Consider the following 57,671-nt stretch of genomic DNA (forward strand, 5'->3'; position numbering starts at 1 on the left):
CAGGCAGTACGGGGTGTTCACGCCCTGCGTCGGGGTCATGCCGTCAGGGCGGCACTTGGGCTGGTCGGCCGGGTCGGTCGACCAGGCCGCGGGGGCACTCGGGTCCGGGTCCGCGGCCGGGGTCGGTGCCTCGATCGATCGGCCGGTCGGCCCGGACCAGGTCAGCGGCTCCGCCGTGGCTGGCTGCGCCCCGCCGTCGAACGGGGTGCCGCACAGGCTGTTCCAGCCCTGGCAGATGGTCAGCGGTCCGTTGAGCACCTTGTCGTCCGTGGTTCCGGGCGTCACCGAGATCCGGATGTACTGGTTACCGCTGAACAGGAACGCCTCACCGGGCACGTACTGGAAGAACCACCACCAGCGGGTCCACTCCGTGGTGGAGAACGCGGCGTCGATGTGCTGGGCGAAGGGCGTGCCCCTGAGCGAGGGCCAGTTGTCGGCGACATTGCGGACGTCGCCGGCCTTCTTGTCGTCCACCCACAGCAGCACGTACTTGCCGTCCTTGAACAGGTACGCCTCCCCCTTGCGGACCGAGAAGGCGGCGTCCACCCCCGACTCGAAGATCGTCCCCTTCAACACGGGGAACGCGTCGACGATCCGCTTGGGGCCGTCCAGCATCGTGTCGTCGACGGCACCGGGGTGCACGGAGATCCGGGCGAACTGGTCACCGCTGAACAGGTAGGCCTCGTTCTTGTGGTTCGCGAGCGAGAACCCGGCGTCGATGCCGTTGACGAACCGGGTGCCGCGCAGCGACGGCCAGTTGTCGTAGATGCTCTTGATCCCGCCCTGCGGGCCGCCGGAGATCGCGTCGTTGGCCGTGCCGGCGTTCACCTCCACACTCGCGTACTCCCCGGCGTGGAAGAGGTACGCCTGGTTGTCCGCCACCGAGAACGCCGCGGTGATCGGCGCGTCGCAGGCGGCAGAGTCCGCCGCCGTCTCCGTCCGGCTCGCCAGAGCGGGTGCCGCGCAGCCCGCGCCCCCGCCGTCGGGCGGCCCTGGGGGCTGGCGTTTCAGCGTCCGCAGGTCGGCGTTGTCGACCATGGTCTGGTTCCAGTTGATGCTGTTGTCGGCGGTCGCCTTAGCGACCGATTTGGTCATCGCGCTCCACTTGTTGGTGTCGTCGACGTTGGTGGCCCGGGAGTCCTGTGTCTTCCCGCCGTCCTTGATGGTGTTCTCCACCTCGGTCTGGATCGATCCGAACCGCAGGCCCTCGGAGTAGGCGTAGGCGAACCGGAGGATCGCCTGGGCAGCGGCCCGGCGGCTGGCGTCATCGTTCTGGTCGATGGTCGCCAGGGCCTGGACGGAGCGCTCGATCTCCCCCTGACTCAATCCCATGTCGGCGCGGGTGAGCCCGGCGTACTGCTCCAGGGGGACATAGTGGCTGGGGATCCGGATGGGCGTGGTGTTCACGGTGGCTCCGGCCAGCAGCATTCCGGGCAGCTCCGCCGCGTTGTCCAGCAGGTACATCCGCCCGTTGCGGCTGAGCCGGTTGTTCCACCAGTCGGCCACGCTCGCCCCGTCGTGGACGTACCAGCCGACGATGAAGAGGTCCGAGCGCCGGATGATCAGGCTGACGTCGGCCGTACCCGCCGGTGCCAGGCTGCGGAGCGGGACGTACACGTAACCCGTCCCGCCGCGGACCTGGCGGTACGGGTCCCGGTACCAGGTGGTCAGGTACTGGATGCCGTAGGCCATCAGCGCCGCGTAGTTGCGGGCGTACCCGGTCTTGCTCACCGCGGCGTGGGCCACGCCCGGCTGGACGGTGCTCAGGCCACCGGCCATGAGCACCGTCACCACGGTCATCGCGACCGCTCTGACGATCCTTCGGAGCCAGGCACTCCCGGGCCTGGAACGCCCTCGACAACGCCGCATCCGGTGAACTCCTCATCGTTGGCCGGAACGAAACGCTCGGACGCTAACGGGAGGCGGCAGACGATCGGTGAACGACGCGATCAGTGGCCTTCCTCCACCGGGAACGGCCCGGTGGCCCAGTGCAGCCGCGCCGGGCCGCTGCTCGGCCGGTCGTGGTGCAGGTGGCGGCGGCCCTCGCCGAGGGTGCCGAGGTCGAGCGGGGCCAGCGTGCCGACGGCCAGGGCGGTGGACTCCTGGCCGGTGAGCGGCACGACCGTCAGGTAGGAGGCGTCGTCACCGCCCGACCAGTTCGTGAACTCGGTGCGGATCCAGCCGAACCGCTGCGCGCAGGCCAGGCAGCGGCGGATGGACACCGAGAAGTGCGGGTCGGCCACCACCGCCGCCTCGTACGCGAAGCCCTCCCGCTGGCGCGCCCACACCGCCTCCGGGTCCTCGCCGTAGCACTCCGCGCAGCCGAACCTTCCGCTCACCCCGCCCCCTTCCGCGCACCCCGGCGCCCTTGTCCCGTCGCGCTGCTCCGTACGGGCCCGGCCGGTGCCGACCGGCCGGGCCCGCCGTTCAGCCTACGAACGCTCAGCCCCAGTTGCCGACCAGCGGCTGGTCGCCCCAGTTGCCGAAGCGGGTGCCGTAGACGGTCAGGGTGCCCTCCTTGGCCGATCCGTAGAAGCTCCGGTCGCTGGGCCGGTAGACGCCGACGGTGTCGGTCCCGGTTCCGTCCCAGTCGCCCTTGATCGGGATGTCGCCGATGTTGCCGTACTGGAAGGTGTGGTCCGCCTGCCCGCCCGGCGTGTTGGTGTCACGCAGGTAGAACGTCCGGGTGCCGGGGTCGTAGGCACCGATGGTGGTGCGGCCGCTGCCGCTCCAGTTGCCGACCAGCGGGGTCCACCCGGGGTTGCCGAACTTGAGCGAGTAGGTGGGGTTCGCGTTGTCGTCGCTGAGGTAGAAGGTCTGGTCGCCGGGCCGGTAGACGCCGATGGTGGTGCGGCCGGTGCCGCTCCAGTCGCCGACCACCGGGAGGTCGCCGGTGTTGCCGTAGCGGTACGTGCTGGTGGTGCCGTCGGCCTTGGGCAGCACGAAGGTGGACGTCGCCCGGTGGTAGACGCCGATGGTGTCGGTGCCGGGGCCGTTCCAGTGGCCGGTCAGCGGGACGTCGTCCGGGTCGGTGAACAGCGGGGAGGTGCCGGAGCCGCCGAGGAAGACGTCGTTGTGGCTGTTCTCGCTGACGCTGCGGTCACCGGGCCGGTAGATGCCGACGCCGGAGGCGGCCGGGGTCGGCGTGGCGTTGATGACCGCCGTGCCGATGGCGCGCTGGCGCTGGGTGGTGAGCGGCCAGTCGGCGCCCTGCTGGGAGTTGAGCCAGCGGAAGTTCTGGAGGTAGACGACCCGGGGGTGCTGGGCCGCGATGGCGCGGTAGTCGGCGTTGTTGGCGGCGATCTGCGCGTCCGGGGCCGTCCCGCAGGCCCCCATGTTCTTGCTGAACGACTCCGGGAACATCACCAGGTGCTGGTCGGGCGAGGCCAGGGCGCCCTGCAACGCGGCCAGTTCCTGTTCCAGGGTGCCGCGGCCGGGGCAGTAGTCGTCGAAGCCGACCAGGTCGACGCCGCTCGGCACCGGCGAGGTCAGGTGCGCCGTGTCCGTGGTGTAGGCCAGCATCTTGCCGGGGAAGGCGTCCCGGACCTGGTTGACCTGGGTCTGCACCTGGCCGGCGTCGAAGCCGTGGTAGTAGGGCTCGTCCAGGGTGTAGATCGCGGAGAGCTTGTCCAGGTTGGCGCCGATCCGGGCGGCCAGCCCGGCCAGCGCCGCCGGGGCGTCCGGGTTGGGCGTGCTCACCGGCCAGGTCGGCGTGGGCACCGCGACCTGCTTGCTGACGTCGATGACGCAGGAGGCGGGGCGGCAGTAGTCCAGGAAACCGGCGTAGCGCGGATCGGTGAGGTCCTGGCCGACGAAGCTGTTCATGTTCGTCCAGGGGAACAGCTCGGCGCTGTGGTCGAGGTTGTTGTTGAACTGGTCCGGGTCCATGACGTCGAAGTAGCCGTAGTAGTCCAGCCCGCCGAGCATGCTGACCCGCAGGTCGTCGGCGGTGGTGACGGTGCCGGGGGTGCTGCGCTGCGCGCCGAGGTGCAGGTAGCCGTCCCGGGGCAGGGCGGCCGGGGTCTGTCCGGCGAAGACCGTGGTGCCGTCCACGGTGACGACGGCCTGCCGGGCGGCACCGCCCGCGAGGGTGAGTGCGACGTCGTGGGTGCCGGAGCCGGCCGGGACGGCGCCGCTCAGCAACGGCAGCGGCGTACCGCCCTGGTAGAGCTTGAGCGTGCCGTCGGCCTGGAGCCTGAGCCCGAGGGCGACGTCGTCGGTGTCCACCGCGCCGGTGGCGCCGGAGGCGTTGCTGACCAGCAGGGTCGCGGCGTCCGTGCCGCTGGTGCGGCCGACGGCCGGGGTCAGCCGGGCCTGCACCGTGTAGGAGCCGGACAGGTCCGCGGTGACGGGCTTGCCCAGCCGGACGGCGGCGGTGCCCTGCGGGAAGGACAGCGCGTTGGGCGCGGCGGGGCTGTTGACCCGGACCGAACCCGGCGGGGGTGTCGCGGCCAGGCCCTTGGTGCCGGACACCGCCGTGTAGTTGGCCGAGACCAGGGTCGGCTGGCGGGCGCTCAGGTCGTCGTTCAGGCCGCCGTCGCCGCCCGCCGGAGCGCCGTCGAAGGTGTCCACGAAGGGCTTCGCCCCGGCTGTCGCGGCGGCGTCGATCCGGCTGACGTTCACACCCGTGCCGCTGCCGTCACCGAAGGTCGTCAGCTCGCCGGGGTTGGACAGGTACGCCCCCAGGTAGAGGAACGCGCTGCTCGGCCAGCGGTTGACCGACCCGGGGCCGGTGACGGTGAACGCGGTGCCGTTGACCGTCAGGGTCACGGCCCGGTCCGCGCCGGTCGACACCTTCACCGCGACCGCGTACCGGTCGGCCGGCGCCACCGAGCCCTGCCAGAACGGGGTTTCACCGCCCCCGCCGTGGAACAGCGCCAGCTTCCCGGCCGAGGTGACGGTCAGCCCCAGGTCCACGTCCGCGTTGGTGACGTACCCGTTGGCGCGGTGGCTGCGGCTGAGCACCAGCGAGGCCCAGTCACCGCTGGTCGTGTCCCCCACCGCCGGATCCACCACCGTGGAGACGGTGTACGAGCCGTCGGCGTCCGCGATCACCGGCGCTCCCAGCATGACCGCCGAGATCCCGGTGGTGAACACCAGCCGGTTCGGCTGGTCCGGGGTGCTGACCTGGACGTACGAGGAGTCCGGTGCCACCGAGGTGTCCCAGCGGCCGGAGGTCCTCGTCCAGGAGACCGTCCGGGCGCTGCCCTGCTGGCGCTGGTCCAGGCCGACGTTCAACCCGCGCAGCGGCGCGGTGTTGAGCGCCGGACTCTGCCGGAAGGAGTCGGCGAACGGGCCCGCTGCCGTGAGGTTCACCGGCACCGGAGGTGCGGAGGCGGGTGCGGAGGCGGGTGCAGAGGCGGGTGCGGAGCCGAGGGCGGCGGCGGGCGCGGCGGCCAAGCCCGCCGGCGCCACGGCCAGTCCGAGCAGCACCGCCGCGGCCGTCAGGCCCCGGCCGGTGCGTCGTATCAGTGTCACCGAGTCAACTCCCGGTCGTCGGAGCGGTCGGCACCGGGTCCGGGCCGCCGCAGGGGCGAGCGGCCCGGTCGTGCGCGCGCGCACCGGTCCTCCCCCGCCGGGATGGTAGGCGATGTGTGCGAACAGCCGTGGCCGGTTCCCGGATCCGGCACCTGCCCCTTCTCTTCGGACGCCGTTCGATATACGGTACACAACGCTTGTTACGTACCCGTGTACCAGGCAGGTCGGCGCGACGAGGCGCCGCATCTCCCCGCCCCCTCAGGAGAGTTCGCTGTGACCGAGCCCACCGAAGCCACCGAGACCATCAAGTACCGCAAGAACGGCCTCACCCGCGGGGTCACCGAGGAACTCGCCGAGAGCATGAAGCGCGGCTGGGCCGACACCGAGCGCCACGCCCTGGAGCCGATCCCGCAGGCCGCCCACACCGAGCGCCGCCGGGCCGCGCTGTCCGCCGCCTTCCCCGGCGAGCTGCTGGTGGTCCCGTCCGGCAACCCCAAGGTGCGGGCCAACGACACCGACTACCCGTTCCGCCCCTCCTCCGACTACGTGTACCTGACCGGCGACCAGTCCCAGGACGCCGTACTGGTCCTGGAGCCCACCGGCGCGAGCGGCCACCGCGCGGTGCTCTACCTGCGCAACCGCTCCGACATCGAGAGCGGCGAGTTCTGGCTCGACAACCACGGCGAACTGTGGGACGGCCGCCGCAACAGCCTCACCGAGAGCGAGAAGCTCTTCGGCCTGCCCTGCCGGGACGTCCGCACCGCGCACGCCGACCTGGCCGCGGCCACCGCCCCGGTCCGGGTGCTGCGCCGGCACGACGCCGGGGTGGAGGCCGCCGTCGGCGGGCGCGCGAACCCCGAGCGGGACGCCGAGTTCGAGGTCTTCCTCTCCGGCATGCGGCTGGTGAAGGACGAGTTCGAGATCGCCCAGCTGCGCCACGCCTGCCGGGCCACCGCCCGCGGCTTCGAGGACGTGGTGCGCGTCCTGGGCACGGACGCCGCGACGCCGGAGCGCCTGATCGAGGGCACCTTCTTCGTCCGCGCCCGGCTGGAGGGCAACGACGTCGGCTACAGCACCATCGCCGCCGCCGGGCCGCACGCCACCACCCTGCACTGGGTGCGCAACAACGGCCAGGCCCGCCCCGGCGACCTGCTGCTGCTCGACGCGGGCGTGGAGACGAACGAGCTCTACACCGCCGACGTGACCCGCACCCTGCCGGTCTCCGGCCGCTTCACCGACGTCCAGCGCAAGGTCTACGACGCGGTGCACGCCGCCCAGGAGGCCGGCATCGCCGCCGTGCGGCCGGGCGCGGACTTCCGCGACTTCCACCACGCCGCCCAGCGCGAACTGGCCGAACACCTCACCGCCTGGGGCCTGTTCGGCGACCTCACCGCCGACAAGGTGTACGAGCTGGGCCTGCACCGCCGCTTCACCCTGGCCGGGACGGGCCACATGCTCGGCCTCGACGTCCACGACTGCGCCCACTCCCGCACCGAGGAGCACGTCGACGGCACGCTGCTGCCGGGCATGGTGCTCACCGTCGAACCGGGCCTGTACTTCCAGCAGAACGACCTCACCGTGCCGGAGGAGTTCCGGGGCATCGGGGTCCGGATCGAGGACGACATCCTGGTCACCGAGGACGGCAACGAGAACCTCTCCGCCGACCTCCCCCGCGGCTCCGCCGAGGTCGAGGCCTGGCTGGCCGAGCTGCGCGGCTGACGGCTCCGCGGCTGACGGCTCCGCGGCCGACTGCCCAAGTGGTGGCCCAGGCCTGCCTTGGGCCACCACTCCGGCGGGCGCCGCGCCTAATCCGCCGCGCCTAACCCGCGGCGCCGGCAAGGGGCTTGACCCAGCGGCTCCACTGCGGTTCGGGGTGGTAACCGGCGGCCTGCCAGGTGCGGTGGCCGAGGGCGTTGTCGTCCAGCACCATGGCGTCGGCCCGGCGGCCGCCGAGCGCGGCGAAGCGCTCCTCGGCGGCGGCCAGCAGGGCGGCGCCGATGCCCCGGCGGCGGTGGTCGGGGTCGACGGCGAGGCGGTACAGGTGGCACCGCCAGCCGTCCCAGCCCGCGATGACGGTGCCCAGCGGGGTGCCGGGGTCGTCGGCCGCCGCGGCGACGATCAGGCACTCCGGGTCCCGGGCGAGCAGCGCGGCCACGCCCGCCTCGTCGTCGGTGATGCTGGTGCCCTTGGCGGCCCGGGCCCAGAGCGCGAGCAGGGCGGGGATCTCCTCGGGCCGGGCGGGGCGCAGCACGATCTGTTCGGTCATGCCGGCCTGTCTAGCAGGGGGTCCGGCCGGGCCGCCCGGAATTCCGGGTCGTGGACGGGACGCCGGGAGGGGACGGGCCGCCGGAAGGATCGGGTGGGAACGGCCGACGGTCAGCCGAGGCGCCACACCGTGGTGGTCTTGACCGAGGCGTCCTCCAGGTCCGCCACCACCGGCACCTGGTACGCGGCCACCGCGGTGAACCGGTCCCGGGGCAGGTAGGCCCGGCCCGGATCGCCGACGATGACGGTGGCGCCGCGGGCGGCGGCCCGTTCCAGGAAGGGCAGGAAGCGGGCGGCCATCTCCCGTTCGTAGAACACGTCACCGGCCAGCACCACCTCGGCCGGGGCGCCGTCCCCGTCCACCAGGTCGACCAGCGCGCCGTCCACCCGTACGCCGTTGGCCTCGCCGTTCAGGCCGATGGCGGCGACCGCGTAGGCGTCGATCTCGGCGGCCCGCACCTGCGTCGCGCCGCACAGCGCGGCCGCCACGCCGACCAGCCCGGAGCCGGCCGCGATGTCCAGTACGGCCCGTCCGTCGACCAGTTCGGGGTGGTCCAGCACGTAGCGCGCGACCGCGACCCCGCCGGCCCAGGCGAAGGCCCAGAACGGCGGGGGCAGTCCGGCGCGGCCGCGCTCGCGCTCGGTGGTCTCCCACAGCGCGATGGCGTCCTGCGCCATGTGGAGGCGGATCTCGGGCACGAAGGGGACGGGCGTCAGCTCGGTCTCGCGCAGGATGAACGCCTGATCGGTGTCCGGTCGATGAACTCGCAGCTCACTCGGCATGCCCGCAGCATAGGGCCGATCGGACCGGGCTCACGCCCGCCCGGCGGCCCGCTGGGTGCGCCGGGCCAGCGAGTCGACCACGACGGCGGCCAGCAGCACCGCGCCGGTGATCATGAACTGGATGGCGTTGCTCAGGCCCTGGATGTTCATCCCGGACTGGATCGAGCCGATCACCAGCGCGCCCAGCAGCGCCGACCAGGTCTTGCCGCGCCCGCCGAACAGGCTGGTGCCGCCGATGACGGCCGCCGCGATGGCGTTCATCAGCAGGTTGCCGCCGCCGGAGGTCTGGCTGGCGGACTGGATCTGCGCGGCCAGGAACAGGCCGCCGATGGCGGCCATGGTGGAGCAGATGGCGAAGACGCTGATCCGGATCCACGAGACGTTGATGCCGGCCCGGCGGGCGCCCTCGATGTTGCCGCCGAGCGCGAACACCTGGCGGCCGTACGTGGTGCGGCGCAGCACGAAGTCCAGCACCACGATGAGGATCAGGAAGATCAGCAGGGCCAGCGGCAGCCCCTTGTACTGGTTGAGGGTGTAGGCGGCGAGGAAGGCGATCACCGCCAGCAGCACGGTCCGCAGCACGATGTCGGCGACCGGCCGGGACGGCACGCCCGAGGCCTGCCGTCGGCGGGCGTCGACCAGCGAGGCGAACAGGAACAGCAGCACGCCGACGGCCGCCGTGCCGTACGCGGCGATCTGCTGGCCGTAGATGGTGCTGTAGAGCCGGGAGACGATGTCCTTGCCGGAGAGGTTGACGGTGCCGCTGGCGCCGAGCACCTGGAGCATCAGGCCGTTCCAGCCGAGGTTGCCGGCCAGGGTGACGACGAAGGCCGGGACGCCGATCTTGGCGAAGAAGAAGCCGTGGACCGTGCCGACGATCGTCCCGCCGACGATCGCGGTGATCAGGGCGACCCACTGGTTGACGCCGTTGCTGACGTTCAGGACGGCGAAGATCGCCGCGCACAGGCCGCTGACCGAGCCGACCGAGAGGTCGATCTCGCCGAGCAGCAGCACGAAGACCACGCCGATCGCGATCATGCCGGTGCCGACGATCTGCTGGGACAGGTTGGAGAGGTTCTGCGCGGACAGGAAGCTGCTGTTGAGGCTGCCGAACACCGCCCAGATCACGATCAGGGCCAGTACGACGGGCAGCGAGCCCAGTTCGCCGCTGCTCATCCGGCGGCGGAACTCGCCCAGGTAGCCCTTGACGCCCTCCTGGCGGACGATCAGCCGGGGGTCGACTGCGGGGATGGCCTCGGGGGCGACCGGGACGGGCGCGTTGACGCCGCCGGTGGGCATGGAGTCCTCGGGCAGCCGGGGGCGGTGGCGTCCGGGTTCGTCGCCGGGGGTGTTCCCGGGGATGTGGTCGCTCACTGGGAATCCTCCTGGCCACGGGCCCTGCGCCGGGTCACGGCGTTGTCCGTGGCGCCGGTGATGGCCGAGATGATCTCTTCCTGGTTGGTGCTGCGCTTGTCGAAGACGCCGTTGTTGCGGCCGAGGCGCAGCACCGCGACGGTGTCCGCGACGGCCATCACGTCCGCCATGTTGTGGCTGATCAGGATGACGCCGTGGTCCTGCTCGCGCAGCCGCTCGACCAGGTCGAGGACCTGGGCGGTCTGCTCGACGCCGAGGGCGGCGGTCGGCTCGTCCAGCATCACGACCTTGGGCGAGCCGATCAGGGCGCGGGCGATGGCGACGACCTGGCGCTGGCCGCCGGAGAGCGAGGCGACCGGGATCCGCACGCTGGGGATGCGGATGGAGAGGGTGTCCAGCAGGGTCCGGGAGCGCTTCTCCATGGCGACCTCGTCGAGGATGCCGAAGCGCCGGATCTCGCGGCCGAGGAAGAGGTTCCCGACCACGTCGAGGTTGTCGCAGAGCGCGAGGTCCTGGTAGACCGTGGCGATGCCCAACTGCTGGGCGTCCTGCGGCCGGTGGATGCTCACCGGTCGGCCCTGCCACTCGATGGCGCCGTCGTCGGGCTGGTGCACCCCGGCGATCGACTTGACCAGGGTGGACTTCCCGGCGCCGTTGTCGCCGACCAGGGCCAGCACCTCGCCGGCGTGCACCTCGAGTTCGATGTCGGTGAGCGCCTGGACGGCGCCGAACCGTTTGGAGACCCCGCGCAGGGCCAGTACGGTCTCACCTGGCACAGTGACCAACTCCCTTGCCCCGCCTCCGTGGTGGAGGCGGGGCGGTTCGGATTCCGGGCCGCCTACTACTGGAGGCCGGCGCTACTACTGGAGGCCGGCGCTCTTGCAGGCGTCGGCGTAGTCCGGGGTGCAGATCTGGGCGACGGTGTAGAGGCCGTCCTGGACCACGGTGGTCTTGATGTTGTCCTTGTTGACGACGATCGGGGTGATCAGGTTGGCGGGCACCTTGTTGCCGCTGCCGTTGGTCACCGTGGTCGGGACCAGGCCGGCGTCCAGCGCCTTGCCGGCGGCCAGCGCGACGGCCATCTGGCCGGCGATGTCGGTCTCCGGCTTGAACGGCTTGTAGATCGTCATGGTCTGGGACCCGGCCACGATCCGCTGGATGCCGTCGAGCTGGGCGTCCTGGCCGGTGAGCGGGACGCTCAGGCCGGCCGCCTTGAGCGCGGTCGCGACACCCGCGGCCATGCCGTCGTTGGCCGAGTAGGCGCCGACCACGTTCGGCCCGCCGATCGCGGTGATCGCGGCGGCGGCCTCCTGGTTGGCGGTGTTCGGGTCCCACTGGGGGGTGTCGTACTCCTTGCCGATCTTGAGCTTGCCGTCGATCGCGCTGTGCGCGCCGGCCTTGAAGTCGGCCGCGTTGGGGTCGGTCGGCGAGCCGTTGATCATGAAGATCTCGCCCGCGTTCGCCTTGCCGCCGACCGCCGCGACCAGGGCCTGGCCCTGGAGCTCACCGACCTTGTGGTTGTCGAAGGACACGTACGCGTCGGCCGGGCCCTGGGCCAGCCGGTCGTAGGCGAGCACCTTGACGCCCGCGTCGTGGGCCTTCTGGACGGAGGACTGGATCGACTTGGCGTCCACCGCGTCCAGGATCAGCACCTTGTCGCCCTTGGTCAGGGCGGTGTCCACCTGGGTCTGCTGGAGGGTCGCGTCCTGGTTGGCGTTGTAGTAGTCGATCTGGGCGTCCGGCGCCAGTTCCTTGATCTTCTTCTCGATCAGCGGGCGGTCGAACTGCTCGTAGCGGGTGGTCTTGCTCTCCGGCAGCAGCAGACCGATCCGCACCGCGCCGACCGCCCCGCCTCCGCTCGCGGCGGCGGAGCCCGACGAACCGCCGCCCGACGAGGACTGCTTGGCGCTGCCGCAGGACGCCGCGCCGAGGCCGAGGGAAACCACTGCGGTCACCGCGAGGACGCGGCGGAGCCTGTTGCTCATCGGGAAGCCTCTCCGATCGAATCCGCCCCCCTGCCCTCCGAGTCTGGGAAGCCATCAGCTCCTCCACGACCCAGGTGCGCCAAACGGGGGCGTGCCGGGGCCGTCGGGCCGCGGCTCGTGGGCGCCCGGTGCGGTCGCTACGCCCCCGCCAGCGGCAGCGCCGCGGTGAGCCGGGCACCGGCCTCCGTCGGGGTGACGGTGAGGGTGCCACCGTGGTGGCGGGCGATGTCGCGGGCGATCGGCAGGCCCAGGCCGCTGCCGCCGTGGTCGCGGGAGCGGGCGTCGTCGAGGCGGGTGAAGCGTTCGAAGACCCGTTCCCGGTCGGCGGGCGGGATGCCGGGGCCGTCGTCCTCGACGTCCAGCAGGGCGAGGCCGCGCTCGGGGTCGACGGCCAGCCGGACGTGCACGGTGGTGGCGGCGTGCCGCTCGGCGTTGTCCAGCAGGTTGGTGAGCAGCCGGCCGAGCCAGAGCGGAATGCCGTCGACGGCGACGGCGGGGGCGAGGTCGGTGGTGCGGCGGTGCGGGCCGGGCGGGCGGGCCAGCACGGTGGTGGCGACCAGTTCGGTGAGGTCGGTCCGCCGGCGCGGGCGGTCGTCGGTGCCGCCGGCGTCGAGGCGGGCGAGCAGCAGCAGGTCGGTGGCGAGGGTCTGCAGCCGGTCGGTGTCCGCCAGGGCGCCGTGCACCAGCTCGGCACGGACCGCCGGGTCCGGGTGGGTGTCGGCGACCTCCAGCTGGGTGCGCAGCACGGCGAGCGGGCTGCGCAGCTCGTGCGAGGCGTCGGCGATGAACTCGCGCTGGCGGCGGCCGGAGGCCTCCAGCCGGTCGAGCATCGCGTTCATGGTGGCGGCGAGCCGGGCGATCTCGTCGGCGGTGCCCGGCTCGGGGACGCGGCGGTGCAGGTCCTGGCCGGTGATGGCGTCGACCTCGGCGCGGATCGCCTCCACCGGCCGCAGCGCCTGCCCGGTGACCTTCCAGGTGACCACCACCCCGGTGAGCAGCAGCAGCGGGCAGGCGACGGCGAGGCCGGCCTGGGTGATGTCCATGGCCTCGTCGGCGGCGCGCAGCGAGGCGCCCGCGTACACGGTGACCGGGCCGGTCGGGGTGTCGGCGGTGACGGCGGCGAGCCGCTGGCGGTGGTGCTCGTACAGCGGGTCGACGTCGTCGGTGGTGTGCGAGCCGGTGCGCCCGGCGGCGGGAAGGGCGGGGCGGCCGGCCAGGTTGGGGCTGGCCGCGAGGACGCTGCCGCGGGCGTCGACGACCTGGAGGAAGTCGGTGCCGTGCGCGGCGTGCAGGACGGGTGTCAGCCGTCCCTGGGCGGCGAGTTGGGCGACCGAGTCGGCCTGCTGCCGGGTGGCGGAGGCGGCGGAGGCGACCAGGTCGGCGCGGACGGCGGCGAGCAGTCCGGCACCGGCCAGGGCGAGGGCCGCGGCCAGCACCGTACCGGCGGCCGCGGTGGCCCGGGCGCGTACCGTCCGGGGGACGAACCGGCGGAGCTGGGCGGGTAGTCGGCGAAGGCGGCGCACCTCAGCCGCCGGCCGGGTCGAGCCGGTAGCCGGCGCCGCGCATGGTCTGCAGGGCGGCCCGGCCGAAGGGCGCGTCGATCTTGCGCCGCAGGGCGTGGACGTGCACCTCGACGATGCTCGGGTCGGCGTCGTGGTGGGCGTCCCAGACGTGGTCGAGGATCTCGCGCTTGGAGACCACCGTGCCGGCCCGGGCGGCGAGGTGCTCCAGGATGGCGAACTCCCGGGCGGTCAGGTGGGTGGGGGTGCCGGCCCGGGTGCAGGTCCGGGCGTTGGCGTCCAGCACGAGGTCGCCGAGGGTGTGCAGCCGGGGGCGCTGCTGGTCGATCCGGCGGTGCAGGGCGCGCAGCCGGGCGAGCAGGACGACGAAGGAGAAGGGCTTGGCGAGGTAGTCGTCCGCACCGGTGTCCAGGGCCTCGGCCTCGTCCCACTCGCCGTCCTTGGCGGTGAGCATCAGGATCCCGGCCCGGCAGCCGGCCGCGCGCAGCCGGGCGCAGACCCGGTAGCCGTTGAGGCCGGGCAGCATGATGTCGAGGACGATCACGTCGTAGGGGTGGCGCTCGGCGAGGGCGAGGCCCTCGGGGCCGTTGTGGGCGGTGTCCACGGTGTGGCCGTCGGCCTCCAGGCCGCGCCGCAGCGCGGTGGCCATCCGCTGTTCGTCCTCCACGACGAGTATGTGCATCCGTTCAGGGTGCCAGGCGGTCGTGGGCGATCTTGCGGCGGCTTAAGCGTGGGTTCAGGAACGGTCCGCCATGATCGCCGGGCGCGGAGCGCAGCACCGCACTTCCCAGGCAAGGAGCACACGCGATGACCGAACCCCAGTCGTCCTTCACCCCGTCGTCCGGCGAGGAGCCGGAGGTCCCCGAACTGCCGCCGCTGGCGCCCCGGCGCGGTCGCGCGCAGCGGCTGCGCGCCTGGGCGGGCGGCAAGGAGCGCCGGCTCGCCGCCGGGGTGGTGACGGTGGCGCTGCTCGGCGCGGGCGGGCTGGCGGTCGCGGCGGCGGCCCACGAGGGGCACGGGGAGAGTGGCCGCGGGCACCACGAGGCGGCGGCCTCGGCCGAGGACGGCGCCGGGCGCGGCTCGGGGCACGGGGACGGGCGCGGCTCCGAGCGCGGGGACGGGCGCGGGCAGGAGCAGGGGCGCGGCCGTGGGCACGGGCACGGGCAGCAGCGCGGCGGCGAAGGCCAGGAGCAGGGCCAGGGCCGTGCGCAGGGCCAGGGCCAGGGCCGGGCGCAGGGCCAGGCGCCCGCCCCGCTGCCCTCGGTCGGCGCCTCCGCCGCCCTGGAGAAGGCCCAGGCCGCCGTGCCGGGCGGCCGCGCCGAGTCGCTGCGCCGGATCACCGAGCAGGGCGGCGGCGCCGCCTGGGCCGTGTCGGTCGTCGGCCAGGACGGCGTGCGCCACCTGGTGACGGTGGACGGCACCAGCGGTGAGCTGACCTCCAACACCACCGCCGGGAACGCCGGTGCCGTCGACGGCGCCGAGGGCTGACATGGCCCACCCCACGACGACCCGCCCCGCCGCCGGCCGGCCTGCGCCCGACCGCCCCGCCACCGGCCGCCCCGCCCCTGGCCACCCCGGCCGCCCCGGGCGCTCCGGCGCCAGCAAGGTGCCCGCCGTCGACGGCTGGTTCTGGCTGGTGAAGGTGCTGACCACCGGCATGGGCGAGACGCTCTCCGACTTCCTCGCCAAGACCTTCGACCCGGTCCTGGCGGTGGCCGCCGCCGGGCTGCTGCTCGCCGTCGCCCTGCTGGTGCAGCTGCGGACCCGGCGCTGCGTGCCCGGGCTGTACTGGGCGGTGGTCGTCCTGGTCAGCGTGTTCGGCACGATGGTCGCCGACGTGGCGCACGTCGCGCTCGGCGTCCCGTACGCGCTGTCGGCCGGCTCGCTGGCGGTGGCGCTGGCGGTGCTGTTCCTGCTCTGGCACCGGGTGGAGGGCTCGCTGGCGATCGACCGCGTGACCGGGCTGCGCCGGGAGCTGTTCTACTGGGCGGCCGTGCTGGTGACCTTCGCCCTGGGCACCGCGCTGGGCGACCTGACGGCGGCCACCCTGCACCTCGGCTACCTGGTGGCCGGGCTGGGCTTCGCGCTGCTGATCGCGGTCCCGGCGGTGGCGGCCCGGTCCGGCTGGGTGGGCCCGGTGGCCGGGTTCTGGTGGGCGTACGTGCTGACCCGTCCGCTGGGCGCCTCCTTCGCGGACTGGCTCGGCGTGGGCGCCGACCGCGGCGGCATCGGCCTGGGCACCGGCCCGGTCAGCCTGGCCCTGGCGGTGCTGATGGCGGTGTCGCTGGCGCTCGCCGCGCGGGCGCACCGTCGGGCGGCGGCTGGACTCTCCGCCCACTGAGCGTCTACATTGCTGTAGACGTCGGAGGCGCACGGCATCACCCCCCGGACAGCCGTGCGCCTCCGGCCTCCTCCACCGGCCCCCCGCCGGACCCCGCCGGACCCCGCCGGACCCCCGCAGGCCGCTACCCCCGCTGCCCGCGCTACCCCCGCTCGTCGACCACCCGCTTGATCTTCCCGACCGAGCGCTCCAGCGTGTACGGGTCCACCACCTCGACCGCGACCGTCACGCCCACGCCGTCCTTGACCGCCCGGACGATCTCCGCCCGCGCCGCCTCCCGCAGCCCGGCACCCGCCTCCGGGCGGGCCTCCACCCGGACGGTCAGCCGGTCCAGCCGCCCCTCCCTGGTCAGCCGCAGCTGGAAGTGCGGCGCGACCCCCGGGGTGCGCAGCAGGATCTCCTCGATCTGGGTCGGGAAGAGGTTCACCCCGCGCAGGATGATCATGTCGTCGCTGCGCCCGGTGACCCGCTCCATCCGCCGGAAGGCCGGCCGCGCGGTGCCCGGCAGCAGCCGGCTGAGGTCGCGGGTGCGGTAGCGGACGATCGGCAGCGCCTCCTTGGTCAGCGAGGTGAACACCAGCTCGCCGCCCTCCCCCTGCGGGAGCACCTCGTCACCGAGCGGGTCCACCACCTCCGGGTAGAAGTGGTCCTCCCAGATGTGCAGGCCGTCCTTGGTCTCCACGCACTCCTGGGCGATCCCGGGGCCGATCACCTCGGAGATGCCGTAGATGTCGACGGCGTGCAGGTCGAGCCGCTCCTCGATCTCCCGCCTCATCTCCTCCGTCCAGGGCTCGGCCCCGAAGATGCCCACTCGCAGCGAGCTGGCGCGCGGGTCCAGGCCCTGCCGGTCGAACTCGTCCAGCAGGGTGAGCAGGTAGGACGGGGTGACCATGATGATCTCGGGGCGGAAGTCCTGGATCAGCTGGACCTGCCGGGCGGTCATCCCGCCGGAGGCCGGGATGACGGTGCAGCCGGCCCGCTCGGCGCCGTAGTGCGCGCCCAGGCCGCCGGTGAACAGCCCGTAGCCGTACGCGATGTGCACCTTGTGCCCGGCCCGGCCGCCGGCCGCGCGGATCGAGCGGGCCACCACGTCGGCCCACACGGAGAGGTCGTGCTCGGTGTAGCCGACGACGGTCGGGCGCCCGGTGGTGCCGCTGGAGGCGTGGAGCCGGCGGACCCGCTCCATCGGGACGGCGAACATCCCGAAGGGGTAGCCCTCGCGCAGGTCGGCCTTGGTGGTGAAGGGGAAGCGGGCGAGGTCGTCCAGGGTGCGGCAGTCCTCGGGGCGCACCCCGGCGGCGTCGAACTTGCGGCGGTAGAGCTCGACGTGGTCGTAGGCGTGCCGCAGGGTGGCCCGGAGCCGGTCGAGCTGGTGGGCGCGCAGTTCGTCGACGCCCATCCGCTCTCCGGCGTCCAGGAGCCCGGGCGGAATCGGCTCCCCCAGGCGTCGGTCGGGGTCGGACGCACGGCCGGTCATCGTCGCTCCTTCGCAGGTCGGACGGGACTGGGAGCCCTACCGATCGTTCGGTCAGGACAAGCCCAGGCCAAGTAATCCAGCACCCGAACCACCTGTCAAGGGATCGCACGGCGTTCCCGGAATGTGCGGTTCCGGTGCGTTCGTACCGGTCCACCCCCGCCGCTTGATTGCCTGATATGAAAATCATTACGGAACTATTACCCGTCGGCCCCTCCCATCGGCCCGCACCCATGGTTCAGTGGTGCGGCTTCTCCCCCGCACCCCGGAGTGATCACCTTGGCCTCGACCCCTGCGCTGGTCAGCGCGCTGCGCGAGCTCGGCGACCGGCCCGCCGTCGTCGCCGACGGACGCGCGATCAGCGGCATCGGCCTGCTGCTCGGCGTCTCCCCGCCGGGCGGCCTGCCCCGGGCCCTCGCCGAACGCGTCGCCGCGCACGCCGCCCTGCCGCCCTCCACCGCCCGCGCCGCCGAGGAACGCCTCCGGCACTGGGCCGGCGTCCTCGGCCCGGCGCCCATCCGGCACACCGTGCTGCACCCGGTCACCGACCTCGCCGTCGAACTCGCCCTCGCCACCCTGCTGGCCGGCGGCACCGTGCACTGCCCCGACCCCGGCCTGCACCCCGAGGAGCAGCTCACCGCCCTCGCCGCCAGCGGGACCACCCACCTCAGCCTGCCCTCCGCCCTGCTCTGGCAGCTCAGCCGGCACCCCGGCCTCGCCGACCACGACCTCGGCGCGCTCCGGCTCGTCCTCCACGTCGGCCCCGAACCCCGGCAGGACGACGTCTACGCCGCCGTAGACGCCCTCGGGGCCGTCCTCGCCCACGTCCGCGCCCCGCACAGCCAGGCCGAAGCCGCCGACCGCCGCCTGCACGCCGACGCCCGGTCCGCCACCGCCGCCGCCTGGAAGCACAGCATCGGCATCACCGCCGAACAGGTCAGCGCCTTCGGCGCCCACCTCGACCGGGCCGTGCTCACCACCCTGCTGCACACCCTCCAGCAGGCCGGGATCCTCGTCGAAGCCGGTCCGGGCCCGGCGCCTGTCTCGGGCCCGGACCCCGACCCGGCGCCCGCCTCGGACCCGGGCCCGGACCGGGGCTCCGTCCCGGCCCGCTCCGAGGCCGAGCTCCTCGCCAGCGCCCTCGTCACCCCCGCCCAGCGCCCCCGGGTCAGCCGCTGGCTCGACGCCCTCGCCCGGCACGGCCTGATCGCCTGCCAGGACGGCGGCGCCCAGGGCCCGCTCTACCGCGGCGCCCCGGAACTCGCCCCCGCCGCGGTCCGGGAGGCCTGGCGGCCAGCCGTCGACACCTGGGCCGACGGCCTCGGCAGCGCCACCGTCCTCGACCGGGTCAGACGCGCCGCCCTGCGCCTGCCCAAGCTCCTCACCGGCGACGAGGCCCCCCGCCCCGCCGCCGCACCCGTCCGCTGGGCCGCCGCCCGCAGCTACCTCGGCACCGCCCTCGGCACCCTCGTCCGCGCCACCGCCGAAGCCCACCACGGGCCGCAGCCGCTGCGCGTCCTCGAACTCGACCGCGACGGCACCGAGACCGCCGTCGCCCGCGCCCTCGCCGCCCGCCCCCGGCAGAACGCCCACCACCACCTCGCCCCCGACGGCGGGTGCTACGACGTCGTCGTCGCCACCGCCGCCGGACGGCCCGAGGAGGAGGTCCCGACCCTCGTCGAGCTGCTCGCCCCCGGCGGCCGGCTGCTGCTGCTCGCCCCCGTCGCCGAACAGCTCGACCTGCTGATCACCGGAGACCCGCGCGGCCTCACCGCCCACCCCGCCGAGCACTGGCAGTCCGCCCTCACCGCCGCCGGCTGCCCCACCGTCCTCACCCTCCCGGAGGCCGGGCACCCGATGGGGCTGCTCGGGCAGGGGCTGTTCGTCGCCCGGGTCGACTGACGCAACGGCCGTTACGATCGGGCGCATGGCCGCTTCCGCTTCGGTTTCCGCTCCGGTTTCCCCTTCGGTTTCCGCTTCCGTGCGCTCGATCCGCTCCCGGGCCTCCCTCGGCTCGATCGGCTCCATCGGTTCCATCGGCTCGCTGCTGTCGATCGGCTCCGTCGGGTCCGTGCTCTCCATCGGCTCCGTCGGCAGTGTGCTGTCCATCGGCTCGGCCGGGTCGGTGGTCAGCGCGTTCTCCGCCTGCTCCTGGCTGAGCGTCGGCTCGCTGCTGTCGGTGCGCTCCCGGTGGTCCGTACGGGGCCGGCGCCCGGGGCGGGGACGGGGACCGTCGCGGTGACCCGGGTGGGGACCGGGGCCGGGATCGGGTGGTGCCCCGGGCCGGGACCGTCCGTGGCCGAGCGGTGAAGCACGGGTCACGTACCGCCACCCGATCCGTACCATTTCGATACCGAAGCCCAGGTGAGCTGCGGGAATCCTCGCCGCCCGGGGGGCTCCCCCGGTAGGCTCCGGCCAGGGCGGGCCCGGCGGGGACTTGTCGGACGCGCCCCAGTCCTCCGGGCCTCCGTACGGGCGGCGCCGCGCCGCCCGTTCCGCGTTCCGGGGGCAGACCCCCGCGGGCCGTTCGGTGGGCTCCGCGGACTCGACACCGCGCGCCAGGGCAGTCGCGCGAACGGCGAAGGGCATCGCATTGGCGGATCGGCTCACCGGAGGAGACTCCTCGCTGCTGCGGCGGATCAACGCCGCGGTCACGCTACGGGCGCTGCGGACCGGCCACTCCGTGACCCTCACCCAACTCGTCGGCGAGACCGGGCTCTCCCGGCCCACCGTCGAGGGCGTCATCGAGGGCCTGGTCGACACCGGCCTGGTCGCCGAGGTCGAACAACCCCGGGAGGACGGCCAGTCCGGCACCGGCCGCCGCGGCCGCCCCGCCCGCTGGTTCCGCTTCCGGGCCGAGGCCGGACACATCCTCGGCATCGAGATCGGCGTCCACGACATCCGGGTCATCCTCGCCGACCTCACCGGCGAGGTGGTGGGCAGTCACTTCAAGCCCGTCGACGAGACCCTCGACGCCGAGGAACGGCTCACCGCCGTCCGCACCGCCGTCGCCGAGGTCCTCCGCAAGGCGGGCATCTCCCGCGACAACCTGTGGTCCGTCGGCATCGGCACCCCCGGCATCGTCGACCGCGAGGGCACCGTCCGGCTCGGCACCGCCATGCCCGGCTGGACCGGCCTCGACCTCGGCGCCCGACTCCGGCGCTCCTTCCGCTGCCCCGTCCTGATCGAGAACGACGCCAACCTCGCCGCCATCGCCGAACACTGGCAGGGCGCCGCCGTCGGCGCCGACGACGTCGTCTTCGTCATGGCCGGCCTCAGCCCCGGCGCCGGCTCCCTCATCAACGGCAGGCTCCACCGTGGCTACGGCGGCGCCGCCGGCGAGATCGGCGCCCTCCACCTGCTCGGCCAGGAGGTCACCCCCGAGAAGCTGCTCTCCACCACCGGCAAGCCGCTCAACCCCCTGGACGAGGCCGCCGTCGCCCGGGTCCTGCGGCTCGCCCGCGAGGGCGACGAGGTCGCCAAGGTCGCCATGGACCGCTTCCTCACCAGGCTGGTCCAGGGCGTCGCCGCCCTGGTCCTCGCCATCGACCCGCAACTGGTCGTCATCGGCGGCTGGGCCGCGGGCCTGGACGGCGTCCTGGAGCCGCTGCGCGAACGCCTCGCCCAATTCACCCTCCGCGCACCGGAGGTGGCCCTGGCCGCCCTCGGGTCGGAGGTCGTCTCCATGGGTGCCCTCCGGGTCGCCCTCGACCACGTCGAGGACCAGCTCTTCGCGGTCGACCCGCCGAGGGTCTGACGACGGCCGGTCGGCCGGGACCGTGGCCGGGGCCGAGCGGGCGACGTAGGCCCCAACGGCCGCGACCCGGGCGCCAGTTCGGCGGCCGGGTCGCGGTCCGAGGGTGTCGGAGAGTGTCGGAGAGTGGTTCAGGAGGCGGTGCGGACCTCGGGGGTCGCGCCGACCGGGGTGACCTCGACCAGGCCGGCCTCACCGAAGGTCAGCTTGCAGGTGTCCGCGCGGTAGGTGGCGACGGCGAGGGCCACCAGGCGGCCGGCGGCGGCGTACTGAGTGGTCATGACCAGCACCGGGGTGCCCGGGGGGCGCTCCAGCAGCAGGGCCTCGTCGGCCTCGGCGACACCGAGCTCCACGGCCCGGGACTCGCCGTCGACCTCCAGCCGCTCCAACTGGCGCAGCACCGAACGGGCGCGGTCGCTCTCGGCGCGGAAGCCGGGCAGGTGCGGCAGGGCGGACGCGGGGACGTGCAGCGACTCGGTGGCCATCGCGCGGCCCTCGACCAGGCGCACCCGGCGGACGGTGTGCACGGTGGCGCCCTCGACGACGCCGAGGTTCTTGGCCAGCTGCGCGGAGGCCGGGGCGGTGGTGCAGTCCACCGTGCGCCAGGACTGGCTGCGGCCGGCACCGGGCCAGCCCTCCTCCTGCCGGTTCACCGGGACGCCGACCCGCGGGGCGGCGATCAACGTGCCGATCCCCCGGCGGCGGACCAGGCGGCCCTCCAGCTCCAGCTGGTCCAGGGCCTGGCGCAGCGTGGCACGGGCCACACCGAAGCGGGCGGCGAGCTCACGCTCGTTCGGGAGGACCTGGCCGGTGGAGAACTCCGAGTCGATGGCCCGCAGCAGCACCGTGCGCAGGTGCCAGTACTTCGGTTCCGGCACCGCCGAAAGCTGTCCTGTCGTCCCCACCGTGTCCTCCACCTGGTCTTGTCCGCCCTACAACGAGGAGGGCGGATCCCGGGCCCGCTGCCCGCTGTTGCGGCAGGTGGGAGAGCGGGCCTTTATCCGTCCTTCTTTATTAAAGGTCCTTGCAGTAAGTGACCCTAGGTGCTCCCTCCGGAGATGGTCAAGACCAATGGCACGGCTTGATGGGACCGTCGCGAACATTCATGCCACGTTCACGACAGCCCGCCCCGACAGCCCGCTCCGACCGGCCGCCGGCGGGCCCCGACCGCCCGCGCGCGGGCCGCGGCAGCGCGTCACGCTTCGGTGCGTGCGCGCCCAGTGGGTAGGCTGCCCGGGTGATCGTGGTGACGAGTGTGAACGTGAACGGAATCCGGGCGGCGGCCAAGAAGGGCTTCGTCGAGTGGCTGGCCGGGACGGAGGCGGACGTGATCTGCCTCCAGGAGGTGCGCTCCGAGCCCGGGCAACTGCCCGTCGAACTGCGCGACCTGGACGGCTGGCACGCGGTCTGGGCCCCGTCGGTGGCCAAGGGCCGGGCCGGCGTGGCGATCCTCTCCCGCCGGGAGCCGCAGCGCAGCGTGATCGGATTCGACTCGGAGGAATTCGACAATTCGGGCAGGTACGTCGAAATCGACCTCCCGGGCCTCACCGTCGCCAGCCTCTACCTGCCCTCCGGCGAGGTCGGCACCGAGCGCCAGGACGAGAAGGAACGCTTCATGGCGGAGTTCCTCGTCCACCTCACCGCCCTGCGCACCCGCGCCGCCGCCGACGGCCGCGAGGTCGTGGTCTGCGGCGACTGGAACATCGCCCACCGCCCCGAGGACCTCAAGAACTGGAAGGCCAACCAGAAGTCCGCCGGCTTCCTCCCCGAGGAACGCGCCTGGCTCTCCCGCGTCTACGACGAGGCCGGCTACGTCGACGTCGTCCGCGCCCTCCACCCCGACCGCACCGGCCCCTACTCCTGGTGGTCCTACCGCGGCCGCGCCTTCGACAACGACTCCGGCTGGCGCATCGACCTCCAGGTCGCCACCCCGGGCCTCGCCGCCCGCGCCACCGACGGCCGCGTGGAACGCGCCGACACCCACGCCGAGCGCTGGTCCGACCACGCCCCGGTCACGGTGGCCTACGACCTGGACAACTGACCGACACGCGGCCGCAATCCCGCCCAGCCCGTTCGTCGCAGCGCCCCTCCCCAGGGGCGCCGCGACCGTCCACCAGCGGCGACTCCCCGCAGTTCCAGGTCGTCCTGGGCCGTATCCGTGTGCCGCGTCCCGGCCCGGGACGGCCGCGCACCCGGCCGGACAAGGTCCGCGCCGACAGGGCGTACGGCTCGCGCGCGAACCGCGTCTACCTGCGCAGACGACGCGTCGGCTGCACGATCCCGGAGAAGCGCGACCAGGTCGCCAACCGCAAGAAGCGCGGCTCCCACGGCGGCCGGCCACCGAAGTTCGACAAGGACGACTACAAGGAGCGCCACGCCGTGGAGTGCGGGATCAACCGCCTCAAGCGCCACCGCCGAGGTGCCGTCGAAGTCGGCCCGTTGGGCGTGCTTCTCGTCCAGCATGACGTACCCGGGAAAGCGTGGCCGGGCCACGCGCAGGAAGGGGACGGCGGTCATGGTGACGTGTCGGCGGGTCGGCCTGAAGGTGCGCGATCCGGTGACCCGGCCAGGGTGGCCGAGCATGGTGATGTCGAGCCCGCGGCGCACCCGACCGCGCGCCGGGTAGCCGGGGTTGGCCATGCCGTCGACGAACAGCAGGACGCTCCCGTCCTCCAGCGTGAACTCCCATGTCTCCAGCCTCCCTCCGGAGGGCGTCAGGACTCCGCTTCGTCGGCGAAGGACCTGGACGGTACCGATCGGGGTGTCGATCTGCGCGGAGGCCCCTTGGGGGCCCGCGGGGTCAAGCCAGTGCTTCAGCCGACCGGGGTGATGCAATTCCACCGCCGCTCTCCTCGGAATCTGCGGCCTGACACCAGGCGCTGGTGACACGGCAGGATTCTCAGAAGCTGAACCACTGCCAAAGGCCGAAGGTATTTCTATAGGCGCCCCTCAGTGCTTTTGATAGTCCGTCCCCTCGAAGTTTCAGCCAGATAAAGACCAATCCAAAGATGGCCCCAAATAGACCTGCTACGAAAATAGCAGCAGATCTCCCCGCCAAAAACCACAGAGCCCCCGTGGATATGAAGGTGAAAGCCAAGCCCAGATGGGCCTCCCCCATCCCCGGGGTCATTATCCTTCCAACCTTCGATTGTTGATCATCGCCAGGATTGTTCATTGAAGCCTCCGCCCTGCCGGATCGGGCGGTGTGCCATGAGTAGAGCTGACCGCACACCGCCCGACCCTGCGGGAATTATATTTCAGACCGTCCAAGCCTCGAGAAAGTTATCACCACCCCCATCGATGCGTCCACATCCTCTCGATCCTCGTGCCGACTTGCCTGATTCCAGTCCCTGCCCATGGCGTTCCCGGCTTGGGGCCGGTAAAGCGTCCGGGATTCATGATGCCTGTCGCACATCCGCGACCGGCGAGGTATCCGCAGATAATTCCCTTTCCCATGGCAGTGGCCGTGGAAGAAACCCATTGCCCCATTCCTCTGCGTCGCTCCGCGCTTGAGGAAACGGCATAATGCCCACCAAGCCCAGCCGCGAATAGTGCCCCTGCGCCAACTGCGAACATTGCAGCACCACAGGCCACGGAGGCCACGCAGAAGGCCGTTCCAGTTGCAGCAACAAATCCAACGCCGATATTAACCAGCTTGTGCTTCCAGTTCTGACCCCAGTCGTCGATCTTCTCCTGGGCCTTCTTCTTGACGTAGCCGACGCTCTTGTTCCATGCCTTTCGGCACCAGCCGCAGCTGATCCGGCCGTCGAGGTCGTACTGGTTCAGCGGGTCGGCGAAGGTGTAGTCGTACGCGTTGGCGTTGCCGCCGTAGACGGGGTCGACGGAGAGGAAGCGGCCGGTGGCGGGGTTGTAGAGGCGCACGCCCATGAGGACGATGTTGTCCTGGGCCTCGGCGGAGCGTTGCTTGGCGCCGAGCCAGCCGTAGCGGACGGTGTTCTGGTTCTGGGCGGGGTTGCCGAACTCGTCAGCGTCGAGGACGACGGGTTTGGTGAGGGCCGGGTCGCTGGTCAGGACCACCGAGCCGAAGAGGTTGGTGAGTTGAAGCTGGGTGTCTCCCTTGTCGGTGACGGTGGCGGCGAGGTCGCCGTCGGTGCCGGGGATGTTGCGGGTCCAGGTGCCGGCGGTGGTGTCCTCGACGGTCCAGCGCGGGCTGTCGCCGTCGCCGCCGTAGTGGTTGAGGCGGGTGGCGGTGGTGTTCCAGGTGCCGTCGGGCTGCTTCTTGGCGGTGGTGCTGGTGTTGAGGCGGCCGGCCGGGTCGAGGGTCCAGGTCTGGCGGGTGTCGGCGGTTTCCTGGGAGGCGACGAGGTCGTTGACGCGGTAGCCGTACGTGGTGCCGGACGGCGTCTTGACGGTGCGGCCGAAGGAGTCGTACCGGTAACCGGGGTCGGTGATGCGGTCGGCGCTGTCGTAGGTCGAGGCGGTCGTGGTCGCGCCGGTGGCGGCGGTGGTGCAGGTGCCGTCGGCGGCGGGGCCGGAGACCGTCTTGCCGGTGCGGTTGTAGTGGGTGTCGTAGGTGTAGGCGCGCGTGGTGCAGCCAGTGGCGGTGGCGCTGTGCTCGGCCTTGGTGAGGCGGCCGAGGCGGTCGTAGCCGTACGTCTTGGTGGCGTTGCCGGTGGTGTCCTTCACCACCTGGGCGTGGGTGGACAGTTCGTTGGTCTGCGCCCACACGACCGAGCCGTCGGAGGTGCGGGTGTAGGTGCGGGCGACGGCCTTGCCGGAGGCGTTGTACGTGTCCTTGCGGACGACGCCGCCGGGGTAGGTCTGCTCGACGAGCTGCCCGTCGGGGCCGTAGGCGGCGGTGAACTCCCCTGCCTTGCTGTCACTGACGGAGGTGAGCAGGCCGCGGGGTTCCTTGGCCCGGTCGTAGGTGAGGGTGCTGGTGCCGGTGGGGTCGGTGACCTTGACCGGCTTGCCGAACCGGTCGTACTCGGTGGTGGTCGCCGCGCCGTCCGCGTCGGTGTAGGAGACGACGCGGCCGAGGCTGTCACGCGCGGTGGTGATCGTCTGGCCGGCCGCCGTGGTCGTGACGGCGTCACCCGTGGCCGGGTCGTACGCGGTCTCCGACTTCGGGACCGCCTGGCCCTCGTCGCCGGTGGTCTCGGTGGAGACGGGCCGGTCGACGGCGTCGTAGACGGTCACCGTCTTGCGGGTCTTGCCGGCGTTGGTCTCGGTGACCTCCTCGGGCCTGCCGGTGCGCGAGTAGCGGGTGACCTGCTTGGCCGGCAGGGTGGTCGGCATCCGGGCGGGGTCCGCGCCGGTGACGGCCGCGCCCGGTGCGGTGGTGCAGGCCAGGCCCGCCCACTCCGGGCGCATCGCGCAGGCCGCGTCGGCGGCGTTGGCGCCGGCCGTGTAGTACGCGGCCTTCACGGTGGAGGCGTCCGCGTCGGCGCTGCCGGGTACCCGCAGTTCCTGCGGGCGGCCCTGGTCGTCGAAGCGGGTGGCGGTGGTGAGCTTGGCGCCGTTCGCGTCGCTGACGGCCGACGTGGGCTTCTTCAGCTTCCAGCCCGACGTGCCGCCGATCGGCGTGTCGTAGCCGTGCCGGGTGACGCGCACCTCCGCGTCGTCGGCGTAGCCGTCGATGCGGGCGCCGTCGGTGGTGGTGGTGACCAGGTGGTATGCCTGGCCGTCGGGCTTGCCTTCGTCGTAGGTGCTGGTCCTGTGGTCCCGGGCGACGACCGGAGCACCGGCCGGCAGCGTCGGGTTGACGGTGGTCTTGGTGAGCGTGACCGTGTCGATCCCGGCGTGGTAGCGCTCTCCCTGGGAGGCCGCGTTGGTGTCGACCACGGTGAGCTTCAACTCGTGGTCACCGCGGGCCAGGTGCACGGCTTGGCCGGCCGTGTAGGGGGCGACCACCGGCGTGGCGGTGTAGGTGTCGATCGGCTGGCCGACGTTCTGCCCGTCGATCGCGAACTGGATGATGCCGTGGTCGGTGACCTTGGTCAGCTGGCCGGACAGGACGTAGTCGCCCTCCTCGGGGACGCTGACCCGCATGGCGTCGAACGCGCCCGCCGCGGTGCCGCGGATGCTCAGGTGGGCTCCGCCGGACCAGGTCAGGCCGCAGCAGTTGCTGTCGACCTGGACCTTGGTGTTGGTGCCCAGCTGCGGCAGCTTCTCGGCCTCGAAGGTCACCGCGACCGGGGTGCTCTGGCCTGCCATCTGTTCGGCGAGCGAGGCGCGGTGGACCGGGCCGAGGGTTTCGGCGACGTCGAGGCCGTCGCCCGTGTAGAGGGTGCGGGTGTCCAGCAGGCGGGCGCGCGAGGCGGAGTCCGCCGGCAGGTTCAGCTCGGCCGCGTACTTGTCCGCGTCCGGGTGGGTGCCCAGCGCAATGGCGCGGTCGGCTGCCTCCAGGGCGCGCACGACGTGGCCGTAGCGGTCGTACTCCTTGGTGTGGATGTCACCGCCGGGTGTGACGGACGGGGTGGCGGTGTTGACCTCGTTGCCGGAGGCGTTGAGGTAGTGGACGCCGGCGGGCTTGTAGCCGTCCGGGCCGGGCCTGGCCGTCGTGGCGGTGCTGGTGCCCGGGTCGTCCTCGGGGCCGAACACGGCGGTGGCGTCGGTGGGTGCGTCGGTCTGCGCCCACCTGGCCACGTCCGGGCCCGCCATGTCGTACGGGCCGCCCGCGCCGCGGGTCAGCGGCACGTCGTAGACCACGTTCACCGCGCTCTCACCGCTGACCTGGTCCTTGGAGCCCTGTGCGAGAGCTGCGCGCCGCACCTTCAGCAGGCGCCCGGGGTCCTGGTCGGCGGCGGCCTTGCCGTAGTCGAAGCTCCACGGCAGCCGGCCGGCCGGGGTGGCCTGGGTCAGGCGCCCGGCGTCGTCGTAGCCGTAGGCGGTCTTGAGCGGGGTGGCCGGGCGCGGGTCCCACACCTGGGCCAGGCGGCCCTGCTCGTCGTACGCGTAGCGCGCGACCTCGACGGGCTCCTCCTTGGACGTGGCCGCGTTCCACGACCACACCTTCACCGCCTTGACGCGGTCCAGGTAGTCACCCGGTGCTGACGGGGCGGCGGTGGTGGACTTGGCGTACTCGTACTCCATGACCCGGCAGCCGCGCGGCAGCGGGTCGACGGTGCAGCGGTTGAGGTCGTCCACTCCCGGCTCCACCGGCGGGATGACCCGCTTGACCAGGGAGCGGCCGTCGGTGGTGTCGTACTGGTAGCGGGTGCTGGACGCGGCCTGGGGGCCGCTCTCGCTGACCACCTGGTAGATGCTCGAGCCGGCCTGGCGGGCGAAGACGGTCCGCTCGCCGTTCAGCGCGGAGAGTTCGTAGGTGGTGCCGGCGGTCTGCACGTCCCAGATCTGGAAGGCACCCGCCCAGCAGACCCAGATCGAGGCGCCCTTGTCGGCATCCAGGCACTTGCCCGACTGGCGGTTCATCACCATGCCGTCGGCGCGCACCTCCCACTGCTGGTTCGTACCGCCGCCGCAGCCCCACAGCGTCAGGCGGGTGCCGTTGTCGACCACGCCCCCGGGTTGTCGAGGCAGTAGCCGAGCAGGCGCAGGGTGAGGTCGTCGCCGCGGGTCCACTGCTGGTTCGCCGCGCCGGTGCACGGGGCCGGCTGAAGCGCCGCACCGTTGCCGACGGCCCCGCCAGGGGCTTCCAGGCACTGGCCCGAGGTCGACAGGACGATCGCACCCGAGGCGGCCGGGACCGCCTTGAGGGTGAACGATTCCGAGCCGGGCTCGGGGAAGAACGTTCCGTCGTTGCCCTTGGCGAAGGTCAGTGAGCTGTCGTTGTTCGCCTTGATCTCGACCAGGTCGGACTGCGGGAAGGACAGCGCGCGGAAGTCGGCGCCGCGGCCGGCGTCCGGGCCGCCGGCCCACTGCGGGCCGAACGGCGCGACGATCTCCTTCAGCGACAGGTCGTCGAAATAGACCTCCTTGCCGCTGCCGCCCGCGTTGCCGTTGTAGAGGCGGAACCATGCCTCGGTGGCGTCCTTCGGGACGACCATGTCGAGGGTCAGCTGCTGCCAGCCGTCGGTGAACGACGCCTTCGGCGAGGCGGTCTCGCCGTATCCGGCCGGGGTGCGGTAGACGCCGACCAGCCGCAGACCGCGGTTGGGCAGCGGGTTGTCCAGACCGGTCGCGCCGGGGACGTAGATCCAGCCGGTCAGGCGGTACGTCCTGCCGGGCTTCATGCCCTGGCCGAGGGTGTACTCGGGGCCGAGCGCGGCGAAGGAGTCCCCGGTGCCGGAGCCGCCGGGGACGACGAGCAGCGAGTCGGTCGAGCTGTCGTGACCGCGGGCGGTGGAACGGGACAGTGTCGCCTGGCCGGGGGTGAAGCCGGTGGTGTCGGTGCCGATCTGGCGCTGGTTGAGCGTCAGGCGTTCGCCCTGGGGCTGCCAGCCGCGGCCGAGGTCGCGGGAGGAGGCGGTGCGCTTGAGCGTCATGCCGAACTCGTCGGTGTCGGTGGCGCCGCTCGCGTAGTCACCGGTGAGCAGGTTGACCGAGCCCGGGCCCACCTGGGTGGTCGCGGCGCCGTCGGCGTTGCGGTCCACCGTCATGGTGTTCCAGGCGGTGGCGTAGCCGTTGCCGGAGCCGTCCTCGGGGAAGAGGAGGGCGCGGACCTGGACGACGCCGCCGACCTGGCCGAGGGTGTCCAGGACGTTCCAGTTGGCGTTCGGGCCGAGGTCGGCCAGGCGCGGCTTGTCCTCGGTGACGGCCGTGTTGTCGGCCTTGGTGAGGTTGGCGCGCGGCACGGTGTACTCGGTGGCGCCGGGGCCGCGGCGGTACTGGTAGACCACGCGCTTGAACTGGTCCAGCGCGTCGACGGCGAGCTTGACGCGCTTGGCGGATCGGGTGCCGTTGACCGGCGAGCTGATGCCGGCCTGGCCGACCTGGAACACGTACTCGGTGGGCGGGGACAGGTTGCCCGCACGGTCCTTGGCCTGCACGCGCAGCACCCGGCGGCCCTCGGAACCCGGAGTGATCGAGGTGGTCAGCGCGGCGGTGGCGGCCAGGGTGACCGGGGTGCCACCGTCCAGGGTGTAGACGTAGCCGGCCAGGTCGGTGGTGCCGGCGGCCGGTGAGAAGGAGAACGAGCCGGCCTGGTCGGCGGATCCGTGCCACAGCCCGTCCGCCGGGTAGTCGGCCGAACTCACGAACGGAGCAGGGGGCGGGGTGGTCTTCACGACGAAGTTCGCGCCGACCCAGCCCGAGGCGGAGTTCGCATCCGAGACGCGCGACCAGATCCCGTAGCTGACTCCCTCGTCCAGCTTGTCCACGCCGAGATCGGCCGGGACGGCCTGGGCGTAGGTGTTGGCCGGGACCTGCTTGTAGATGCTCTTGACGAAGGTACCGGCCCGCCACAGGTCGAAGTTCACGCCGACGGTGCCGCCGTCCGGGTGCGCGGCGAGCACCTGGAAGCGGGGCGTGGCGGAGTTCGTGTAGCGCGGGTCACCCGGCTGCGAGGGCAGGACGTCCACGGAGGCCGGGGTCGGCGACGGCGAGGTGTAGGTGATGGAGATGTACGGCGGGGCGCCACCCGAGGCGGAACTGAACCGCTTCCACGACAGGGGGCTGGACTCGTCCGCGGCCTTCAGGCCGATGCCGTAGTCGCTGTAGCCGTACTGCGCGAAGTACCGGATCAGGTCCGTGACGTCCGCACGCGCCCAGCCCGAGCCGTCCGGCCCGGCGCAGTAGTACTTGTCACGCGGGTCCACGTTCCAGGTGTCGCTGGACGTCGCCCACTTCTGCCCCCACTGCGGCTGGTTGTTCCAGCGGGCCCACCAGCCGGCACCGGCCGCGTTCCAGACCTCCCACTGCTTCGCGATGCACGAGGAGGAGTGGTAGTTGAACAGGTTGAGCGTGGCACTCTGGATGATCTTGCCGTTGAACGGGGCACCCGGGATCGTCAGGAAGGAGCGGGCCACGACCTTGCCGTCGTAGCTGCCCAGCTTCAGGTCCACCGACGAGGAGGCGTCGAAGTTCTCGTTCGTCTGCACGTAGGTGCCGAACGTGGTGCCGACGCCGACCAGCGGGTCGATCGTCACCGGGAATTGCGTCCTCGCATCCGCCAGGAACGCCGCGTCCGGGGTGAACACCAGCTCGGTGCCCGCGCCCTGGCCGCGCACCTCCATCGTCACCGGCGCCCGGTTCAGGTGCTCCTGCGACGCCTCGTCCACGGCCGCGTCCCACATCACCGGGGCGGGGATCTTCACGGCCGGCTTGCCGGTGACCCTGTCCAGCAGCTGGATCGAACCGTCCTGCTGCGCAGCCACGTTGAGGCCGCTCGTGTCCAGCGGGATCGTCACCTTGCCGGTCTGGCCGACGGCCTTGCGGTCCTTGACGATCAGGTACTGCTCGAACCCGGTGCGGGTCGCCTCGAGGACGAGGTCGACGCCGGGGCGGGCGTCGACGTAGGTGGCGCGGTTGGCCTCCAGCTTCGGCTTCGGGAGCCTGCCCAGCCAGCCGAACCTCACCTGCTGGTCGCCGGAGCCGACCTTCGCCAGGCCCCGGCCGGCGGGCGGACTGCCGGGGGACTCGGCCCCGCCCTGGGCCTGGTCGGCGGCCGGGGCCGCCGGGGTGGAGACAGGGGCCGCGTCAGGACTGGGAGCCTGGCCGGCGGCCGAGGGCAGGTCCGGGGGCACCTGGGCGCTGTCGCCCACCGTCACGCCCGTGTCGCCGCCCTCGAAGACCAGACCCTCCGGGTGCGCCTTGGGCGCCACCTTCCCGTCCGGGGTCTGCACGAGCGTGGTGTCCACCGGGACCCAGGAACTGCCGGCCTTCATCCGGATCGGGCCCGTCGCCCGCTCCGCGGTCAGCGTGCCCTCCGGGTTCGCCCACAGCGTCGTGAACTCGCTACGCGCGCCGGTGACTTCGATGCGCCGCTTCTGCAGGCGCGCCGCGAGCAGCGCTGACGACTCGTCGGGGGCCTCCGGCACCGACGAAGCGGGCACCGCCTGCGGGGCGGGCGCGGGCGCGGCGACCGCGGGGGCCGCCGTCAGAGCGTCCAGTGCGACACCGGCCTGGACCATCAGACCGAGTGCCAGGGCGACGGATATTCGCCGCACCAGCCGTGAGGGGAGGGCTCCGCCGCCGCGTGAGGGCGGAGCGTGGAAGCGGTGAAGCGTCAAGTCCGATCCAGGAGTTCGTTAACGGAATGCCCGAGGGAGGGACGAGCCGAGAAGACAGCCCCCAACCGGCGAGCCCCCGGCGCGCTCCCCAGAGGCGCACGACGGCGCGAAGTATCACCGTGCAGACGTGAGGATCTGATGAGGTGTAACCAGGCGCTCACTGACGCACCTGCGAGTCCTCTGGAGTACTACTCGTCAGGGCCGCCGACCTCAGCCCCTACGCGACCGGCGAAGGCACCGGAGCCTCCTGACGTACCGTCGTAGTGCGGGATAGAAAAGAAAAAAGACCTCAACTAATTGGGGCGGTGGGCGACCTGGCTGTCTCCGGCGGCCAACTCTCCTAGTGAAAAGCCAAGTTGCCGCGATCGTTGACACCTGAGGGAGTCGGTGTGTCCCGTCGCACCACCCGCGTGTGAACGGCCCCGGCACCCCGCAGGCGGGGGCGTGCTCGCGTTCGGCGGCCCCCAGATGGCGGGGCGGCCGTTGTGGCCCGGAATCCCAGCCGGGCAGGGGTACGGACCCCAGGCGGTAGAGGTCGCGGGTGAGACCGGACCACCGGGTCGGATCGGCGTCGTCCCGGCACATCGAGGCGGGCCGCTACTGCGCCACCGAAGTCCGGTCGTAGCGCGGCGGAATCCCGTATTTCACCTCCCGGGCATTCACCGCACGCGCCAACTCGACACCCTCTCATCGGGCTTCGCCCCGGAGAGCGAGAAGCCGATCATTGAGTTGGTGACGTGACCGGGTGGATACCTCCGATGACCGGACAACGAGCGGAGCAGCACGGCAGCCGGTGTACCCCGGTCACTCGACGATCATCTCGAGTTGATCAATCCCCGTGCGCGGTCTGCGCGGAGCTGGGCGGGCGCTCGATGCCGGCGGCGCCGGAGGGTAGCGGGGTCGGCCTGGGGTTCAGCTCGTTGAGGTACCAACGCGCCTTCTCGGGGACCCAGCGGATGGTCTCGATGAGCACCTCGGGCCGGCCGGACCGGGACGTGACCGTGATGGTGGCCTGATAGGTCTCGGGGAATGTCCTGGCAGTGACGAACTTCTGCACCGCCATGCCCCGGCCGCCGTACCGCGCGACGCGCAGGGTGGCATCGTCGACCGCATCCTGGCTCGGGTGCTCCGCGTTGTTGTCGAGGTGCCTGGCGAGCCCCTGGTGGTCCTGTGCGTTGAGCAGGTCGATGTACCGGCGGAACCAGGGCTCCAACTCCCCCGGGTCAGCGGGTTTCGGCGAGGATCCGCAGCCGGCGGCCGCCGCCGCGATGACCACGCCGGCGGCGGCGAGGAAAGTCCGTCGACCGAGCATCTGCCTCCCTCTCTCGCTTCTCACTGAGTGGTGGGCGGGAGCGCCCCGCCCACCCTGACGGCTCAGGTGCGGTACGCGTAGAACGTCCCACCCGGCCACGCCCGCAGGAACTCGGACAGCGAGACGTTCTTCCGGTTGTTGGTGTGGTAGGCGAGGTACGGCATCCCGTTCACGACCTTGTGGACGATGGTGCTGTGCGTCTTCACGGTGCCCCCGCGGCCCTTGACCTGGAGGATGTCGGCCAAGCCGAGTTGCCAGACGTTCGACAGGTTGCGGGTGCGGCCGCTGGAGACCGCGAAGCTGCCCCAGTGGTTCGCATTGGCCCAACTCCACGTCTGGTTGGCGCCGTTGTACCACCAGTTGTGGTAGTCGCGGTACCAGCCCGGCTTGTCCTGCCAGCCGCCGGCCCGCAGCGCCTGGCTGATGAAGTTCGTGCAGTCCCCGCCGTTGCCCTGGCCTCCGAAGTCCCGGTAGGCGGTGTTCGGGCGCTCGGCGTAGCGCTCCGCGTAATCGGCCATGGCGCGGTAGTTGTAACCGGCAGTCAGGGAACGGACGTTGGCCCCGGCATCAGCCGGCACCTCCTTGGGCTCCGGCGCCTGCGCCGGCCTGGTGGTCTCCGCGGGTTCCACCGGCTCGGCGGGCTCGGTGGCGGACTCGGCGGCCGGTTCAGCCGGTTCAGCCGGCTCGGCCGCGCCGGCCGGCGGGTCGGTGATGGCGAGCGCCCCCTCGGCGGACGCCGGGCGCTGGTCGACCAGGACCCACTGCCCGCCCTGCCGGCTGAAGGTGAACACCCGCTCGGTCACGCCGCTGGTGCTGCCCGGCTCATCCCCCTGGTGCTCCTTGTAGTCCAGTGACGTCTCCTCGGTGACCGTGAGCTTCGCCGTGCCCTCGGCCACCTCCAGGCCCTTGACGGTGAGCCGTACGTGCGCGGCGGTGAAGGCCACGCCGTCGGAGAGCAGGTCGTCCCTGAACCGCCGGAGCCCGGCCTTGGCCGCGTCCTCCTAGTACTCCAGCCGGACTTCTCCATTTCCGCTGGTCAACGGCCTGGGAGTGGGGAGTGTAGCGGGCGGAGGGTCTGTCAGGGGCGGCGGTGGGGACCGGCGTCTCGTGTGCGGGACATCCGAGAGCGGAAGGGCAGGAGCCGGCATTGGGTGAGCACACCGCAGACGCCCCCGAGGCGGCGCTCCCTCCGGGCGGCCGCATGGAGTCTGCCACCGAGGCGTTCATCGCCCACCGCAACCTGCTCTTCACCGTCGCCTACGAGATGCTCGGATCGGCCGCCGACGCGGAGGACGTCCTGCAGGAGACCTGGCTGCGGTGGGTGGGCGTCGATCTCGACCTGGTGCGGGACCAGCGTGCCTACCTGGTCCGGATCACCACCCGCCAGGCGCTGAGCCGGCTGCGGACGCTCGCGCGCCGCAAGGAGTCCTACCTCGGCCCCTGGCTGCCCGAGCCGCTGCTGACCGCGCCCGACGTGGCCGAGGACGCCGAGCTGGCCGACAGCGTCTCGATGGCGATGCTGCTGGTGCTGGAGACGCTCGTGCCGACCGAGCGGGCGGTGTTCGTGCTGCGCGAGGTGTTCGGCCTCGAGTACGACGAGATCGCCGAAGCCGTCGACAAGAGTCCGGCCGCGGTCCGCCAGATCGCCCACCGGGCACGAGCCCACGTCGCCGCGCGCCGGCCGCGCGGGATCGTTTCCGCATCCGAGACCCGCCGCGCGCTCGAGGCCTTCCAGCAGGCGACCGAAACGGGCGATCTGCAGAACCTGCTCGGCATCCTCGCGCCGGACGTCGTCCTCCTGAGTGACGGCGGCGGAGTCGTACGGGCCGCGCTGACACCCGTCATAGGGGCCGAGCAAGTGGCCCACGTGCTGGGCAGGATCGCCGCCGCAGTGTCGCTCCAGCCGGCACAGGTCAACGGCTACCCGGCGCTGGTACTCCGCCTCAACGGCGAGATCGACACCGTCATGGCGCTGCGCATCGACGACGGTCTCATCACCGGGATATACGCGGTGCGCAACCCCGAGAAGTTGTCGCGTATGGATCGGGAGACCGCCCTGCGCCGCTGAGTCCTGGGCGCCATGGCATCATCACCCGGCTAACGACCGGACCGAGGGAGGAGACTGCATGGAGATCACGCTCGCAGACCGCTTGGCCATCGCAGAACTGATCTCGTCACATGGGCACCTGGTCGACGATGGTGACCTTGACGGACTGGAGAAGCTGTTCACCTCCGACGTCATCTACGACCTGACCGACTTCGGCCAGGGCCGACTCGCCGGGGGTGGTGGCCGTTAGGGAAGCCCGCTACCGCTTGGAGCGCACAGCCGCCGGGGCGGGCCGCACCGACGAGGACGGCGCCTACCTCCTCACCTACTTCAACACGTAAACGACGTACTGCGTGTTCTGAGAAGCGATTACCAAACCGTGTGACACGGCTGCCGCTCGAACTCTTGCGCGCATCGCTCTCGTGCAGGTGAACGCTCGTTGGTGCGCGCATAGGAAAAGGGCCTCCTGTACAGCTCGGTGATGTCGAGTCAACCGAGAACCAGGAGCCCCGGTGTCCCGCGGTGGCGTGTCCGCCCCGCCCGCGTCCAACTCCGGCGTGTCGCCGTGCGACTGCCTCGCCCACCGCCTGGGCAACGCCGCCGACCAGCCGGACCGGACCCGCCGCTACGGCTGGGACCTGGAGCACGCCGTCGGGCTGGCCGAGCTCGACGATCCGGCCGCGCTGGCCCGGGCGACCGAAGGCGATACCCTGCTGCACTGCGACCTGCGCGCGGACAACATGCTGCTCGCGCGCGGCCGGGTGATGGTGATCGACTGGTCGTGGTTCGCGCGCGGCGCCACCTGGGTCGACGCCGCGTTCCTGCTGCCGCAGCTGGTCCTGGCCGGTCACACCGCCGCCGGTGCCGAGCGGCTGCTCGCCGAGACGGTGCCGGCCTGGCGAAGGCCCCGGAGGAGAGGGTGACGGCGTTCGCGGTCGCCATCACCGGGTTCTGGGCGTGGCAGCAGCACACCGGGCCCGGCGGCGCGCTCGGTGCCTACCGGGCCCGGGCCGCCGACGCGGGTCGTGAGTGGGTCGCTCACCGCGCGGGCTGGAACTCCCCCGCCGCGGTGGCCTTGTAGAAGCCGCGGGCGGCCAGGTCCGCGAAGCCCCGGGCAAGCGGGAACCGCGAGCATGGCCGCATACGGCCCCGGGAAGCCCCGAGGGGCTGCGCGACCTGCTGCTCACCGTCCGGGCCGACGCCTACGCTGACCAGGCCGACGACTCGTTCATCCAGCGCTTCCCCGAGTTCGTCGACCACTGGACCAGCTGCCCGGGCTTCACCTCCGCCATCGCCTACGACCAGGACGAGCCGACCGGCTTCGCCTACGGCGCCCCTCTCCCCTACGGCCGCGAATGGTGGCACGGCCACCTCCCCGAGCCGGCCGACCCGTCCACCTTCGGGCTCTCCGAACTCATGGTCCACCCCTCTTGAACGAGGCGAACGGCCGTACTGGAGATGCCAGTTCGAAGGACGCCGCCCACCAGCTCGCCAACAGGACGGAACGCTCGACGCCGTCGGTGTCGACGAACCCGACCTCGAGCACGGACGGCTGGGCGCGGCCTCCTTCGCCGCGGCGTACGAAGAAGGCCGGGGGCTGGACCGCGCGACGGCCGCGGCCGAAGTCGACCCCGCCTCGATGTCCGGAGCCAACGGACGCACCGATCGAAGCCCGGCGGCCGAGCGGCGCGGGCCGGGGCAGGTCGCCGTGCTTGTCGGAGTCGGTCGATCTCGTGGGCGGCCCTGTCGGCGGCGGACCGTATCGTTGGCGGAGATCACCATCCGAACGCACAAGGGGGCACACATGACCGTTCACCGGCCAGGACTGCCGGAGGACCTTCCGCCGGCCGAGGAGCTGTGGGCACGCTGGGCGCTGCTCGCCGCCCTTGAGGCGACCACCGAGGACGAGGAGCGCCCGCCGCGCTACCGGACCGGCCGGTGGATCGATGACGAGGGTCTGCACTGGGACGACTGCGGTTGCACTTGGTGGGTCATGTCCAAGGCGGGCGAGGGCCGGTTCGTGCTCTACGGCGAGGACGAGGCGGGCGACGTCAAGTGGTACGAACCGGCGATCGACGTGCTGGCGGGCGGCCCGGACTGGCTGCCCTACGAGGCACTGCGGGACCGGCTCGCCGGGCACGAGATCGGCTGCGTCTACTGGTACGAGAACGGCGCCTGGGCCCGGGCGCCGTACCCGGACGGCCTTGACGACGACGGCCTGGACTGCGGTATGAGCTCCTTCATCGACCGAAGCGAGGTGCTGGGCGATCTGACGAACCACCTGAACGACACGGTCGACGGGCAGAGCGCGGACAGCCTCCTGGCCGACGCGGAGGCGTACCGGCTGGAACCGCAGAGGCTGCTGGAACGCCTGGGGCAGACCAACGGCAACGACGATCCGCTGGACCGGCCGGCCGTCGTCCGGGCGCTGGCCCGCGCGGGCCTGACAGGGGAGTTCGCGGCGACCGACACCCTCTGAGCCGCCTGATGCGTCCCCGGGCCGGAGCGGGATGCGGCCGGAGCCCGGTCAGAAGTCCAGGAGCTCACGGTCGAGCGGATACTGCGCACGGTGGAGGACCTCGTACGGCGAGGGCGTGATCGGCACGACGCCGGTCGGCCGCAGGCCCAGGTTGTCGTCCCAGATCCGGGGTTCGACCTGTCCGAGGACGCGGAACCGCTGGAAGGTGAACGTCGGGCTGTCGGTCGGGAAGAACTCGGCTGTGGTCGTCACCTGGAAGTGCAGGTGCGGCGTGGTGGAGTTGCCGCTGTTACCGATCAGCCCGAGGACCTGCTCGATCCTGCGGGGGCTGGGCCCCGGGTACTGGTCTGGTGCGGCAACACTCTGCACGAAGGTGACGGACCTCCCCCGACGAACGCCCGGCACAGCCTTCGGCCGCCCGCGACGGCGGTGCAGTGCGGCAGCCCGTCCGCGATGACCGCACCGCCCCGGCCTTCTCCGTAGCGGTGGTAGACCTCCGGCAGGAAGTCCGGCGGCCGGCACTCGTCCCCCGCCTTCCGGGCGCCGGCCGGCTTCCGGACATCTTGGGCATGGCGGGCCCGGTGCATGGCGGAGGACGGCATCGTCACCTGCAAGGACTTCGAGCAGGGATTGCCCAACCTTCGGCGTGCGGGGGGGGGACACCCCCAGTCACCTCGGGGCGAGTGAACATCGCCGAAGACTCGCGCTTGGTCTTCCTGGCCGCCGATCTGAGCTCACGCGTTGCCGTGCTGTAGCACTGCGGGGTCGGTGACAGGGGTCTGCGCTGACCGTTCGCGCAGTTCTGTTCGCCGGCGGACGGCTTGCTGACGGCAGGCTGACGAGCACCAGCGCCCGCATCTCCTCCGGTTTCCGGTCCTTGAGCGACTCGGTGAAGATTCCGCAGGCTTCGCGGTGCCTCCGGTCGGCGAGTTTCGGCCGCCGCCGCTGACCTGTGACGGGGAGTTTCACCAGCGGGGTGGTGAGTTCGGCCGGCCCGACCCAAGAGAGCGGGGCCAGCCTCGGAGTTAGGGGGTCAGGGGGCGGAGGGGCCGCCGTGGTATCGGACCCAGCCCTGGCCCTGGGGGCCGACGGACCACAGGTGGTGGGCGGTGTCGCGCCCGGTCCGTGGCGTGTTGCGGCGCGAGAGGAGGTCCGGTGCCTGACCGAAGGCCGGTCCTGGACTCACCGCAGGTCGGTGTCGGCCGAGGAGTCGGCGCGGTCGATCAGACCGTCGTGCACCGGTGGGCCGCCGGGATCCGGACGGCCGGATCCCGGACGCCCGGGGCCCAGCGTCCGCGCCGTCCCCGTGGTCATCTGCTGCGGCCCGGTCGCGCCGTCCTCGTGACTGGCAGCAGCGTGCAGGACCGCACCGGTCAGGTTCTGGCGCGAGCCGTCCTCCGGTGTTTCACGACGACAGCAACTGCGCCCAGGGCGGCAATGCCCGTCATGGTCCACAGCTGCCACGGCAGTGCGTTCGCCCCTTCGTCCCTGGCCTCCGCTGCCGGATTCCGATCGGTCATCGGGGCCTGCCGTACCGCCGCATCCCCTCGGGCTTGATCGTCCGCGGCCGTGGCGTCGAGAACCAGTACGGGTGCCGGGAAGTCCGGTTCCTTGTCTCCGGTCGGCCGTTGGTTCCAGTTCGCCACGGTGCCGTCCGAGTACGTCTGGGCCATGTCGAAGACGATGCGCGGCTTCCTCGGAAGCGGTCCTACCTCAACCTCGAAGTAGCGGTTCTCGTCGGGCTTGAGTTCCTGACCCGCTGTGGCGGTCCACACGATGTGAGCCGCCCCGCCCGCGGAGGCGGGGACTTCCTGACGCGTCCATCCGGGGGTGGGCGGCGCTCCGGTGAACGCGACGTCGGCCGGAAGGGCGAGGTCGACGCGGACGGTGGTGGCGTCCGCCTTCTCCGAGGGGACCCGGAACCGCAGGGTGGCCGGGCTCCCGGCCGTGGCACCGTCGGAGAACACCCGGACGTGTGCCGAGGCGCTCCCCGTGAGCAGGAAGAGTGCTGCCGCGGCCGTTCCCAGTACCGCGGTCGCCCGGTGTCCGTGCCGGCCAAGGCGTGTGCGGGGTGTGCGTGTCATGGGGCGGTGCCCTTTCAGCAGCAGTCGCAGTACAGGAGGTCGGTGGCCTCGACGGCGTCGGCCGGGCCGGTGTGCATGGAGGCGGCCGTGGCCGACATCCGAGCCAGGGTCTGAGCGGTGGCCTTGCCCTCGGACGTGAGGGAGACGCCCACGCCCGTGAAGTCGGCGAAGGCCAGGACCTGGGCGGCGTTGCCCGACGAGTCCGTGGTGAAGGACAGCAGCGGTGTGCTGCTGCCGTCCTTCTGAACCGCGTGGGCCTGGTACGTGGTGGTCGGCTGCAGGTCCCGGGCCTGGAGCTGGATCATGCCGAGGCCGCTGACGGTCCGGACCGTGGCTTCCAGTCGGCGGCCCTTGTCATCGGGACGCGCGGGGTCGCCCGCCGTTCCGTCGGGCAGAGTGGTGGGCACGTTGCGGGGCGCGTCGCCGAGGCCCTCGCGGCCGAGGTTGACCGCGGACCCGGCGGGCGCCGCATCGGGCACGTACACCAGGGCCTGCGGCTCCTTTCCGACGCTCGTCGTGCCGGTCACCCGGTTGGTCGAGGTGTCGATGACGTCGACCGCGTCGGACTTCTCCAGGCCCACGTACATGCGGGTGCCGTCTCCGCTGGGCCACATGCCGTGCGGCGCGTGCCCGCTGTGCTGGATCCGGGTCACCAACTCCGGTGTGCCGCCCGGGGAGCGGCGATAGACGAAGGTCTGGTCGAGACCGCCGACGGTCAGATAGGCGAACGAGCCGTTCTCCGTGTCGGCGAAGTTGGGGTGGTTGGAGTCCGGTCCGGTCTTCAGCACGGCCGCGACCCGGCGGTGCCGGAGATCGATGACGCTGGCCAGGCCGGCGCGCTTGTGCGAGGCCCAGAGCTACGTGCCGTCGGGCGAGATCGCCGCGTCGGAGGAGAAGGCGTCCCCGAGACCCTTGACGGTGTAGCGGATCTCGTGGGTTCGCACGTCGACCGCGGTGATCTCGGGCGCGCTGATGTGGTTGATGTAGGCGGTTCTGCCGTCGGGGCTGAGGAGCACCTTGAACGGGCCGGGGCCGACCTTGATCTGGCTGACGACACCCCCGCGGACCGCATCGACGACCGTGACGGTGTCGCGTCCGCGGTCGGCCACCCAGAACTGCTTGCCGTCTGCGGTGAAGACGCCCTCGTGCGAGGCGCGGCCGACGTCGGTCTCGTGGATCACCTTGTTGGTGGCCGTGTCGATGACGGTGACGGTGTTGCTCGTGACGCTCACCACGCCGAGGCGCTTGCCGTCGCGGGAGGCCGCCAGACCGTGCACACCCACGTCGCCGGTGTACTGAGGGCTGAGCGTGGCGCCCAGGCGCTGGGCCCCGAGGGCGATCGTGCCGAGCGTCCTGTTGATGGACGGGTCGATGACCGTGACCGTGTTGGAGGTCTGGTCGGCGGTATACACGCGGTCACGGCCGGACACGGGCACCTTGACCGACGTTCCGCCGCCCGCAGTGGTCCGAACCTCGCTGTACAGGCCGGCGGCCGGACTCGACGGCTGGGCCTGGGCGAGGTCCACCGCGCCGACGGCCGTCGCGCCGATGCCGGCCAGCGCTGCGGTGGCACCGAGCATCCTTCGGATGGAAAACACTGACAAACCTCCACATTAAGTGCACCCGTGGGCGCGTTGAAGGAGGGGCCGGCGTACAACCGGCCCTGACAAGGGGTCTGTTCGGGGACGAGGAGGGACGCCGACCCGTCAGGTGCTGTGACCCGGTCCTGCGGGTGCCTGCGCGACGAACCGCCCGTCAGCGTCCTGGACGTACAGCATGGTGATGGCGTCCTTGCTCATGGCAGTGGTCAGGTGGACGCGGACCGAGGCGTCGCCCTGCCCGCCCGCGCTCACGCTGCCGGCCTGCACCCGGTCGCCGCGGACGTCGCCCGTCATCAGCCGGTAGGTGCCGCCGGCCCGTAGCCCGGACAGCGACACCGGGATCTCGGTGCCCCAGGGGTGCGCGATCATCGCACCGTCCTGTGCGACGTGGACGGAGGCGGCGGGTGCGGGGGCGTCGTTGCCGGTGACCGCCGTGACCGTCACGAGGGCCGCGCCGGCGGCCAGCGCCGAGGACGCGATTGCGGCCGCCACCCGGCGGCGTACCGCCCGGCGTGCCCTCGCCGCACGGACGGCGGCCGGCCTGCCGGGCGCCGGAAGGGCCGACGCACGGAGGGAGTCGGCCCGCTCGAAGGTGCGCACCACCCGGCGCACCCCTTCCGCTTCCTGGGCGCATCCCTCGCACGACGCCACGTGGCGGGCGAGCGCAGCCGGCAGCGGCCTGCCCAGGAGCAGGAGTTCGGTGGCTTCCTCGCGGATCGCGGTGCAGAAGTCGTTCACGGTGCCAGCCATCCGTTTTCGTCGAGGATGTCGCGCAGAGCGCGGATGCCGCGATAGAGGCGACTGCGCGCGCTGGACGCCGGAATGCCGAGCTCACCGGCCACGTCCACGCAACTCCTGCCCAGGAAGTACACCTCGATGACCACGTCCCGGTACTCGGGGCGCAGACGGTCCAGGGCCTCGCGCAGCTCTATCCGCGCCAGCAGTTGGTCGTACGGGTCGGCGTCCGCATCCGCGCTCTCCCGCCCTTCCGCCCGCCCTTCCTCCTGCGCGCGGGCTGCGGGAGGCCGGATCGCCCGGCGCCGCCGGGCGTCCACGATCGCATTGCGCGCGATAGCGTAAAGCCAGGTCCGCAGGCTTCCGCGGCCGCTGTCGAAGGAGCCCGACGCACGCCACGCACGCAGGAACACCTCCTGGACCACCTCCTCGGCCAGCTGGCGGTCACCGAGAGCACTGTGCGCGAACCCGAGGAGCTCGCCGCCGTACTCGTCATACGCGCTCCGCACACCGTTCTCACTGCCGAGCGGTTCCGCCGCCCTCCACTGGGTGCGCCACTCGCGGACGCCCACTAGGGACACCTCCCGTACCAGGCACGCCACCCAGCCATCCGGCTTCCCTCCCGATCCACGGCGATTGTGCGACGGGATACGCGGGGAAGAGCGGCGGCGTTGACGGAAGGGAAAGTGACCTGTGTCACGTGATGTATGGGGTGCGCGGCGAGTCACCGGGACCGCTTCTGCCACCGAGACCCCAAGGCCGGACGGCCTGGCTCTCCGCTCCCGAGCCGTTCCTTGAGGGTCCGCCCTGGACCCCTTGATGCTCGGGGGCGGACTCCTTGACGGCCAGTGCGGACACCTATGTGCCGCCCCCACCCCCGGCCCGGGTTTGTCAAAGAACGGCGTAACTCCCGATCAAGGAAGTAGCACCTGATGACAGACGTGATCGTCTCCGCCGAGGCCGTGGAGGCCGTGCGGCCGGTGGAGTTGCGGCCGGACGCCCTTGACGACCAGTTGATCGGGCAGCGGGTCGACCAGGCTCGTGCGAGCGGGCCGCAGCTCACCGGCGCTGGGGCCCCTGCTCCAGCAGCTGACGAAGAAGATCCTGGAGTCCGCACTCGAAGGCGAGATGACGGACCACCGGCCGGCCCTGGACAACGCCCGCCTCCGCGAGGCCCTGGCGACCAGCGACCAGCTACCCGATTCCCCGTCGCAACTCCACGGGCCCGTCACTCCTGGACGGTCCAGGTGTTCAGGGCGCGATCGCGGACTTCGGGCTGCGGATGCCGGCGCAAGGCGTGTAGGGCTGCCCGCCACTCGGCCGACCACTGTTGGCCGGGGCCGTACAGGGCCACCAGCCTGGCCGCGAACAGCCCGGCGGCCAGGCCGCCGTCCTCCGTCAACCGGCGGACGGCCGCCAGGGAGTGCTCTCCCGGCGGCGTTCGATCGTCGTCCGGGCGCAGTGTCTCGGCCACCTTGCCGGCGAGGAGCGGCCGATCCGTCAACACGGCTGCCAGCTCGCTGAGTTCGTCGCCAAGGGTCGCGGAGTTCAGGTCGATGGCGTGGCACAAGCGAGGGGCGGCCTGCGGGACCAGGGACGGCTCGGTCATCAGCAAGGCAGCCATGGCACGGGCCATCGTCCGGCTGTCGGCCCTCGCTTCCAGGCTGTAGAAGTACCCACTGCTGAACTGCTCGATCCGCTGCCGGGCCGCCTCGTCCCGGCCCTCGTCGCTCGTCGGCCCGCCGGCCCGGACGGCCTCGATCAGTCGGCTCAGGGTCTGCTCCAGCAAACTCCCCGGGGCGACGCCGCCGAACGGGTGCGGCGCGTCCGACCAGGCGATCGCGCTCACGGCCCGCGCGGCTGACCGCCACCGTTCCCGCTCAGCGAGGTCCGTGACCACGGGGACCATCGCGGCTACTGCCTGTGGGGCGTAACGTCCCCACACCGCGAGCTTTCCCGCGCCCATGGCCGCGACCAGGCTGTGCTCGGCGAGGGCCAGCCGGCCGACCAGTTCTGCGTAGCGGCGGCGGTCGTCTGCCGGCAGTGCCTGCGGGTGGAGCTCGCCGGCGAGCACCGTCCGCAGCTCGGAGGTGCCCTCGGCGATCTCCGTCAGCACATCCCAGAGCGGGAGGTCGGCGGGGCGGGCCACCACCTGCTCGACCACCACCCGTCGCACGTCCTGGTGCTGCGCCGGGGCTCGGTAGGCCGCCTCCAGCAGCGTGGTCGCCTCGGGTAGCGGGAGGTGTGTGGCGGCGAGTCGGACGACCTGCTTGCGGCTGGTGACCTTGGTCGTCGGGTCGGTCACGATCCGGGCCAGGGCCGGGCCGAGGTCGTTCGCCGGGGTGAACCGGGCGGCACGGCCGGCGGCGTACACCGCGACCCGGGCGCGCTCGTCGCCGGCAAGGCCGAGTAGCACGGGCAGCGCCTCGGCGGGCCGAGTGGTCCAGGGCAGCGCGGCGAGGGCGGCCTCGGAGAGCCTCACGTCGACGGAGTCGATGTACCGCAGCAGCAGTTCCCGGCCGTGGCCGGGCAGGTGCGCGGCGGCCCGCAGGGCAGTGGTCCGCTGCTCGGGCGTCGCCGTGGTGTCGTCCACCCTCCGTACCACCGCTGCGGCGGCGGACCGCACCTGACGGTCTGTCCAGCGGTCGGCGGAGGTGAGGTCGAGGGGAACCGAGGCGAACCGGCCCGGCACGGTGCTCCCGGTGGCCAGCAGCGGGGCGAGGAGGTCGGTACGGACGTGGGTCAGCACCGCCTGCACGGCCGGGAGCGCGGCGACGGAGGGCTCGGCCTCGACCAGGCGAGCCACCCGTTCCCCACGGGTGGCGGTGTCCGCGAGCAGGTGGGCCAACGCCCGTCCGAACTCGCGGTCATCGACCGCCACCCGATCCAACAGGTCGATCATCGAAGGAAGTTGACGTGAAGCAGGGTGCAGGCCGTCGACGAATGCGAGTAGCAGTCCGGTCGACCGCTCCAGCGCCGGCCGCAGCTCGGCCGCCACCGCCACCTGCCGCTCTTGAGGGAAGCTCAGCACGGCCGGGGCGATCCGTTCGATCGTGCGAACGCTCCAGTCGATCAGGTCCCGGGCGGTGCTGCCGGCGTGTTCGGCCAATACGGAGCAGGCCAGCAGTGCGAGTTGGGTCCGGGTGTACTGCGAGCAGTCGCGCGCGGTCAGCGCGTCCTCGGCGAGGCGCGCCAAGGGTTCGGCGGCGTCAGCCCCGAGGAGCTTCGGCGGTACGGCCGCTACCGCCGCCAGGACCTCGCCCCGTACCGGGTCCTGTTCGTTCCGCAGGCGCTGGAGCAGGATCAGGGCATCTCGGACCGCACTCGGCGTGCTGGACTGTGCTGCCTGCGCCACCACCTGGCCCCAGGCGTAGCCCCGCTCCCAGGACTCCGCCGTCCTGGTCTCCGCCAGCAGCCGGGGCAGCGCCTGGGCGGTCGGCAGGAAGAGGAGCAGGTGCAGCGCCTCGGGGTCCTCGGCGAGCCGGGCCCGGGCCCGGGCGATCCGTTCCGGCGCGGGCAGGGTGGCCATCACCTCTGCGGAGTACCCGCGAGGGTAGATCTTCGACACGGCCACCACCGCATCGTGCAGCGCCACCCGGGCGGTCGGCGGCAGGTGGCGCGACAGCGCCGCGTGGTCGGCGGGGGTGCGGTGGGCCAGTTCGGTGAGAAGCGGCAGTGGGGCCGCCGTCAGCCGACGGGCGAGCGCGGGCCGCAGCACCGGATCGTGTCGGTCCCAGCCGGCGGCCGCCAGCATCCGGGCGGTCCGCTCCGGGTCGTGGGCGGCCAGGGCCGCGAACTTGTCGCGCAACGCCGCGGGAAAGGTCGGCCGGTACTGCCGAGCCGGATGGCGCTCGAGCAGGTCCAGGGCCCGCCCGGGTAGCCGACCGGCGGCGGCCCCCAGGCCGATGGCGTGCCGACGCCAGAATCCCGCCCGCTCCGCGCGGGGCAGTTCGGTGAGCCGGCGCTCGGCCTCGTCCAACACCGCCGCCGGGTGACGCTGGCCGAGCGACTGGGTGAAGACGATGGCACGGGACAGGCTGGACAGTTCGCGCGCTACGAACGCGGGTGAGCAGACCGGCAGCAGCCGCCCCGCCTCAGCGGCCCCCCACTGCTTCCGGACCGCCGGCACCAGGCGCTCGGCCGCCGCCGTCCGGCCGGCCTTCAGGACGGTGCGGATCAGTTCGTCCCGGATCGCGGTCGGGGCGGTGAGGACAGCCTGTTCCACCGCTTTGTCCGGCATCGGGAGTTCGCGCACGGCCCGGTGGGCATAGCGGCGCACTACCGGATCAGGGTCGGTCAACCTGCCGATAAAGTAAGGGAGTTGCTTTCCGGTCAGGGCGGCGAGTGCGGCTATCCGCTGCTCGTACGGGCCACCTGCCGCCAGCTCGTCCAGCAGTGCGGCGAGTTGGCCCTGTTCTGCCAGGCGGTGGGCGGTGCGGGCAACCTCGCGCAGGCGTAGGGCATGGGGCAAGGACTCGACATCGGCCAGAAGCCGATCGGCAGTGAGCTGAGGCATCGCCGGTGATTCTTCCGCCCGGGTGCCGGCTCTGCACCCGAATTTCTCCCCGGCTCCCGGGATCCGACCGCGACACCCGGCCGGACGCCCCGTCACTGCATCCGGGCCACCGTCGAGACGGCGTCCAGCCAGGCCATCCGCAGCTTGTACGGGCACCGACGAGCCGCCCGGGCACCCCGCCGGGCGAAGCTCAGCGCCGAGCAGCTCGCGCGGCTGGAGGCCCTCGGGGTGGCTTGGTAGGGCGGCCGGTCCGGGGCTGGTGGTCCGGTTGGACCGGCACAAGGTCTACGGGGGGCGGGGTGTGTGGGGTTCAGGAAGGGGGTGACGCCGGAGTAGGACATGCCGAGGGCTGCGGTCAGCAGTTCGATGTCAAGTTGGGCGGCGCGAGTCAGCAGGCGGGTGGAGCGCAGGATGCACGGGAGCAGGCCAGTGGGGGTGAGGCTGTCGCGGATGTGGGTGGTGCCGGCGGGGGTTCGGGTGGACTCCGACGGCCGGGTCGACTGGACCGTGCTGCCCGAGGACACCGTGTACGAGGGCGAGCAGCTCGGACGGTGGGTGAAGGCGCAGCGGGCCGGCAGGCCCGACCTGGTCGAGGACCAGCGGGACCTGCCGGCGGCGATCGGCATCGAGCCGGACGCCGGGCTGGTGGCCGCGAAGGCCGCCGCCGAGGCCAAGCCGAAGCTGTCCCGCGCGGACCGGTTCCAGCTCCACGTGGCGGCGCTGGCCGAGTTCGTCGAGCGGGAGGGCTCGCCCACGCCCCGTCGGCCGGTACCGGCCGACGGGGCGTTCTGCCAGCGGTTGGGCGAGCGGGTGGGACGCCCGTGGCTGGGGCCGCTGGCCGCGGTCGACTTCGACAGGCCGCTGACCGCCTGGATGGCCACGGTGATCCGCGGGCGCCGCGGCACGGTCCCGCCCCCGGTTACAGGGATGCCCTGTGGCGGGTGCGGCGAGAATACCGGCCGACGAACATGGCGGTGCAGGTGCGGGCGCTGGCGAAGGAAGCGAAGACCCCCGGGTCGGGGACGTTGTGGCGCTCCGCGGTTGAGCCGGAGCGGAGGATGCGTCGGGTTGTTGGGCCAGGCAGGTGGCGGCTATCCGCAGGGCGCGGCGGCCTGAAGCGCGGACGTGCCGCCCTGCCCTCGGAAGGGCCGGGCGGCACGCGCGGAGCAGGCGGGTCAGGACGTGGCGACGGCTCCGCCGGGGACCTCCACCCAGTTGTTCCACTGGCCGGTGTTGTAGTTGGCGTCGATCGTGTAGACGTGGTCGTCGGTGCCAACCCCGTAGACGTGCATCACGTTGTCGATGACCGTGCTGCTCAGCGACTTCATCTGACGCGTGTCGATCTTGGTCCAGGTCCCGGTCCAGCCGCCGCCGGAGTAGTTGCCGTCCGTGTTGTAGAGCGCGTTGTCCGAACCGATGATTTCGAGGTGCACGGAGTTGCCGATCATAGAGGCGGTCAGGCCCTTGGCACCGGCCGCACCGCCCGGGACCTCGGCCCAGTTGGACCACTTGCCGATGCTGTAGTCGGCGTCCTTGCCGAAGACCCGGCCGTCGGCACCCAAGGCGAACACGTGCACCACGTTGCCGTTGGAGACGCTGGTCAGCGCCTTCAGCCCACTGCCGTCCAGTCGGCCCCAGGCGCCGCTCCAGCCACCGCCGGCGTAGTCGCCGTCGGTCCCGTACAGCGCGCCGTCCGAGCCGACGATCTGCAGGTGGACGGTGGTGCCCGTGATCGAGGCGGCGAGCGAGGTCGCGCCGGCCGCGCCGCCGGGGACCTCGGTCCAGTTGCTCCATCCGCCGGTGTTGTAGTCGGCGTCCTTGCCGTAGACCTGCCCGTTGGAACCCAGCGCGAACACGTGCACGACGTTGCCGAGGCTCACGCTGGTGACCGCCTTCAGCGCGCTGCCGTCCAGGCGCGCCCACTGGTTGGTCCAGTTGCCGCTGGCGTAGTTGCCGTCGGTGTTGTAGAGCGCGCCGTCTGAACCGATCAGGTTGAGCCGGGTGGTGCTTCCGGTCGCGGAGGCAGTGACCGCCTGGTTGACGTCCCAGGAGGTCGAGACGTCGTCGAGGACCTTGTTGTAGCGGTAGGCCTTGTAGTCACCGTTGGGATGGCTGTCGAAGGCCGGGGCGCTGATGGAGACGCCCGTACGGTGCTTCACCGGGGTGGAGCCGAACGAGTAGTAGGAGAAAGTGGTGTGTGCCGCGTCGTCCCACTTCTCGAAGAGGATCACGTGGTCGTAGTAGGAGTTGAGGATGTCACCCGGCTTCAGCTGGCTGCGGGGGATCTCCGTTGCCACGCCTGGCAGGCCCTGCGTGTTCAGGCCCGGGGTCTGCAGGTGCCAGGCCATCGACACGTAGCCGGAGCAGTCGGTGCGGTAGTAGGCACCCTGCTGGTCGGGGTAGGAGCCGCCCTGGTTGTAGCCGATGGACTTGCCGTACCAGTACTGGGCCCGGGCGAGGATCTCGCTGCGCGAGACCTGACCACTGGTCACCGAGCTTGCGGAGGCGGTGGTGACGCTCACCGCGGTGGTGGCGATCGCGCCGGAGGCAGCGATGGCGGCGGCGAGGACGACACGGACGAGCTTGGAGGCCTTGGCAGACATGTGAGTTCTCCTGGTCGGCACCTGGGCATGGCGGTGCCGTGGCAGTGGGTGGATGTGATGGGTGTGTTCGCCTGGGGGCCGGACGGCTGCCCTGCAGGATCAGGCGCCCGAGGTGGCGGTGATCTGCTTGATGCCGGAGTTGCCGGGCACCTGCTGGAAGGCGCTCCAGGCGCCGGCCGCGAAGTCGGCGTTGGCGTTGAAGACGGTGCCGCCCGCGCTGAGCGCGAAGAGGTTGGTGACGTCCTTGGCCGCGGGGGCGGGGGGCGTCGGGGTGTCGTCGACGATGTTGTTGTAGCGCAGGCCGATGTAGCTGCTGGTGGGCCAGCCCTCCAGTGAGCTGTTGTTGATGTTGGCCGAAGTCGGGCCGTGGGTGGGGTTGTTGGGGTTGCTCTCGGCGTAGTAGGCGAAGGCCCCGGTGGGCTGGTTGGTCCAGCCGGCGAACAGGAAGGTGTGGTCGGCGGTGTAGTCGAGCGCGTCGCCGGGCTTGAGCTGGGAGAAGGGGATCTGGATGGAGACGTTCGGCAGGGTCTGGGTGACCAGGCTGCTGGTCAGGTGCCAGGCCATGGAGACGCAGCCGGAGCAGTCCTCGCGGTAGGTGCCGTTGGCGTCGGTCTTGTATCCGCCCTGGTTGTAGGGGACCTTCTCGTCCACCCAGCTCTGGGCGCGGGCTATGACCTCGCTGCGGGTGATGGTGCCGCCGGCGGTCGAGGCCGCCTGGGCCGAGGTCGCCGTCGCGAAGGTCACCGCGGTGAAGGCGGTCGTGGCGATTCCGGCGGCAACGAGGGCGGCCAGCGAGCGGGTGGTGCGGGCGGAGCGGGACATGGCGAGGACCTCTCTCAGGGCATGCGGAAGGCGGGAGGGATGGTGCGAAGTCGACGGGGAGCGCGTCAGCGCGGCGCGGGCGCGGGCGCGGTTTCCAGTCGGGTGGCCAGCTCGGTGAGGGCACCGCGGTCGGCGTCCGCCGACAGCGTGTGGTCGCCGGGCGTGGCGGCAGGGACGGCGAACTGGAGGACGGCGAGGACGCCGCCGCGCTGGACCACGTACACGTGGCCGGTCTGCGGTCCGGGGGCGGACATGCCGGGCACGGCGGTCCACTCCCGGGCGTAGGCGGTGCCGCCGGTAACGGCGGCGGTGGTGGTCACCACGGCGTCCGGGGCCAGCTTCGCGGCGCTCTGCGCGTCCCTGGACTGCTGCTGGCAGGTGTTCATGGCCGCCAGAACGTCCTCGTAGGCGCGTCGCGCGGTCTCGGGGTCGGCGAAGGTGAAGGTGTCCTGGACGGCCGGGGTCTTGAAGCTGCTGACGTAGCCCTGTTGCTGCCAGGTCGCGGCGCCCTTGACGGTGGCGCACTCGTTCAGCCCTACGGACTGGACGGCGGGCTGGGTGTGCGGCGGTGCGATCGGCTTCCACGCCGCGCCCCCCGCGTCGGGCAGCTTCGACGGGGCCAGCGGCGCGGGTGCGGCGGGTGCGGCGGCTCCGGGTCCGGCCGGTTTGGCGGGCGCCGGCGAAGCGGGGACGGGTGTCGCGACCCCCCCGCCCGGAGGGGCGGCGGTGGGGTCGGGCTCGGCGGGCTTCGCCGAGGTCGGCTCCGGCTGCCCGGAAGGGATGTCGGACGCCGTCGCCGTTGGCGTGCCGGGAACCTGCGGCGAGGTGGAGGCGAAGGGCACTGGGGTGGCGTCGCCCTGAGCCGTGGCGGAGGCGTGGGCGCCGGTGCCGACCGCCGTCAGGGCGAATCCGCCCGCGGTCACGGCGCACAGAGCGGCGGCGGTGCGCACGAGGATCGACGTCTTGGTGGCCACGAAGGGATCTCCTGATCGGTCAGGCGGACGGGTGAGGGCGTGGTGAAGCAGCCGCCGGTCATGGGCGAGTGCCAGGAGCGTTGGTGCGCGGATTCGAACGGGGCTGTCAGACCCCGGGAGCCGGGTGTGCCGAGACCAGGTCAGCGGGCGTGGTGGTCCGCGGGCGCCGGCGGTTCGAGCGGCAGGTAGCCGCGGCGCAGCACCGGCGAGGAGCGGTGGCTGCGGGCGATCAGGCTGTACGCGCGGCGAACGGCGTCGGGCTGGTCGAGTCGGTCGGACGGGTCGCGGCCGAGCAGGTAGAGCAGGAGGTCGATCCGGTCGTCGGCGGGCTCGGCGTAGGCGTGCTGGAGTCCGTCGCCGGGCTCGGCGTGCGCCCACAGGGCGTCCACGGCTTCGGCGGCCTCGGCGGCCTCGGCGGCCTCGGCGGCCGGGCTCTTCCCGGCAGCAGTGGGGTGTCGGCGTTTCAGGCTGGCGTAGACGATGTCCACCCCCGTGCTCAGCCGCCCCAGCCGAGGCTGTCGGTGGAGGCGGGCGTGGCGGTGGCGGCGGGGGCGCCGCCCCAGCCGAGGCTGTCGGAGCCGGTGGTGGTCGTGGTGGTGGCGGCCGGGGTAGCGGAGGCGGCGGCCGGGACGGCCAGGAGGGCGGTGAGCGAAACGGCGGCGACCGCGGCGGCCTGGGCGATACGGGTGCGGATCATGGCGGAGCCCTTCTGGGGTTCTGGGTTTGACGGGAGAGGTGTGCCGGTCCGGTCGGGGCGTCCCGCGGTTGACGCTCCGTCCGGTTGCCGCCCCAGGCCGTTTCCTGTCGGGCCCATCTGGCGGCGATCACTACTTTCGCCGCTCCGCAGTGCCGCTGGAAGGGCTTCCCGCTGGCGCCCAGTCGCCTGGCGAACTCCCGACATGATGATGCGTACATGTCAATATTTTCTGCTTTGCATGCACTGATATGAGCACGCAGTCTCAAGAACCCTTCTCAAGAGCCCGCAAATCCCGCCGAACGCCTCTATTCGAGCCTTGAGCGGGCCGTCGCGCCTCTGTTTGGATGCGCCTGGCCGCCCGACCGGGGGACGGCCGACGAGTGCCGGGGGGCGCGACATGCTGGAAGTACTGGGCCTGACCGCCGGGGCCACCACCGTGTACCGGGCGATGCTCGACCACCCCGCCCACGGCGTGGACCAGATCGCCGCCGGCTGCGGCCTGAGCCCCGCCGACGTGCACGAGCACCTCGACGAGCTCAGCCGCCTCACCCTCGTCCGGGCCTCCGCCGAACGCCCCGGCGAACTGCGCGCGGTCAGCCCCGACATCGGCCTGGCCGACATGCTCGCCGCCCAGGAAGCCGAACTCGCCTCCCGGCAGGCACAGCTGGCCGCGTCAAGGGCGGCCGTCACCCGCATGGTCGCCGACCGCGCCGAACACCGCGCCGGCCACGGCGAGCGCCTGCTCGGCCTCGACGCCATCCAGGGCCGGCTGGAGCGCATGGGCCGCGACACCGCCGTCGAGGTCCTCGCCAGCCAGCCCGGCGACCAACGGCCCGAAGACCTCCTCGCCAGCCGGCCCGCCGACACCGGCGTACTCGCCCGCGGCATCGCCATGCGCACCCCCTACCAGGACTCCACCCGCAACCAGCCCCACGCCGCCACCTACGCCCACTGGCTGCTCAGCCAGGGCGGCGAAGTCCGCACCGCGGCCACCATCCCGCAGCGCATGGTGATCATCGACCGCAGCCAGGCACTCGTCCCGATCGACCCCGACGACAACCGCAAGGGCGCCCTCCACGTCACCGAGCCAGGCATCCTCGCCGCCCTGATCGACCTCTTCGACCAGGCCTGGAACACCGCCGTCCCCCTCGGCGCCACCCTGCCCGAGGACCCCCGCACCGGACTGACCGCCACCGAACGCGAACTCCTGCGCCTGCTCGGCTCGGGACTGACGGACGACGCCGCCGGACAGCGCCTCGGCATCTCCTCACGCACCGTCAGCCGCCACATGTCCTCGATCATGGAACGCCTCAGCGCCAGCAGCCGCTTCGAAGCCGGCATCAAAGCCGCCCAACGCGGCTGGCTCTGACCCCCGCTGGGCCACGGCCTGAAACCAGTGGCACACGCATGGCCCCTCATGGGATCGCACCGAAGAAATACACCCTGTGGAATTTCTGGAAACCAACACGGAGGAACTCGTGACATTCAAGCGGATCGGTTTTGTCATGGCGGCCCTCGCCGCGTCTGCCGCGTTTCTTCCTGTGACCGGCGCGTCGGCCACAGGCGTTTCCACCCGAGACGTGGTCAACCCGCCCGGCCACTACGGGCTGGCCAACCTCAACAGCAACAAGTGCCTGGCCGTCCTGGCGAGTGGAGCCTACGGCTCCCGGGCGACCCAGACCACCTGCGGGAACTTCGCAGACCAGAGCTGGCACCTCAACACCACAGGCGTCCCCGCCGAGATCAGGAACGACTACAGCGGCCAGTGCCTCACCGCCCAGGGCTACGACGACGGCGCCCCCGTCTACCAGTACACCTGCACGGGACTGGACGACCAGAAATGGTACGCCTACAGCCTCGACCGCTACACCGCGTGGTACGTCAACTACCACAGCAACAAGTGCCTCGTGGTCCAGGGAATGGAAGAGGGAAACCCTGCCAAGCAGACCACCTGCGGCTACTTCCAGGACCAGTACTGGGCCATCTGATCCGCCCGGACCGGTAGCCGGACGGCCGTAGGCAGAAAACCTTCCGGGCGAATTGCCGCAGACGGCCTGCAGTTTGTCGAGCGCGGCAGGACGCCGCGCTCGACAAACCCTCCCACCCCGGTCATCGGGCGGCATCGGCAACCCGGACCGGACTCCGAACGCAACCAGATCCCAGAGGCCGCTTGAGCACCAGCCCAGGAGCACGTCGCTCACGGCTTCTCGATCGACGGCGAGTCCTCCAGGCCCGACGGACTCTCCCCGCCGGCACGACCGCAGAGAGCTGTCGAAGTCGCGCGCCCGGTCGGGCGGCAGGGGCAGCGAGACGAGCAAGCGGACACCAGGCCCGGGCCCGGGAGCCCGCCGCGCCCCTCCGTACGTTCCGCGGCTACGCGTCGCCGGGCCCGGTGGGGCCCGTCACCTGGCAACGCGCCTACTCCGTCGCCAGGTTGGGGTGGCTGGACTCCGACGGGCTGGTCGCCTGGGCGCAGCTGCCGCTGGAGACCGTGTACGAGGGCGAGCAGCTCGGCCGGTGGGTGAAGGCGCAGCGGGCCGACTGGCCCGACCTGGTAGAGGACCAGGCGGCAGGACACCGTATTGATCGTGGACGACACCCTGGTGCCCACCCGGGACCGGACGATCGCCGCCTCCAGCAAGAACTACCGGTACTCCACCAACCAGCAGGTGGTGCTCGACGCCAACAGCCGGCTCGTCGTCGCCGTCGGACTGCCCCTGCCCGGCAACCGCAACGACTGCCGGGCCTTCACCGAGTCGGGCGTCGACCGTTCCTGCCGGGACGCGCCGGTCCTGGCGGACGATGGCTACCAGGGCACCGGGGCGCTCATCCCGCACCGACGCCGGCGCGGGCAGGAGCACCTCACACCCGAGCAGGAAGCCGACAACGCCGTCCACCGCAGGGCCCGGGCCCAGGTCGAGCACGTCTTCTCACGGATGAAGAACTGGAAGGTCCTGCGCGACTGCCGCCTGCGCGGAACCGGGGTGCACCACGCGATGATGGGCGTCGCCCGGCTCCACAACCTTGCGCTCAGCGGATGAGCTGGTCCGGCCGCACCGTGAACTCCTCGAGCCCCTCCGGCGTCGCGACGCCGTACACGGAAGTGGAGACCGTGACGAACTCGTCGTCCCCCACCAGGTCATTGCTCTCGGCTACCGCGCAGGCGACGGTGACCTCCACCGGATACGACGTGTCCGGGCCGATCTTGCCCATTGCCGCGAAGATCGGGGCCTTGTCGAACAGCGACCAACGCCGCCACCCGGCATCCGTGAACGGAACCTCGACCACCCCGGGCCAGCAGTACTGCGGTCACGCCAGAAGCTCCCGAGTCATCTCACCCATGACCGCCTGTCGTTGGGCAGTCCTAGAGTGAAGGGATGATCGAACACTCGGCGGAACAGGTACAGACAGTGATGCCTGCCTACGAGATCGAAATCGGGACCGAGCCGCTGGACCAGCCGGCGCGGAACTCGGTGGGCGGCTGGCCCTTCCTCGACGACGACCAACCATGGCCCGAGTGCTTCTGCGGCGAGCGTCTGGCCCTGTACTTCCAACTCGACATCCCCGCGGATGTGGAGCCTTTCGGCGGGGATCACCTACTGGTCTTCCACTGCCGTGCCCACAACGAAGCATCCGACCCGCCCGAGCTGACCGAGGGCCGGCTCGTTCCCCAGTACTGGAACGCTCCGCAACCGACCTGCCCGCGCCCGTTCTGGCGGATCCTCCTCCAGCGCCACGCCACACGGCCGGTGGACGCCGAACCGTCCGTGTGTGCCCTGCCGCTGACACTACGGCCGTTCACCGACACCCCCGACGATCGAGGGCACGGCGCCCTGACGTCCAAGGTGGGCGGTGCACCCTTCTGGTGCCAGGAGCCCGAGCACTACCAATGCGCCTGCGGCGCGGACCTGGTGTACCTCTGCCAGATCCGGGAGGACACGGAATTCGCCGTCCACCCCGGCCAGCCCGAGCAGCCGCACAGCTTCCCCGGTGCCTACGTGCTCTTCCTCGGCAACGAGGTCTACGTGCTGGCCTGCCCGGACCACTGCGACCCGGCCGCCGTCTGGCCGGTGAACCAGAACTGACCCTTTGGCACCGACTGACAAGCAAGGCCGTCTGACCAGGTCGGACCGGCAGGCGAATTGCGTCGGCCGCCCCACCGGATACCTTTCTCGCTGCGGATGCGGGCGCGTTCGCGGCGTTGGGCGACCAGGACGTCGGGGTGGCGGGCGTTGGCGTTGCACCAGTGCAGGTAGGCGTGCAGTGCGCGGGTCTGGACCGTGTCATTCGGGTGGTTGAAGTTCGCCAGGGTGAACTGCCGCAGCGGTCCGAAGTGCGCCTCGATCGGGTTGGCCCAGGATGCGTTCGTCGGCGTGAAGCACAGGTGGACGTTGTTGTTCTTCGCCCAGCGCAGGATCTTCTTGCCGTTGTGGGCAGAGAGGTTGTCCTGGATCACGTAGACCGGCGCGCCGTCCGGCCGCGCCGCCCGGATCGACTTGAGCGCGGACAGGGTGTTCGCGGTGCCCTTGCGTCGGCGGTTGACGCCCCCACAGGCTGTCGTCGCCGACCGAGTAGCAGCCGTGGAAGTACGTGACGCCGTGGGTGCGCTCGTAGGTCGCCGGCAGCCGGTTCGCCCGGCCTTGCTCGGCCCAGCAGTTACCGGCGATGGGACCCCTGGCCTCCTGCCTGGGCTCACAGGCCTCGCAGTACCACTCGGTGATCGCGGTCGGCACGCCCACCGCCACCGCGGACACCGACGGCATCGTCGTCGCCGTCAACTCCGCCAAGCAGTCCGTGCGGTGCGAGTCGAAGGACGCCAAGGGCACGAGCTCCTCCGTCCCCGCGACGTTCATCAACGACCGCCTGTGGGGCGTCGGTCACCTGGTCGAGTTCTTCGACGACTTCACCGCGCCCACCGATGGCGGGAAGTTCCTGACCCTGGGCGCCGGGCACTACACCCCCGACGTCGCCAAGGTCACCATCAGCTACGGCGACGACCCCACGCAGTACCCGGCCGTCATGGCGGACGGCGCGTTCGTCTACATCGCCGCCACGACTCGGCCTCCTCCACCCCGAACCCCTACGTCCACGCCTTCGACGCGGCCGGAAAGGAGATCTACAACCAGAAGACCCAGCCCAACATCAAGGGCGCCCACCAGTAACCACCACCCCGAACGGCCGGCCCCGTAGCAGATACGGCCGATGAGGCAGAGGTAGGTGTGGAAGGCCTCGACGATTCCGTCGCGGCCTTCCACACCGTCGCCGTCGGTGTCACCGCCGGGACGGGGTCTTCCCTTCGCACGCCGGGAGCCGCACTGTGGTGGACGCGGAACTGTCGGACGGGGTGGGTGGATTGGGCGACCAGCGCGACACCAGGAACGAGATCAGCCACAGCACCATCCACGGCAACGTCTTCATGGGCGGCATCGTCTCGCTGCTGGCCGGAAGGCTGCGCCCGCGCCCGCGTCTCCTGGTGGCCGTGGTGTGCGCGCTCACGCTGCTGGGGTCGGGCACGGCGTACTGGGCGTTGCACGGGGCGGACGGGGACACCGGGCCGGTGTTCAGCGCCCGCTACGATCCCGAGCACGGTGACGCCGACACGACCGCGGTCGTACCGAAGGTCCTCACGTCGACCGAGCTTCCCCCCGTTTCCGACTGCGGCGCGGCCCGGGCGTGGTCGCACACGCAGGGCGGCACGGACGTGGGAGCGTCCCCGCTCTCGGTCTCGCTGGTC

General features: G+C 72.0%; 47 protein-coding genes and 3 pseudogenes (2 of these 50 only partly in view). 19 read left to right on the forward strand and 31 right to left on the reverse strand.

Features of this window, described 5'->3' with window-relative positions; genetic code table 11:
• The 3 genes from ACIQWA_RS03010 to ACIQWA_RS03020 all read right to left on the reverse strand — a co-directional run.
• Window positions 1–1,800, reverse strand: the 5' end (the start) of a protein-coding gene (locus ACIQWA_RS03010; RefSeq protein WP_402477344.1) for a chitinase C-terminal domain-containing protein. 2,634 nt of this gene lie to the left of the window's left edge; 1,800 of the gene's 4,434 nt are visible here — the first part of the coding sequence; its start codon is at window positions 1,798–1,800; its stop codon lies beyond the left edge, outside the window.
• A 149-nt stretch (window positions 1,801–1,949) separates the two neighbouring features.
• Window positions 1,950–2,339 carry a hypothetical protein gene (locus ACIQWA_RS03015; protein ID WP_360243785.1) on the reverse strand — a complete coding sequence of 130 codons (390 nt, stop codon included), beginning with the start codon at window positions 2,337–2,339 and terminating at the stop codon, window positions 1,950–1,952.
• 103 nt (window positions 2,340–2,442) lie between these two features.
• Entirely contained in the window at window positions 2,443–5,478 is a 3,036-nt protein-coding gene (locus ACIQWA_RS03020; protein ID WP_402477347.1) for a hypothetical protein, read from the reverse strand.
• Between the two features lie 273 nt (window positions 5,479–5,751).
• Here ACIQWA_RS03020 and ACIQWA_RS03025 point away from each other — a divergent pair, with 273 nt between their 5' ends.
• Window positions 5,752–7,197, forward strand: a complete 1,446-nt coding sequence (locus tag ACIQWA_RS03025) for an aminopeptidase P family protein (protein ID WP_402477350.1) — start codon at window positions 5,752–5,754, stop codon at window positions 7,195–7,197.
• 100 nt (window positions 7,198–7,297) lie between these two features.
• On the opposite strand, the gene ACIQWA_RS03030 is transcribed toward ACIQWA_RS03025, so the two are convergent.
• The 7 genes from ACIQWA_RS03030 to ACIQWA_RS03060 all read right to left on the reverse strand — a co-directional run bounded on the left by ACIQWA_RS03030 (window position 7,298) and on the right by ACIQWA_RS03060 (window position 14,087).
• The gene (locus tag ACIQWA_RS03030; RefSeq protein WP_360236652.1) at window positions 7,298–7,744 is read right to left on the reverse strand and encodes a GNAT family N-acetyltransferase; all 447 of its coding nucleotides are present in this window, start codon (window positions 7,742–7,744) and stop codon (window positions 7,298–7,300) included.
• A gap of 110 nt (window positions 7,745–7,854) precedes the next feature.
• Entirely contained in the window at window positions 7,855–8,526 is a 672-nt protein-coding gene (locus ACIQWA_RS03035) for a class I SAM-dependent methyltransferase (protein WP_402477352.1), read from the reverse strand.
• A gap of 30 nt (window positions 8,527–8,556) precedes the next feature.
• A complete protein-coding gene (locus tag ACIQWA_RS03040) occupies window positions 8,557–9,825 on the reverse strand; it encodes a sugar ABC transporter permease (RefSeq protein ID WP_402477871.1) in 1,269 nt (422 codons plus the stop codon).
• A gap of 71 nt (window positions 9,826–9,896) precedes the next feature.
• Complete coding sequence (locus tag ACIQWA_RS03045) at window positions 9,897–10,676, reverse strand: ATP-binding cassette domain-containing protein (RefSeq protein WP_360236646.1); 780 nt, start codon at window positions 10,674–10,676, stop codon at window positions 9,897–9,899.
• Window positions 10,677–10,760: 84 nt separating this feature from the next.
• Window positions 10,761–11,885, reverse strand: a complete 1,125-nt coding sequence (locus tag ACIQWA_RS03050; protein ID WP_402477355.1) for a sugar ABC transporter substrate-binding protein — start codon at window positions 11,883–11,885, stop codon at window positions 10,761–10,763.
• Window positions 11,886–12,022: 137 nt separating this feature from the next.
• Window positions 12,023–13,408: a sensor histidine kinase gene (locus tag ACIQWA_RS03055; protein WP_402477357.1), complete on the reverse strand. Its 1,386-nt coding sequence runs from the start codon at window positions 13,406–13,408 to the stop codon at window positions 12,023–12,025.
• A gap of 1 nt (window position 13,409) precedes the next feature.
• Window positions 13,410–14,087: a response regulator transcription factor gene (locus tag ACIQWA_RS03060; protein ID WP_360236637.1), complete on the reverse strand. Its 678-nt coding sequence runs from the start codon at window positions 14,085–14,087 to the stop codon at window positions 13,410–13,412.
• A gap of 125 nt (window positions 14,088–14,212) precedes the next feature.
• Between ACIQWA_RS03060 and ACIQWA_RS03065 the strand changes: the two genes are divergently transcribed.
• Entirely contained in the window at window positions 14,213–14,893 is a 681-nt protein-coding gene (locus ACIQWA_RS03065; RefSeq protein ID WP_402477361.1) for a PepSY domain-containing protein, read from the forward strand.
• Between the two features lies 1 nt (window position 14,894).
• Window positions 14,895–15,746 (forward strand): hypothetical protein, encoded by an 852-nt coding sequence (locus ACIQWA_RS03070; protein WP_402477364.1) that lies wholly within the window; start codon window positions 14,895–14,897, stop codon window positions 15,744–15,746.
• A 142-nt stretch (window positions 15,747–15,888) separates the two neighbouring features.
• Here ACIQWA_RS03070 and paaK read toward each other — a convergent pair whose 3' ends face one another.
• Window positions 15,889–17,223, reverse strand: a complete 1,335-nt coding sequence (gene paaK, locus ACIQWA_RS03075; protein WP_402477367.1) for a phenylacetate--CoA ligase PaaK — start codon at window positions 17,221–17,223, stop codon at window positions 15,889–15,891.
• A gap of 276 nt (window positions 17,224–17,499) precedes the next feature.
• Here paaK and ACIQWA_RS03080 point away from each other — a divergent pair, with 276 nt between their 5' ends.
• The 3 genes from ACIQWA_RS03080 to ACIQWA_RS03090 all read left to right on the forward strand — a co-directional run bounded on the left by ACIQWA_RS03080 (window position 17,500) and on the right by ACIQWA_RS03090 (window position 20,977).
• Window positions 17,500–19,122 carry a hypothetical protein gene (locus tag ACIQWA_RS03080; protein ID WP_402477368.1) on the forward strand — a complete coding sequence of 541 codons (1,623 nt, stop codon included), beginning with the start codon at window positions 17,500–17,502 and terminating at the stop codon, window positions 19,120–19,122.
• 79 nt (window positions 19,123–19,201) lie between these two features.
• Window positions 19,202–19,462 carry a hypothetical protein gene (locus tag ACIQWA_RS03085; protein ID WP_360236621.1) on the forward strand — a complete coding sequence of 87 codons (261 nt, stop codon included), beginning with the start codon at window positions 19,202–19,204 and terminating at the stop codon, window positions 19,460–19,462.
• 351 nt (window positions 19,463–19,813) lie between these two features.
• Window positions 19,814–20,977 carry an ROK family protein gene (locus tag ACIQWA_RS03090; protein WP_402477370.1) on the forward strand — a complete coding sequence of 388 codons (1,164 nt, stop codon included), beginning with the start codon at window positions 19,814–19,816 and terminating at the stop codon, window positions 20,975–20,977.
• Window positions 20,978–21,105: 128 nt separating this feature from the next.
• Here ACIQWA_RS03090 and ACIQWA_RS03095 read toward each other — a convergent pair whose 3' ends face one another.
• Window positions 21,106–21,879 carry a GntR family transcriptional regulator gene (locus ACIQWA_RS03095; RefSeq protein ID WP_402477373.1) on the reverse strand — a complete coding sequence of 258 codons (774 nt, stop codon included), beginning with the start codon at window positions 21,877–21,879 and terminating at the stop codon, window positions 21,106–21,108.
• A 341-nt stretch (window positions 21,880–22,220) separates the two neighbouring features.
• Between ACIQWA_RS03095 and ACIQWA_RS03100 the strand changes: the two genes are divergently transcribed.
• Both ACIQWA_RS03100 and ACIQWA_RS03105 read left to right on the forward strand, forming a co-directional pair.
• Window positions 22,221–23,015: an exodeoxyribonuclease III gene (locus ACIQWA_RS03100; RefSeq protein WP_402477873.1), complete on the forward strand. Its 795-nt coding sequence runs from the start codon at window positions 22,221–22,223 to the stop codon at window positions 23,013–23,015.
• 74 nt (window positions 23,016–23,089) lie between these two features.
• Window positions 23,090–23,389, forward strand: a pseudogene (locus ACIQWA_RS03105) (IS5/IS1182 family transposase); the annotation flags it as partial.
• Between the two features lie 870 nt (window positions 23,390–24,259).
• Here ACIQWA_RS03105 and ACIQWA_RS03110 read toward each other — a convergent pair.
• The 4 genes from ACIQWA_RS03110 to ACIQWA_RS03125 form a co-directional block, all read right to left on the reverse strand.
• Window positions 24,260–28,456: an RHS repeat-associated core domain-containing protein gene (locus ACIQWA_RS03110; RefSeq protein WP_402477376.1), complete on the reverse strand. Its 4,197-nt coding sequence runs from the start codon at window positions 28,454–28,456 to the stop codon at window positions 24,260–24,262.
• Window positions 28,432–32,004 carry a DNRLRE domain-containing protein gene (locus tag ACIQWA_RS03115; protein ID WP_402477379.1) on the reverse strand — a complete coding sequence of 1,191 codons (3,573 nt, stop codon included), beginning with the start codon at window positions 32,002–32,004 and terminating at the stop codon, window positions 28,432–28,434. The genes ACIQWA_RS03110 and ACIQWA_RS03115 overlap by 25 nt, the downstream gene beginning before the upstream one ends.
• Before the next feature lie 892 nt (window positions 32,005–32,896).
• Window positions 32,897–33,379, reverse strand: coding sequence for a hypothetical protein (locus ACIQWA_RS03120; RefSeq protein ID WP_402477382.1), 483 nt, complete (start codon window positions 33,377–33,379; stop codon window positions 32,897–32,899).
• Between the two features lie 62 nt (window positions 33,380–33,441).
• Complete coding sequence (locus ACIQWA_RS03125; RefSeq protein ID WP_402477385.1) at window positions 33,442–34,323, reverse strand: amidase domain-containing protein; 882 nt, start codon at window positions 34,321–34,323, stop codon at window positions 33,442–33,444.
• 257 nt (window positions 34,324–34,580) lie between these two features.
• On the opposite strand from ACIQWA_RS03125, the gene ACIQWA_RS03130 reads away from it, so the two are divergent.
• The 5 genes from ACIQWA_RS03130 to ACIQWA_RS03150 all read left to right on the forward strand — a co-directional run bounded on the left by ACIQWA_RS03130 (window position 34,581) and on the right by ACIQWA_RS03150 (window position 37,905).
• Window positions 34,581–35,447, forward strand: a complete 867-nt coding sequence (locus ACIQWA_RS03130) for an RNA polymerase sigma-70 factor (RefSeq protein ID WP_402477388.1) — start codon at window positions 34,581–34,583, stop codon at window positions 35,445–35,447.
• A 58-nt stretch (window positions 35,448–35,505) separates the two neighbouring features.
• Window positions 35,506–35,676 (forward strand): nuclear transport factor 2 family protein, encoded by a 171-nt coding sequence (locus ACIQWA_RS03135; RefSeq protein WP_402477391.1) that lies wholly within the window; start codon window positions 35,506–35,508, stop codon window positions 35,674–35,676.
• 262 nt (window positions 35,677–35,938) lie between these two features.
• Window positions 35,939–36,349, forward strand: coding sequence for a phosphotransferase (locus ACIQWA_RS03140; RefSeq protein WP_402477394.1), 411 nt, complete (start codon window positions 35,939–35,941; stop codon window positions 36,347–36,349).
• Between the two features lie 106 nt (window positions 36,350–36,455).
• Complete coding sequence (locus tag ACIQWA_RS03145; RefSeq protein WP_402477397.1) at window positions 36,456–36,860, forward strand: hypothetical protein; 405 nt, start codon at window positions 36,456–36,458, stop codon at window positions 36,858–36,860.
• A 370-nt stretch (window positions 36,861–37,230) separates the two neighbouring features.
• Window positions 37,231–37,905: a hypothetical protein gene (locus ACIQWA_RS03150; protein WP_402477400.1), complete on the forward strand. Its 675-nt coding sequence runs from the start codon at window positions 37,231–37,233 to the stop codon at window positions 37,903–37,905.
• 48 nt (window positions 37,906–37,953) lie between these two features.
• Here ACIQWA_RS03150 and ACIQWA_RS03155 read toward each other — a convergent pair whose 3' ends face one another.
• The 13 genes from ACIQWA_RS03155 to ACIQWA_RS03215 all read right to left on the reverse strand — a co-directional run bounded on the left by ACIQWA_RS03155 (window position 37,954) and on the right by ACIQWA_RS03215 (window position 51,937).
• On the reverse strand, window positions 37,954–38,274 hold the full coding sequence (locus ACIQWA_RS03155) for a M23 family metallopeptidase (protein WP_402477403.1): 321 nt from the start codon (window positions 38,272–38,274) through the stop codon (window positions 37,954–37,956).
• A 1,004-nt stretch (window positions 38,275–39,278) separates the two neighbouring features.
• Complete coding sequence (locus tag ACIQWA_RS03160) at window positions 39,279–39,989, reverse strand: YcnI family protein (RefSeq protein ID WP_402477406.1); 711 nt, start codon at window positions 39,987–39,989, stop codon at window positions 39,279–39,281.
• A gap of 14 nt (window positions 39,990–40,003) precedes the next feature.
• On the reverse strand, window positions 40,004–40,777 hold the full coding sequence (locus ACIQWA_RS03165) for a YncE family protein (protein WP_402477408.1): 774 nt from the start codon (window positions 40,775–40,777) through the stop codon (window positions 40,004–40,006).
• Between the two features lie 69 nt (window positions 40,778–40,846).
• Window positions 40,847–41,569, reverse strand: a complete 723-nt coding sequence (locus ACIQWA_RS03170; RefSeq protein WP_402477411.1) for a YncE family protein — start codon at window positions 41,567–41,569, stop codon at window positions 40,847–40,849.
• 126 nt (window positions 41,570–41,695) lie between these two features.
• Window positions 41,696–42,340, reverse strand: a complete 645-nt coding sequence (locus tag ACIQWA_RS03175) for a hypothetical protein (RefSeq protein ID WP_402477414.1) — start codon at window positions 42,338–42,340, stop codon at window positions 41,696–41,698.
• A complete protein-coding gene (locus ACIQWA_RS03180) occupies window positions 42,325–42,897 on the reverse strand; it encodes a sigma-70 family RNA polymerase sigma factor (RefSeq protein WP_402477416.1) in 573 nt (190 codons plus the stop codon). The genes ACIQWA_RS03175 and ACIQWA_RS03180 overlap by 16 nt, the downstream gene beginning before the upstream one ends.
• A 656-nt stretch (window positions 42,898–43,553) precedes the next feature.
• Complete coding sequence (locus tag ACIQWA_RS03185) at window positions 43,554–46,841, reverse strand: hypothetical protein (RefSeq protein WP_402477418.1); 3,288 nt, start codon at window positions 46,839–46,841, stop codon at window positions 43,554–43,556.
• Window positions 46,842–46,933: 92 nt separating this feature from the next.
• Window positions 46,934–47,722 (reverse strand): hypothetical protein, encoded by a 789-nt coding sequence (locus ACIQWA_RS03190; protein ID WP_402477420.1) that lies wholly within the window; start codon window positions 47,720–47,722, stop codon window positions 46,934–46,936.
• Window positions 47,723–48,016: 294 nt separating this feature from the next.
• Window positions 48,017–49,444 (reverse strand): hypothetical protein, encoded by a 1,428-nt coding sequence (locus ACIQWA_RS03195; protein ID WP_402477423.1) that lies wholly within the window; start codon window positions 49,442–49,444, stop codon window positions 48,017–48,019.
• 99 nt (window positions 49,445–49,543) lie between these two features.
• On the reverse strand, window positions 49,544–50,266 hold the full coding sequence (locus ACIQWA_RS03200; RefSeq protein WP_402477425.1) for a hypothetical protein: 723 nt from the start codon (window positions 50,264–50,266) through the stop codon (window positions 49,544–49,546).
• A 65-nt stretch (window positions 50,267–50,331) separates the two neighbouring features.
• Window positions 50,332–51,240 carry a hypothetical protein gene (locus ACIQWA_RS03205; protein ID WP_402477428.1) on the reverse strand — a complete coding sequence of 303 codons (909 nt, stop codon included), beginning with the start codon at window positions 51,238–51,240 and terminating at the stop codon, window positions 50,332–50,334.
• 140 nt (window positions 51,241–51,380) lie between these two features.
• Complete coding sequence (locus tag ACIQWA_RS03210; RefSeq protein WP_402477430.1) at window positions 51,381–51,728, reverse strand: hypothetical protein; 348 nt, start codon at window positions 51,726–51,728, stop codon at window positions 51,381–51,383.
• Window positions 51,729–51,736: 8 nt separating this feature from the next.
• Window positions 51,737–51,937: a hypothetical protein gene (locus ACIQWA_RS03215; RefSeq protein WP_402477432.1), complete on the reverse strand. Its 201-nt coding sequence runs from the start codon at window positions 51,935–51,937 to the stop codon at window positions 51,737–51,739.
• A gap of 397 nt (window positions 51,938–52,334) precedes the next feature.
• Between ACIQWA_RS03215 and ACIQWA_RS03220 the strand changes: the two genes are divergently transcribed.
• The 3 genes and pseudogenes from ACIQWA_RS03220 to ACIQWA_RS03230 form a co-directional block, all read left to right on the forward strand.
• Complete coding sequence (locus ACIQWA_RS03220) at window positions 52,335–53,306, forward strand: LuxR C-terminal-related transcriptional regulator (RefSeq protein WP_402477435.1); 972 nt, start codon at window positions 52,335–52,337, stop codon at window positions 53,304–53,306.
• A gap of 211 nt (window positions 53,307–53,517) precedes the next feature.
• On the forward strand, window positions 53,518–53,925 hold the full coding sequence (locus tag ACIQWA_RS03225; protein ID WP_402477437.1) for an RICIN domain-containing protein: 408 nt from the start codon (window positions 53,518–53,520) through the stop codon (window positions 53,923–53,925).
• Window positions 53,926–54,507: 582 nt separating this feature from the next.
• A pseudogene (locus ACIQWA_RS03230) lies at window positions 54,508–54,978 on the forward strand (transposase); the annotation flags it as partial.
• Here ACIQWA_RS03230 and ACIQWA_RS03235 read toward each other — a convergent pair.
• Window positions 54,968–55,225, reverse strand: a complete 258-nt coding sequence (locus ACIQWA_RS03235; RefSeq protein ID WP_402477439.1) for a hypothetical protein — start codon at window positions 55,223–55,225, stop codon at window positions 54,968–54,970. The pseudogene ACIQWA_RS03230 and the gene ACIQWA_RS03235 overlap by 11 nt on opposite strands.
• Before the next feature lie 89 nt (window positions 55,226–55,314).
• Between ACIQWA_RS03235 and ACIQWA_RS03240 the strand changes: the two genes are divergently transcribed.
• The gene (locus ACIQWA_RS03240) at window positions 55,315–56,022 is read left to right on the forward strand and encodes a hypothetical protein (protein WP_402477442.1); all 708 of its coding nucleotides are present in this window, start codon (window positions 55,315–55,317) and stop codon (window positions 56,020–56,022) included.
• 62 nt (window positions 56,023–56,084) lie between these two features.
• On the opposite strand, the pseudogene ACIQWA_RS03245 reads toward ACIQWA_RS03240, so the two are convergent.
• Window positions 56,085–56,607, reverse strand: a pseudogene (locus ACIQWA_RS03245) (transposase); the annotation flags it as partial.
• On the opposite strand from ACIQWA_RS03245, the gene ACIQWA_RS03250 reads away from it, so the two are divergent.
• Window positions 56,603–57,127 (forward strand): hypothetical protein, encoded by a 525-nt coding sequence (locus tag ACIQWA_RS03250; RefSeq protein WP_402477897.1) that lies wholly within the window; start codon window positions 56,603–56,605, stop codon window positions 57,125–57,127. The pseudogene ACIQWA_RS03245 and the gene ACIQWA_RS03250 sit on opposite strands and share 5 nt — an antisense overlap.
• A 130-nt stretch (window positions 57,128–57,257) precedes the next feature.
• Window positions 57,258–57,671: the beginning of a hypothetical protein gene (locus ACIQWA_RS03255; RefSeq protein WP_402477445.1), read on the forward strand. The gene runs 1,083 nt beyond the window's last position; the window shows 414 of its 1,497 coding nt (coding positions 1–414); its start codon is at window positions 57,258–57,260; the stop codon falls past the right edge of the window.

Source organism: Kitasatospora sp. NPDC098652 (assembly GCF_044760155.1).
In the GTDB taxonomy this organism is placed as follows: Bacteria; Actinomycetota; Actinomycetes; order Streptomycetales; family Streptomycetaceae; genus Kitasatospora.

Bases quoted from the DNA above. Each gene is read 5' to 3' on its own strand.
- ACIQWA_RS03170 (WP_402477411.1), bottom strand. From the start codon at position 41,569: ATGCTCGGTGCCACCGCAGCGCTGGCCGGCATCGGCGCGACGGCCGTC.
- ACIQWA_RS03200 (WP_402477425.1), bottom strand. From the start codon at position 50,266: ATGTCCCGCTCCGCCCGCACCACCCGCTCGCTGGCCGCCCTCGTTGCC.
- ACIQWA_RS03130 (WP_402477388.1), top strand. From the start codon at position 34,581: ATGGAGTCTGCCACCGAGGCGTTCATCGCCCACCGCAACCTGCTCTTC.
- ACIQWA_RS03065 (WP_402477361.1), top strand. From the start codon at position 14,213: ATGACCGAACCCCAGTCGTCCTTCACCCCGTCGTCCGGCGAGGAGCCG.
- ACIQWA_RS03070 (WP_402477364.1), top strand. From the start codon at position 14,895: ATGGCCCACCCCACGACGACCCGCCCCGCCGCCGGCCGGCCTGCGCCC.
- ACIQWA_RS03030 (WP_360236652.1), bottom strand. From the start codon at position 7,744: ATGACCGAACAGATCGTGCTGCGCCCCGCCCGGCCCGAGGAGATCCCC.
- ACIQWA_RS03215 (WP_402477432.1), bottom strand. From the start codon at position 51,937: ATGATCCGCACCCGTATCGCCCAGGCCGCCGCGGTCGCCGCCGTTTCG.
- ACIQWA_RS03035 (WP_402477352.1), bottom strand. From the start codon at position 8,526: ATGCCGAGTGAGCTGCGAGTTCATCGACCGGACACCGATCAGGCGTTC.
- ACIQWA_RS03185 (WP_402477418.1), bottom strand. From the start codon at position 46,841: ATGCCTCAGCTCACTGCCGATCGGCTTCTGGCCGATGTCGAGTCCTTG.
- paaK (WP_402477367.1), bottom strand. From the start codon at position 17,223: ATGACCGGCCGTGCGTCCGACCCCGACCGACGCCTGGGGGAGCCGATT.
- ACIQWA_RS03050 (WP_402477355.1), bottom strand. From the start codon at position 11,885: ATGAGCAACAGGCTCCGCCGCGTCCTCGCGGTGACCGCAGTGGTTTCC.
- ACIQWA_RS03160 (WP_402477406.1), bottom strand. From the start codon at position 39,989: ATGACACGCACACCCCGCACACGCCTTGGCCGGCACGGACACCGGGCG.
- ACIQWA_RS03175 (WP_402477414.1), bottom strand. From the start codon at position 42,340: ATGGCTGGCACCGTGAACGACTTCTGCACCGCGATCCGCGAGGAAGCC.
- ACIQWA_RS03150 (WP_402477400.1), top strand. From the start codon at position 37,231: ATGACCGTTCACCGGCCAGGACTGCCGGAGGACCTTCCGCCGGCCGAG.
- ACIQWA_RS03120 (WP_402477382.1), bottom strand. From the start codon at position 33,379: ATGCTCGGTCGACGGACTTTCCTCGCCGCCGCCGGCGTGGTCATCGCG.
- ACIQWA_RS03135 (WP_402477391.1), top strand. From the start codon at position 35,506: ATGGAGATCACGCTCGCAGACCGCTTGGCCATCGCAGAACTGATCTCG.
- ACIQWA_RS03250 (WP_402477897.1), top strand. From the start codon at position 56,603: ATGGGACCCCTGGCCTCCTGCCTGGGCTCACAGGCCTCGCAGTACCAC.
- ACIQWA_RS03195 (WP_402477423.1), bottom strand. From the start codon at position 49,444: ATGTCTGCCAAGGCCTCCAAGCTCGTCCGTGTCGTCCTCGCCGCCGCC.
- ACIQWA_RS03040 (WP_402477871.1), bottom strand. From the start codon at position 9,825: ATGCCCACCGGCGGCGTCAACGCGCCCGTCCCGGTCGCCCCCGAGGCC.
- ACIQWA_RS03060 (WP_360236637.1), bottom strand. From the start codon at position 14,087: ATGCACATACTCGTCGTGGAGGACGAACAGCGGATGGCCACCGCGCTG.
- ACIQWA_RS03240 (WP_402477442.1), top strand. From the start codon at position 55,315: ATGATCGAACACTCGGCGGAACAGGTACAGACAGTGATGCCTGCCTAC.
- ACIQWA_RS03220 (WP_402477435.1), top strand. From the start codon at position 52,335: ATGCTGGAAGTACTGGGCCTGACCGCCGGGGCCACCACCGTGTACCGG.